Consider the following 54721-nt stretch of genomic DNA (forward strand, 5'->3'; position numbering starts at 1 on the left):
TTGCCAGAATCATTGTCAAAGAAACCGCGACACCAACCAAAGCCAGTGTCAACGGGGCATAACAAACTAATTCGTCGACTAATCAAACACACTGTTGAGTTCTCAAGAATCAGACGCACCCACATCGCGATCCGGTGAGGATCTCGGTTGCGTGAGGCAACTGGTCAAACGTAGCGAGCGATTCGCAGACGTGGCAAATCCTCGCCTGTCTCGCTCTGACCCGGTGGTGTCACCGTGACCGATGACCGCTTCGGGTTGTCCTGCCCGGGGCCGGGAGCCCGGCCTGACCGGCCTTGCTCCCCGCCGCTCCCTGGCGACAGAGAGAACATTATGCGGCTCGCCCTGATCGTGCAAATCGAAACGGTGTGACCGCGGGCACACCGACGTTTTCGCAGGTCAGAGGCCTGTTGGGGCTGGTGGGGCGGTTGGGGGCCCGTGTCGGACGCCCGACTCAGCGCACCTCGACGCCGGCGAAGTTCTTCTTTCCGCGCCTGAGCACCAACCACGATCCCGCGACCAGGTCGTCCGTTCCCGGCTGCAGGTCGGGGTCCTCCACGCGCTGGTTGTTGAGGTAGGCGCCCCCCTCCGCCACCGTGCGGCGCGCCTCGCCCTTGCTCTTGGCGAGGCCGGCCGACACCAGGAGGTCGAGGATCCCGGGAACCTCGCCGGCCGGGAGGGTCGTACCGCCCGCCTCGCGCAGTGCCGCGGCGAGCGTGTCGGGCTTGATGGTGCCAAGGTCTCCCCCGCCGAACAGGGCGGCGGCGGCCGCCTTGGCCTGCTCGACCTCCTCGGGACCGTGCACGAGCGCCGTGACCTCGTCGGCGAGGCGCTTCTGCCCCGCTCGCAGGAAGGGCTTCTCCGCGGTCTGCTGCTCGAGCTCGACGATCTCCTCACGGGTGAGGAACGTGAAGATCCGCAGCAGCTCGCCGACCTTCTCGTCCTCGACGTTGAGCCAGAACTGGTGGAAGGCGTAGGGAGAGAGCATCTCCGGGTCGAGCCAGAGCGCGCCACCCTCGGTCTTGCCGTACTTGGTGCCGTCGGACTTGGTGATCAACGGCGTGGCGAATCCGTAGGCGTTCTCGCCCGTCACCCGGCGTACGAGCTCCGCGCCGCCGGTGATGTTGCCCCACTGGTCCGAGCCGCCGAACTGCAGCCGGACGCCGTGCTCGCGGAAGAGGTTGAGGTAGTCCATGGACTGCAGCAGCACGTAGGAGAACTCGGTGTAGCTGATGCCCGACTCGAGGCGACGGCGGACCGTGTCGCGTGCGAGCATCCGGTTGACCGGGAAGTGCTTGCCGACGTCGCGCAGGAAGTCGATGGTCGACAGCGACGCCGTCCAGTCGTAGTTGTTGACCGTGGTCGCAGCGTTGGACCCGTCGAAGGACACGAAGCGCGAGACCTGCTGGCGCACCCGCTCGGTCCACTCCTTGACCGTGTCGAAGGAGTTGAGCGTGCGCTCGCCCGAGTCGCGCGGGTCGCCGATCATGCCGGTGGCGCCGCCGACCAGGATGTAGGGCGTGTGGCCGGCGTCCTGCAGGCGGCGCGCGGTGACCAGCTGGACCAGGTTGCCCATGTGCAGGCTGGGCGCGGTCGGGTCGAAGCCCACATAGAACTTGACGCTCCCCTCGCCCAGCGCTGCGCGGAGCGCGTCGCGGTCGGTGGAGTGGGCGACGAGGCCGCGCCACTCCAGCTCGTCGAGGACATTCGGGGTCGTCACGTGGATTCCTTCTGGTGGTCTCGGGTTGGTGGACGGGCACTAGCCTAGGGCGAGAAGTCAGGAGGGACGGCACGTGATCGCAGGCAGGTACAGGCTCGAGCGGGAGATCGGTCGGGGTGGTTCCGGCACGGTGCACCTGGCCCTCGACGAGGTGCTCGGCCGTCAGGTCGCGATGAAGCGGATCGGGCTGATCCCGGGCTCGGACAACGCCGAGCTCGAGCGCGCCGAGCGCGAGGCCAGGCTCGCCGCCGCGCTCAACCACCCGCACGTCGTGTCGGTCTTCGACCTGGTGGACGCCGACGACGTCCGATGGCTGGTGATGGAGTACGTCGACGGCGAGACGCTCAGCGACCGGGTCCGTACGTCCGGGCCGTTGGAGGCGACCGAGGCGGCCGCGCTGCTGGCGCAGACCGCGGACGCCCTCGTCGAGGCGCACGGCCTCGGGATCGTCCACCGCGACGTCAAGCCCAGCAACATCCTGATCTCCGGCGGTGCCGCCAAGCTCAACGACTTCGGCATCGCCCGCTCCGCCGACGACCCCTCCCTCACCCAGACCGGGCTGGTCACCGGTTCGCCCGCCTACCTCGCCCCCGAGGTGGCTTCGGGCTCGTCGGCGACCCCGGCGAGCGACGTCTGGTCGCTGGGCGCCACGCTCTACCACGCGGTCACCGGCAGGCCGCCGTACGAGGTCGGCGACAACCTGATCGGCGCGCTCTACAAGATCGTGCACGAGGACCCGCCGCGCCTGCCGGGCGATCACCCGATGTCGGGGCTGCTGACGGTGATGATGAACCGGGACACCGAGGCGCGCTGGTCGATGCCGCGCGTCCGTGACGAGCTGGCCCGCATCGCGCGCGGGCAGCGCTCCACGATCACCGCCCCTGCCCCTGCTCCAGCCCCGCCCCGCGAGGAGACCGGCGTGCTGCCCACCGTGCAGCAGCCGGCGGCCGTACGTCCGGCCCCGCGCCCCGCGCACCGCCACGCCCGTCGGTGGGGCGTCATCGCCGCGGCGGCGGTGCTCGCGGTCGCGGCCGTGGTGGCGGCGTACGTCCTCGCCGGCCGTGACACGCCCGAGGCCGCGCCGGCCGACGACGCCCGCACGCCCCGGGCCTCGGAGACCACCACGAGCAGCAGCACTCCCCCGCTGTCCGCGGAGGACACCCGTGAGCAGATGGACGCCTTCATCACCTCCTACCTCGCGACGGTCACCTCGGATCCCGAGGCCGCGTTCCAGCAGCTGACGCCGGAGTTCCGCGAGGCCAGCGGTGGCTACGAGGGATACATCGGGTGGTGGGGGCAGGTGCGCTCCGCGACGCTCGAGGAGGTCGAGAGCAACCCGTCGGACCTGACGGTGGGCTACACGGTCGACTACGTCATGAAGTCCGGCGAGCGCGACACCCAGCGCGTACGGCTCCAGCTCGAGCGCCTCGACGACCAGCTGCTCATCGCAGGCGAGGGATAGGTCTACGGCTGGGCGGGACGGCCGGTCCCACCGAGGCCGCGCCGCTGCGCCCACAGCGCCGCCTGCGTGCGGTCGGCCACCCCGATGCGCTGGTAGGCCGACGTGAGGTGGGCCTTGACGGTGCGCTCGGTGATGCCGAGCCGGACGGCGATCTGCTTGTTGAGCAGGCCCTCGACGACGAGGCGCAGCACCTCGGCCTCCCGGGGCGAGAGCGCCGGGACGTCCGCGGCAGGTGGCGCCGACCCGGTCACGGCGCGCGCGGTCCGTGCGAGCAGGCGCCTCGCGGCCCGCGGATCGAGGGGCGACTCACCGCGGGCGACGGCGCGGATGCCGTCGAGCAGCGCCTCCGGCTCGGCGTCCTTCAGCAGGTAGCCGACCGCACCCGCCTCGATCGCCGCGTCGATCCGGGCGTGGTCGGAGAACGACGTCAGGACCAGCACCTCGGTGCCCGACGCCTCGCCGACGATGGCGCGGGTGGCCTCGACGCCGTCCATGACGGGCATCTGCAGGTCCATGACGGCGACGTCGGGCCGGAGCTCGCGCACCAGGGCGACCGCCTCCCCGCCGTCGCGCGCCACCCCGACCACCTCGAGGTCCTCGGTGGACTCGATGAGGCCGGTCAGGCCGCGCCGGACGACGGCGTGGTCGTCGGCCACCACGACTCGGATCATCCGACCGGGACCTCCATCCGGACGACCGTTCCGTCCCCTGGTGCCGACTCGACCCCGAGCGTGCCGGCGTGCTCGCGGACGAGGCTCTCGGCAGCCCGCAGCCCGAGGTGGTCCTCGCCGACGACGGCGTCCGCGGCGTACCCGATGCCGTCGTCCACGACCTCGAGCACCATCCGGTCGCCCTCGCGGCGCACGGTGAGGGACATGCGGCCGGCGCGGGCGTGCCGTGCCACGTTGCGCACGGCCTCCTGGGCCACCCGCCACAGGAGTGCGACGGCGGGTTGCGACGCTTCCTCGGTGCCGGTCACGTCGACGTCGACCTCCACCCCGCTCGCGACCAGCGGTGCGACGAGGTCGTCGACCGCGGCAGCGAGGCCGCCGGTGTGCAGGTCGGGCGGGTAGATCTCCACGAGCAGCGACCTCAGGGACCGCATGCTGACCCGCAGCGACCGGCCGACGGCCTCGAGGTCCTGCCGGCCGGCCTCGTCGGACCTCGCGGCCAGGGTGGACAGGGCCAGCGACGACCCGGCCAGGTCCTGGACGACACCGTCGTGCAGGTCGCGCGCGATGCGCAGGCGTTCGGCGTCGGAGGCCCGTACGGCTGCCTCGAGCAGGCGCTCGCGCTCCCGGGCCGCTCGTGAGAGGCGGCGCGACAGGAGGAGGACCAGAGGCGTGCCGAGCGCGACGAGGGCGAGGAGTGCGCCGAGGGTGATCGGGAGGAAGCGGTCGAGGATCCGCGCGCGGCTCTGCCGGATGTCGTCGACGCCGAGATAGGCCTCGAAGAGCAGCGGCACGCCCTCGGGGGACTCGATGCGGGTGTAGACCTCGAGCAGGTCGCCGCCGAGCGCGCGCTCGAACCGGTTCTCCGGCCGGCCGAGGTCGGAGAGCTCGGCCTCGGTGCCACCGTTCCTGAGCACCTCGACCTCGTCGTCACCCAGGGGGTAGACGGCCCCGATCAGCTCGGTCCGGTCGCTGTAGAGCACCGTGCCGTCGGCGTCCCACAGCTTGACCCGCAGGACGTCGCCGACGAGCAGCCGGTCCAGAGCCGTACGGTCCAGGCGGTCGATGGCTGCCGCGTCACCGTCGACCAGGCCGGGCGGGATCTCCGGCTGGGCGACCGACTGCGCGAGCACCCACGTGAGGGACCGGGCGTCGGCGATCGCCTCCTCGTCGGCGGCCGAGCGGCTGAGGGCACTGGTCGCGACGACCACGACGACGAGCGTGACGAGTCCCGCGGCGAGGAACTGCGCCACGGGATTCGTCAGCCAGCGCATGGGGCGTACCTCCGGTGAGGTCAGTAGTTGACCACACCGCGGCACACCTGGCCGTCGCGCACGGCACGGAGGACGAGGGTGTCGGTGCCGGCGAGGTCGACGACCTTGCGCTCCACCTCGAAGGACCCGCTTCGTCCGGTCGTGGTGCCGACGCCGCGGTCGCTGACGGAACCGTTGTGGCGCAGGGTCCAGCGCCAGCGCTGGCCCGAGACGTTGCTGTCGATCTCGCCCTCGACCTCGAGCCGGCCGTCGTCGGTCTTGACCTTGAGCTTCCAGTCGGCGCTGCCGCTGCAGCCGCCGGTGCGGATCACGCGATCGTCGTCGTCACCGCTCGCTGAGGCCGCGGGTGCGGCCAGGCCGGCGGTGAGGCCTGCCGTCAGGCAGGCGGCGGCGAGGACTGCTGGGATGGTCTTCGTGCTGGACATGGGGTCCTCCTCGGTAGGTGGGACCAGCCTGTCCGGCCGCGGCCGCGCCGACGAGATGTCCGATGGTGCTAGTACCCGCGGGGACGGGTCCCCCGATGCCCCCGGACCGGTCCGGGGACTGGTCCCCACGGGTGAGGACGTGCCGCGCGTGGTGACTAGCCTTGGAGGTCAGCCACGGAAGGGGCCCACGTGATTGCAGGCAGGTACCGCCTGGAGAGGGAGATCGGCCGCGGCGGGGCCGGCGTCGTGCACCTCGCGCACGACGAGCTGCTGGACCGCCGCGTCGCGGTCAAGCGCATCGGCCTGCTGCCGGGGACCACCGACGACGACGTCCTGCGCGCGGAGCGGGAGGCGCGGCTGGCCGCCGGGATCAACCACTCGCACGTCGTGTCGATCTTCGACCTCGTCAAGGACGACGACTGCTACTGGCTCGTCATGGAGCACGTCGACGGCCAGACGCTCGCCGAGCTGGTCGCCGCCGAGGGTCCCCTGCCGGTGCGTCGCGCGGCGGCGATCCTCGCCCAGGCCGCCGACGCACTCGTCCAGGCGGGGCGGGCCGGCATCGTCCACCGCGACGTGAAGCCCAGCAACATCATCATCAGTGCGGACGACCACGCGAAGCTCGGTGACTTCGGGATCGCCCGGGCGGCCAGCGACGCCGCCCTCACGCAGACGGGCATCGTCACGGGCTCCCCCGCCTACCTCGCACCGGAGGTCGCGTCGGGCGCCCCCGCGACGGAGGCCAGCGACGTGTGGTCCCTCGGCGCCACCCTCTACCACGCCGTCGCCGGCAGGGCTCCCTACGACGTCGGGCAGAACGTGCTCGGCGGTCTCTACCGGATCGTCAACGGTGACCCGCCGCGGCTGCCCGCCGATGACCCGATGTCCGGGTTGCTCGCGGTCATGATGGTCAAGGAGCCCGAGCGGCGCTGGCCCGTGGAGCGGGTGCGCGACGACCTGAGGCGGATCGCCCGGGGCGAGCCGAGCTCCGCGCCCGCAGTCGTGACTCCCGACTCCTCCCACCACGACGACGCCCCGACGGCCGTGATGGCGGCGGGCGCAGGTGCCACGCCGGCCGAGGACTCCGAGACGACCACGCGCACGACCGCGGTTCCCGTGGTCCCCCGTGAGGCCGCCCCGGCCGAGGACGCACCGGCCTCTCCCCCCGGCCCCCGGCGCTCGCGCAGGCTCCCGGGCGCCGTCGTGGCGGCGCTGGGGCTCGTGCTCCTGCTGGGACTGGGAGCGTGGCTGCTGTGGCCCGACGGCGATTCCCCCGACCCGTCGGGCAGCACGGCGGAGCCGACGACGTCGGACACGCAGGAGCCCAGCGCGCAGCCGAGCGAGGAGCCGAGCGAGGAACCGGCCGAGGAACCGAGCGAGGAGCCGGCCGAGGAGCCGAGCCCGTCCGACGGGCCCGGCGCGACCCGGGCCGCGATGCGCACCTTCGTCGCGGACTACTTCGCGCAGGTCACCTCGGACCCCGAGACCACCTTCGCGATGCTCACCCCGGAGTTCCAGGCGGAGAGTGGCGGCTTCGAGGGCTACGAGGGGTTCTGGAGCACCATCGAGTCGGCCACCCCGCGCGACATCCAGGCCGATCCGCGGTCGCTGACGACGACGTACACGATCGAGTTCGTCACCACGTCGGGCCGGACCACGACGGAGCAGGGTCGCCTGCAGCTCGCTCGGCAGGGAGAGAGCCTCCTCATCGCGGGAGAGGGATGAGCTCGCCCGTGCTTCTCGTAGGGCTTCTCGTAGGGCGGGTGGGGCTCGAACCCACGACCCAAGGATTATGAGTCCTCTGCTCTGACCGACTGAGCTACCGCCCCTCGAGGCGAGACCCTAGGCGATGGCCACGTCCATCTCGTACATGCGCTCCACCACCCGGAAGCCCAGGGCCGTGTTGGTGCGGTGCATGGCCGTGTTGTCCGGCGCCGTCCAGGTGTGCACGCGCGTCACCTCGGTGGGGAGGTCGGCGTAGTTGGCAGCCTTCAGGGCAGCGCCGAGCCGGTGGCCACGGTGCTCGGGCATCACCAGCGTGTCGTCCTGCCAGCCGTAGTCGGTGCCGTGCGGCACGAACAGCAGCGAGTAGCCCCCGAAGACACCGTCCGAGCGCCGCCGGGCGGCGGCGACCCGCACGTCGTACGCCTTGGTCAGCCGCTCCTCCGACGCCGAGAGCCGTGCGTCGTCGAGGACCTGGGGCTCGAGGTCGAGGTCGCCCGTCGGGACGTCGGCGTTCATCTGGTTGCGCATCGCGAGGTAGGCGGCGCGGTGCTCCCCGGGGCACCGGCCGCGCCACAGCACCACCTCGTACGAGGGGTCGACCGGTGAGCCGGGCACCGGCAGGTCGGCGAGGAGGTGGTCCTCGCGGTGCCTCTCGACGGCGCCCATCGCGCGGGCGAACTCGTACGCCGGCCCGGCGACGTCCACGTCGACGCTCACCTCCCCTCCGATGCGCGTGCGGCCCGCTGCCCGCGCCCGCCCGACGAGGGCCTCCCACAGCGCGCGACCGATGCCCCGACGTCGGTGGCCGGGCAGCACCTGGACCTCGCCCCACCCGACCTCGGTGTTCTCGGTCAGGGGCAGCTCGAGCCCGGCCACCCCGACCACCTCGCCGTCGACGACGGCTCGCAGCCAGGTGCGCGCGTAGTAGCTGCTCGGCGACGTCGCGGTGACCTCGAAGGCCGCGAGGGTGGTCGTCAGGGCACGGGGTCGGTCGGCGCGGACGGCCCGCTCCATCACGTCGTGCCAGGCGGTCCGCGCGGCGGCATCGGTCGGGTCGAGCTCCTCGATCTCCACCGACGCATGGGACCGCACGACGCACGGGCGCGGCAACTGGAAATCGCAGCTTCGACTTCTCGTCAGTGGTGCGGCGTGGGACAGTGTGGCGTCTCGGAATCGGCTCGGGTGCGGGAGGACCTCGGTGGCCAAGGATCGACCAGCCCTGCTGTCCCCCTCGCAGCGGCACCTCGTCACACGCTTCGGCTACGGCGTCGACGCGACGCTCGCGCGCGACGTACGCCGGGCCGGGGGCGCGTCGGCGTGGTTCGAGGAGCAGCTCACCCGACCCCGGTCGTTCCCGGACGCGTCGGCCGAGGCCGTGCGCCGGTGGTGGCCCGACCTCGACCGGAAGCCGTCCGACCTGTGGCAGCGGCAGGTGCAGGAGGTCCGCGGCGGCTGGCAGGTGATGGAGGACTACGGTCGCTGGCTGCTCGTGCGGCGCATCCGGACGCGGCGGCCCGTCCTCGAGAAGATGACCGAGTTCTGGGAGGCCGTGCTCCACGTGCCGGTCAGCGGCGACGCGCACTTCACGTGGCGGGTGGACTACGGCGACACGATCCGGCGCCACGCGCTCGGTCGCTTCGACCAGCTGCTCCTCGAGACCACCACCCACCCGGCGATGCTGATCTTCCTGTCCGCGGCCACCTCGACCAAGCGCGCACCCAACGAGAACCTCGGTCGCGAGCTGCTCGAGCTGCACACCCTGGGCGCCGGCAACTACAGCGAGGACGACGTGAAGGCGTCCGCCCGGATCCTCACCGGGTGGCACGTGGACCTCTGGAAGACGTGGGCACGCTCCTACGTCAAGGAGGACCACTGGACCGGGAACGTCGAGGTTCGCGGCTTCCGGCACACCAACCGCAAGGCCGACGGCCGCGCGGTCACCCGGGAGTACCTCCGCTACCTCGCGCACCACCCCGACACCGCGCACCACGTGTGCGAGCGGCTGGCGACGAAGTTCGTGCGCGACGACCCGCCGCGTGCGCTGGTGAAGCGGCTCGCGAGGGTCTACCTGAAGAACGACACCGCGATCGTCCCGGTGCTGCGGGCGCTGGTCGCCAGCAAGGAGTTCCGGGCATCCGCCGGGAAGAAGCTGCGCGACCCGAGCGAGGACGTCGTCGCGACCTACCGCGCGCTCGGCGTGGAGGTCGGCCGCCCCACCCGCAACGACTCCGGCGCCAACGCGATGCTGTGGCAGGCCTCGGGCCTCGGGCTCTCCCCGCACGCGTGGCCCCGCCCCGACGGCACCCCGGTGACCGACGACGTCTGGGCCTCCCCCGCGCGCGCCCTCGGCTCGATGAGCATGCACTGGTCGATGGCGGGCGGCTGGTGGCCCTCGCACGGCCTGGGCTACCGCGAGCCGAAGGCGTGGGTGCCGGCGAAGAAGCCGGTCCGGTTCAAGGACCTCGTCGACGAGGTCAGCCGCGACCTGCTGCACCGACCGGCCTCGAAGCGACTCCTCGAGACCGCGTGCCTGGCCACCGGCTGCAAGGCCAGGGAGAAGATCGACCGCGAGCACGGTCTCTACCAGCGGGGCTTCCCGCGACTCCTGGCTGCCGTCCTCGACTCCCCCGACCACCTGGCGTGCTGACATGACGACTCCCGAGACCACCGACCCCGGTCGCAGCACCCGCTCCTGCGGTTGCCCGGACTACGACGAGGCGCGCCTCGCGCTGCGCCGGCGAGCGCTCGTCGGCACCGCCCTGGCCGGCGGCGCCGTCGCCCTCGGTCCCTCCCTGGCCGGCACGGCCCCCCGGGCGTACGCCGTCACGGGCCGCACCGCGGCTGCGCTCGCCGCGCCCGGCGGCTCAGTGCTGGTGCTGCTGTCCCTGCGCGGCGCCGCCGACGGCCTCTCCCTGGTCGTCCCCCACGCGGACCCCGTCTACTACGAGGCCCGGCCCCGGCTCGCCGTCCCGGCGGCGTCCCTGCTCGCCGCGGACGCGATGTTCGGCCTGCACCCGGCCCTCGCCCCACTGCTGCCGATGTGGGACGCCGGCACCCTCGCCGCGGTCCACGCCACCGGGATGGCCACCCCCAACCGCTCGCACTTCGCCGCGATGGAGGCCATCGAGGACGCCGCGCCCGGCTCGACCGAGCGCAACGGCTGGCTCAACCGACTCCTCGGCGAGCTGCCCGGCACCTCCCCACTGCAGGGGACGGCGATGGGCAACCAGGTCCCCACCTCCCTGTTCGGCACCCACCCCGCCTTCGTCGTCAACCGCGTCGACAACGCCAAGGTCTTCGGCACGGAGGAGGACGGGCGGCGGCTCGCCTCCCTCAAGCACGCCTGGACCGGCAGCAGCCCGATGAGCCGTGCGGTGCGCGACGCCATAGCGGGCGCCGAGACGTTCGGCCTCGCCCGGGACACGTCGGCGGGCACGCCCGCGCCGGCGTACCCCGGGACGAGCCTGGGCAAGGCGCTCTCCGACGTCTCGCGCATCGTCCGCTCGGGTGTGGGCGCCGAGGTGATCACCGTCGACCAGGGCGACTGGGACATGCACACCGACGCGGGCACGCTCGAGTGGGGAGAGATGAAGCGCAACGCCGGCGACCTTGCCTCCTCCATCGCCGCCTTCTTCACCGATCTCGGCCCCGCCGCGGACCGGGTCACGCTGGTCACGCTCAGTGAGTTCGGCCGGCGGGTCAAGGAGAACGACGACTACGGCACCGACCACGGCTTCGGCAACGTCATGTTCGTCGCCGGCGCCGGGGTCAGGGGCGGTCGCTACTACGGCTCGTGGCCGGGCCTGCAGAACACGCTCGACGGCGACCTGCTCGTCACCACCGACTACCGCAGCGTGCTGACCGAGGTCGTCACGAAGCGGTTCGGTGTGACGGTCGCGCAGGTCTTCCCGGGGTTCGCGCCGCAGTCCGTGGGCGTGATGGCCTGAGGGGCAGACACGCCGCGCGCTGCGGTGCGATGCTCGGGACATGAGCGACGAGCGCCCCACTCCCCCGTCCTACGAACCGCTCCCGGAGGACTGGGAGAGCGCCCTCTTCGTGGTCGCCCACCCCGACGACATCGAGTACGGCGCCGCCGCTGCGGTGGCACGCTGGACCGGCCAGGGCAAGCGGGTCGTCTACTGCATGGTGACCAGCGGTGAGGCCGGGATCGACGGGGTCCACCCCGACGAGTGCGGTCCGCTGCGCGAGGCCGAGGAGATCGCGTCCGCGGCGGCCGTCGGCGTCGACGAGGTGGTCTTCCTGCGCCTCCCCGACGGGATCCTGGAGTACGGCGTCGAGCTGCGGCGCGCGATCGCGAAGGTCGTGCGCGAGCAGCGCCCGGACGTCGCGATGACCATCAACTTCCGCGACACCTTCGGTGGCACGAACCTCAACCAGGCCGACCACATCGCCGTCGGCAAGGCGCTGCTCGACGCCGTGCGCGACGCCGGCAACCGGTGGGTCTTCCCCGAGCAGCTGGTCGACGGCCTCGAGCCGTGGGGCGGCGTACGGGCCGTGTGGGCGGGCGGGTCTCCCCAGGCGACCCACGCCGTCGACGTCACCGACACGTTCGGGGCCGGCGTCGCCTCGCTGAAGGAGCACCGGGCCTACATCGACGGCCTCGGCTGGGAGGGCTGGGACCCCGAGGAGTTCCTCGACGGCATCCTTCGCGGCGGCGGCCAGGGCCTCGGCGTCACGCACGCGGCGACCTTCGAGGTCTTCCCGCTCGGGTGGGGCTGAGCGGCTAGCGACCGAACCGGCGCCGGGGCCTCCTCGGCGCGCGCTCGCCGGCGCCCGCGAAGCGGGCACCCACCAGCGGGGGTGCCGCGTGCCGGGCCGGCTCGACGCCTTCCGCCACGCCGTGCTGGGCGCCCTCGTCGACGGGATCGTGATCCACGGCGTCGGGGTCGAACTCCGTCGGGACGGTCGAGAGGTCGTGGTCAGCGAGGATCGCGCGGACCTCGTCGATCACCGCCAGCAGCTCGTCGTCGCTGGTCGCCCCCGCGTAGGTGACGAGCGCGTGGCGCCCCAGCGAGGCCCCGACGACCGCCCCACGCTCGAAGTGCAGCCGCATGAACCCCGTGGCGTGCTGGTCCTCGAGGGAGCGCAGGATCGCCAGCATCCGGTTGCCGACCTCGGCGAGGTGGTGCAGCTCGCGGCGGTCCCCCGCGGCGGCGATGACCCGGGACCCCGCCGTGACGACCGAGCTCCAGCGGACGCCGTCGACCGACATGATGCGGTCGACGCAGTGCGCGACCGCGGCGGACGTGTCGACGGCGCTGACGACCATGTAGGTCGGCACGACACGGGGCTCGAGCCGGCGCAGCACCGCCCGGTAGGTGCCCTCGCCCGCGGGGGTCCAGGTCACCCCCACCGAGAGCCGGTGCACGCCGTAGGCCTCCAGCGCGCGGAGGTCGCCGCCGTCGACGAGCTCGCCCATGCGACGGGCCAGACGACCGGTGTAGGGAAGGGCCGCGGCGAGTGCGCCCGACGCCCCGTCGTCACCCACCACCGTGCCGTCCGGGCGTACGACGAAGTCGACCCCCACGTCCCCGGCTGCCGGCTGCTCCACGCTCATGGGCCCAGCCTGTCGCAGGGCCGGCACGGTTCCGGTCGGCGTAACGCACAGTTCACACGGGGGCGCGAAGCGTTACGCCCCGGCAACCCGGGGCGCGTCGGCCTGGCCCGGCAGGGTGCCGGTGTCCACGACGTGCTGCGCAACGGCGAACAGCTTGATGTTCTGCTGCGACGAGAGCCGCTTGAGCACGGCGAACGCCTGCTCCGAGGTCAGGGCGAACCGCTCGCGCAGGATCCCGGTCGCCTCCCCGATCAGCTGGCGGCTGCCCAGGGCCGTGTGCATCTGGTCCTGCGCGACGGCCGCGCTCAGGGCAACCGCCGCATGGGCGGCCACGACGAGGCCGTCGAGCTGGTCCGCGTGGTCGAAGGCGTCGGGCTCGTAGGCGTAGAGGTTCAGCATCCCGAGGCTCTCGGCGTCGACGAACAGCCGGAACCCGAGGTAGGCCCGGACCCCGGTCTGCTCGGCCACCTCCGACCCCCAGCGCGGCCACGGCGCGTCGCGGGTGAGGTCGGCGACCGAGATGACGTCGACGGTCCTGTGGCCACTCATGGCCGGGCCCTCGTCCAGGGCGTGCTGCAGGTCGTCCATGGTCTGGAGCGAGGCGTGCGTGTGGGCGCAGGTGTCGTCGCGACCCGGCCGCAGCACGCAGACCCCGGCCACGTCGCACGGACCGATCAGCTCGACGGCCATCGTTGCGACGCGCTCGAGGGCGTCGGCCGGGTGTCGTGTGTCCGACATCCCGCGCGCGGCATCGGCCAACCGGCGCCCGAACTCGTGACGATCCATCCTGCGGCCTTCCCTCCCATGGGCGACGCACGCATCGTATAGAGGCGGGCCCCACGCGGGAGGAGACGGACGCGAAGACGGCCCGGGTGGCCGCTTCTTGACCACCCGGGCCTGTGCCCCTGTGAAGTCGCGACGTCGCAGGGACCTGAGGGCGCAGTACCCGGATGCCGCCGACCGATCCGCCCTGCGGTCAAAAAGGGTGGACCGCATGCATGGTGGTCGGGCGCCGCCGGCTGCAACGAAGCTCAGGGCTGCCGTTCGGACAGCAGGACGCGGGCTTCCCAGGGCTCGAAGACATCGGTGGAGGCGGCACTCTCGCGGTTGGTCAGGAGCAGGTCGGCCGCGGCGTCCCCCGGCTCCATGTCGACCTCGACTACGGCGCCAGAGAGGTTGACGTAGACCGCGAGCCGGTGGGTGCCGGTCTGCCGGGTGAAGGCGTACAGCTCGGAGTGTTCTGGATGGATGAGGGTGAAGTCGCCGTCGACGACGACGGCGTGGGTGTGCCGCAGCCGGATGAGTGCCTTGTAGTAGGAGTAGACCGAGTGCGGATCGTGGCGCTGGCGCTCGGCGTTCAGCCAGGTGAAGTTCGGGTTGACGCGCATCCACGGTCGGGCTGAGGTGAATCCGGCGTGCGGCTCGGCCGACCACTGCATCGGGGTGCGAGCGTTGTCCCGACTCTTGCGTCGCAGCGCGGTCAGGACCTCCCGAGGGTCCAGCCCGAGCTCATGGACGGCTGTGTCGTAGTAGTTGAGCGACTCGATGTCGCGGAACTCGTCGATGCCGGCGAACGGCATGTTCGTCATGCCGATCTCTTCGCCCTGGTAGATGTACGGGGTGCCGCGGTGCAGGTGCAGCACGGTGGCCAGCGCTGTCGCGGACTCGTACCAGTGGTCGGTGTCGTCCCCGAACCGGGAGACCACCCGCGGCTGGTCATGGTTGCTCCAGTACAGGCTGTTCCACCCTCGGTCGCCCATGGCGCGCTGCCAGGTGGCCAGCGACTGCTTGAGGTCCAGGACGGTGACCGGCCGCGGGCGCCACTTCTCGCCGTCGGAGTCGAGGTCGACGTGGTCGAACTGGAAGACCATGTTGAGCTGACCGTGGTCGCGGTCGGTGAACTTCAGGGCCTGGTCGGGCGTCACGGTGGGCATCTCCCCCACGGTGAGATAGATGCCCGGCCGGTCCGCGAACACCGATGCCTGCATCTCGGCGAGATGGTCGTGCACCTTGGGGCCGTAGGAGAAGTGGGGCGATCCATCGCCCAACCCTGTGCTGAGTGGTTGCCCGTCGGGCAGTCGCGGGTCCTTGGAGATGAAGTTGATGACGTCCATCCGGAAGCCGTCGATGCCTCGGTCCAGCCACCAGTTCATCATCGAGAAGAGCGCAGCACGCAGCTCCGGGTCGTCCCAGTTCAGGTCGGGCTGCTTCCTGGAGAACAGGTGCAGGTAGTACTGGGCGCGCTCCGGGACCCACTCCCAGGCGGAGCCGGAGAAGAAGGAGCCCCAGTTGTTCGGCTCCGACCCGGGCTCTCCTGGGACGGTGCCGGGTCGGGCGTCGCGCCAGATGTACCAGTCGGCCGTGTCGGAGCCACGGGACGTGCGGGACTCGACGAACCACGGGTGTTCGTCGGAGGTGTGGTTGACCACCAGGTCCATGATGATCCGCATCCCCCGGACGTGGGTCTGGGCGATCAGCTCGTCGAGGTCGGCCATCGTGCCGAAGACAGGGTCGACGTCGCGGTAGTCGCTGATGTCGTAGCCGTTGTCGTCCTGGGGTGAGCGGTAGACCGGAGAGAGCCAGAGGACGTCGACGCCGAGATCGGCCACGTGGTCCAGGTGCTCGATGATGCCGCGGAGGTCGCCGATCCCGTCGCCGTCGGAGTCGGCGAAGCTCCGCGGGTACACCTGGTAGACGACGGCGGCTCGCCACCACGCCGCATCTTCCCTGGCCTGGTCGGTCATCCCTTGACTCCGGTCGACAGCACTGGCCATGCATCGTAGACCCGGGGATGAGGACTCAGCTGCGGATGACAAGCAGACGGCCCGTGACCTGCGAGTTCGCAGGTCACGGGCCGTCTTCACTGGCTCCCCCGGTTGGACTCGAACCAACAACCCTCCGGTTAACAGCCGAATGCTCTGCCAGTTGAGCTACAGGGGATCGCTTGTGCAGCGAGGCGAAACCTTAGCAAGCCTCGTCACCGCGGGGGAAATCAGGGCAGGCCCACGTCGCGCTGCGCCAGCTCCAGGGCCTCGCGGGCGGCCGCGCGCACGGCCGGGTCGTCGGGATCGACGCCCTCGTCGTACTCGTAGACCCAGTGGACGGCGCCCGATCCGGAGGGGGCGCGGCGCGCGATGACGCGCAGGCCGCGACGGTGCGCCACCGCGACGTGGCGCTGGAGGACGATGCTGGCGGTCACCCGCTCGTGGACCAGCTCGAGCAGGCGGCCGGGGTCGGTCAGGCTCGCCGTGTGGACGGGACGCTGCTCCCCCCACGAGCCGACCTCGGAGAGCCGGAACGTGTCGGTGTCGCGGTCCCAGTCGGCCGCCTCCACCTGCTCCCACGGGACGCGCCGCGTCTCGCCGTCGCGCTCGAGGTAGAACGCGTCGCGGGTGCCGGCGAGAACGGCGCCGTCGACCGCGGTGGTCACCGCGAGGACCTTCTCACGAGGGCCGACCTCGACCTGCGGGACCGCGGGGCGCCTCCGCCAGCTGATCGGGAGCATCAGGGGTGCCCTCCTGGCTGTCCGACTGCGCCCTCGCGCAGCTTGCGGCGGTGCTGCTCGAGCATCACCAGCTCGCCGAACATGCGGTTGTAGTCGAGCGCCTGCTCGACGGGGTTGGTGCGCTGCAGGCGCGCCTTGACGTCGGCGATGCGGCGCGACGTGGTGAGCTCCTGGAGCCGGTAGACGTAGGCCACGGCGAAGGTCGGGTTGGGGTCGGACGTGCCGCGGACCGGTTCGACGCCAAGCTCGGTGACGGCAGCGATCACGGCGGGGTCGGTGGCCGCACCGCGGACCCGGTTGGCCCAGCCGGGGTCGTCGGCGCCGGTGGCGGGCCCGCCTGCGGCGCCCACGGCCTCCCACACGCCCTGGAACGTGGGGTGGGTGAAGTCGGCGGCGGTCACGTGCGCGGTCGTACGACCCACTCCGGTCGGGTGCTGGATGACGAGCTTGAGCAGCTCGCGCTCGATCTGGAAGCGCGGGTCGGACAGGCTCGGCAGGGTCGGCCGGGGCGGCTGCGCCGCCTGGGGCGCCTCGGCGGTGCGCGCCGGGCGGCGTTCGTCGGACCGGGCCGGGCGGCTGGCGGCCCGGCGTACCTCGTCGCGGACCTGGTCGAGGTCGACGCCCACCATGTGCGCGAGCTCGCGGGAGAACGTCTCGACCTTCGTCCGGTCGCGGATGCTCGCCACCAGCCCGGCGGCGTCGCGCAGGGCGTCGACGCGACCGTCGGCGCGGTCGAGGTCGTAGCGGGTGAGGATGTTGTCGAGGGCGAAGCGGTAGAGCGGTTGGCGGCTCGCGACGAGCTCACGGACCGCCTCGTCGCCCTCCGCCAGCCTCAGGTCGCAGGGGTCCATGCCCTCGGGGGCGACGGCGACGTAGGTCTGGGAGGCGAACACCTGGTCGCTCTCGAGGACCTTCATCGCGGCCTTCTGGCCGGCGGAGTCGCCGTCGAAGGTGAAGATGACCTCGCCGCTGGTCGTGTCGTGGTCACCGAGGAAGCGGCGCAGGACGCGTGCGTGGTCGGTGCCGAAGGCAGTGCCGCAGGACGCGACGGCGGTCTTCACGCCGGCGAGGTGGCAGGCCATCACGTCGGTGTAGCCCTCGACGACGACGGCCTGCTGGCTGTCCTTCATCGCGGTGCGCGCGAGGTCGATGCCGTAGAGCACCTGGCTCTTCTTGTAGATCGCGGTCTCGGAGGTGTTGAGGTACTTGGCCTCGATGCGGTCGTCGTCGAAGATCCGACGGGCACCGAAGCCGATCGTGTCGCCGTTGGCCTCGCGGATCGGCCACACCAGGCGGCCGCGGAAGCGGTCGTAGTGGGAGCGGCCGTGCGCCACGAGCCCGGCCGCGACCGACTCCTCGTCGGTGAACCGGCGCCCGCGCAGGTGGCGGGTCAGCGCCTCCCCGTCGCGCGGGGCGAACCCCACGCCGAACATCGTGGCGGCGGCCTGGTCGAACCCGCGCTCGTGCAGGAACTGGCGCGCGACCACGGCATCGCGGCCGGCCAGCTGCTCGGCGTAGAACTCCTGGGCGACCTTGTGGGCCTCGATCAGCCGGCCGCGGGCCGGCCCGCGCGGGCGTACGGGCTCGTCGTCGCCGTCCTCGCGCCGGAGCTGGACGCCGAACTTCTCCGCCAGTCGCTCGACCGCCTCGGTGAAGGTGAGGCCGTCGACCTTCATCAGGAACGAGATGACGTCCCCGCCCTCGCCGCAGCCGAAGCAGTGGAAGAACTGGCGGGCCGGGTTGACGTTGAACGACGGCGTCTTCTCGTCGTGGAACGGGCAGAGGCCCTTGAGCGACCCTCCCCCGGCGCGCTTGAGCGTGACGTAGCCGGAGACCACGTCGTCGATCCGCGCCTTCTCGCGCACCTCGGCGATGTCGTCGTCGCGAATCCGGCCTGCCACGCCCGGGAGTCTACGGGCGCGCTCCCACGAGCGACCGGGAGTCTCCACATCCCCGCGGAATCACCTCGCGGGCCCGCTGCAGAGGGTGGCCACCCCTTGGGGCGTGTGCCGCTGGTGCCCGTCCGGCACGTCTGCGAAGGTCGAGGAATGACTTCTCAGCACGGAGCGCCGGAGAGTCAGCCTCTCGGAGCACTCGTCCACCAGCTGTCCCAGCAGATCCCCGAGCTGATCCGCTCGGAGATCCGCCTCGCCCAGGCGGAGGTCGCCCAGAAGGGCAAGCGCGCAGGGGTCGGGATCGGCATGTTCAGCGTCGCCGGCCTCCTCGCGTTCTTCGCCCTCGCCGCCTTGGTCACCACCGCGATCCTCGGCCTCGCGAACGTCGTCGACGCCTGGCTGGCCGCGCTGATCGTGGCGCTCGTCCTGCTCGCCGCGGCGGCCGTGGCCGGCCTGGTCGGGAAGAACAAGGTGGCCGAGGCCGGCCCGCCCGCCCCAGACCGGGCGATCCAGGGCCTCAAGGAGGACATCGCGACGGTGAAGGGAGACCATCATGGCTGAGAACAAGACCCCCGAGGAGCTCGAGGCGGAGATCGCGATCCAGCGCGAGCAGCTCGCAGGGACCGTCGACGAGCTCGCCGCCAAGCTCGACGTGAAGTCGCAGGCGCGGCAGAAGGTGGCCTCACTGAAGGACTCCGCCACGACCGACGACGGGCGGCCGCGCAACGAGGTGCTCGCCGCTGCCGGCTCGCTCGTGGCGATGGCCGTGGTGCTGCTGCTCTGGCGGCGCCGGGCCGACCACTGACCGACCACTGACTGACCACTGAACGACCAGGGAAGGGAGACCCCCATGAAGAAGCTCATGCTGCTCGTCGCCGGAGGTGTCGGCTACGTGCTCGGCACCCGCGCAGGACGCGAGCGCTACGAACAGATCAAGAAGACCGCGATGCGCGTCAAGGAGGACCCGCGGGTCCAGGAGAAGGCGCACCAGGCCGCCGACGTGGTCAAGGAGACCGCCCAGCAGAAGGGGCCCGTGGTCAAGGACAAGGTCACCTCGGCCGCCAGCGCCGCGGCCGACAAGGTGACTCCCTCGGGCAACGGCGGCCACCGGTCCGACAGCTCCGACCTCGAGGACCAGCTGCACCCCGACAGCACCGCACGTCAGGACAACCCGTACCCGCAGGGCGACCTGCCCTAGCCCGGGTCCCGATCCGCGCGCGGCGCTCGCCTCTCCACCCCCGAGGAGGCGAGCGCCGCGTGGCGTGTGACGGCGCTGGCGTCGGTGAGGGACGCGACCTGGTCGATGACCACGCGCCGGCGGCCGGCGTCGTCGTCGGCGGCGTCCCAGTCCTCGACGAAGACCGGGTCGAGCCCGTCGACGCCGCGCGCCCACAGGCCCTCGACCAGCTCGGCGACGAGCTGCCGCTGGCGCTCCATGAGGGCGACGCGGTCGTCGGCCTGCATGACGTAGAGGGAGGCGATCCCCTTGAGCACGCCGATCTCGACCTCGGTCGCCGCGGGGACGACGAGGTCGGCGCGGTGCCGCACCGGGGGCTCCCCCGCCGTCGCGGCGAACGTGGCCCCCTGCACGCTCCCGCAGAAGCGCCCGACGAGGTCACTGGTGAGGTTCTTGATCGCGGCGAGCGCCCGCCGGCTGCCGTCGTAGGTGGAGGCCGGCCAGCTCCCCATCGCGCGCAGGTCGGCCAGTGCGTCGTCGAGGGTCGCGTCGTCCGCGCCGGGCAGGTACCAGGAGCGGACGGTCTCCCAGAGCGCGTCGCGGTCGAGCCGGGTGAGGTCGAGCCGGCCGGCCACGATGCCGTCCTCGACGTCGTGCACCGAGTAGGCCACGTCGTCGGCCAGGTCCATCACCTGGGCCTCGAGGCAGCGACGACGCCCCTCGACGCCGGTGCGGAGCCAGTCGAAGACGCGGCGGTCGTCGTCGTAGACGCCGAACTTGACCACCACGCGTGGGGTGCCGTCGGCGTGGACGCCGTGCGGGCCTGACGCCTCCGTACGGCTCCAGGGGTACTTCGTGCAGGCATCGAGCGTCGCGCGGGTGAGGTTGAGGCCCACTGACCTGCCCTCGGCGTCGAAGGTCTTGGACTCGAGCCGCGTGAGGAGCCGCAACGTCTGCGCGTTGCCCTCGAAGCCGCCGCAGTCGGCGCTGAGGCCGGCCAGCGCCCGCTCACCGTTGTGCCCGAACGGCGGGTGACCCAGGTCGTGGGCCAGCGCCGCGGTCTCGGCGATGTCGGGATGCGTGCCGAGCGCCCGGGCGAGGTCACGAGCGACCTGCGCGACCTCCAGGCTGTGCGTGAGCCGGTTGCGGACGAAGTCGTCGGTCTGCGGGCCGACCACCTGCGTCTTGGCCGCGAGGCGGCGCGACGCCGCCGCGTGGACGACGCGCGCCCGGTCGCGCTCGAACGCCAGGCGTACGGGGGCGTCGACCCGCTTGGGCGGCTCGTCGACCAGCCGCTCGCGCGCCGCGTCGTCGTACAGGTCCTCGATGCTCATCGGCCGGTCAGCCTAGCGAGCACCGAGGACGCTGCGTCGACGGCGGTCCGGGACGCCGACGTCAGTAGACCGTGACGTGGACGTGGTCGTAGTGGTTGGCCGTGGTCGATCCGCGGTCGGACATGCCGCGCCAGCCCTCGCCGCTACGCTCGACCGACCACATCTGCTGGGAGTAGATGATGTACTCGATGCCGAGCGCGGAGTAGTTGGCCCGCAGGAACTCGGCGATCGCCCACCCCGTCTCGCCGCTCACCATGATGTCGATGGCGCGGCCCTGGCCGTGCTCGCCGTCGCTGCGCCACGTGCCGTAGCTGGTGACCTCCGGCCAGTTGGAGCAGACCACGTCGTGGATCTCGTAGAGGGACGCGCGGCCGGCGTCGATGGCGGAGCCGTTGGCGCAGGCGCCGCCGAGGGTCGGGCCCTCGGGCTCCTTGGGCTCGGGCTTCGGCTTGTCCTGGCTGAGGTAGTCGGAGGTGACCCAGCGCGACTGGCCGTCGATGACGACCTGGGTGCGCCCGGCCTGCTCGCGACCCGTGACGGTCACCTGCTCGAGGGCGTCGACCAGGCCGAGCTTCTCGGACTTCTCACCGGGACCGGACCAGAGGTTGAGCGCCTCGGTCGTCCACAGCTTGGCGTCGAGCTTCTTGGCGAGGCGGCGGGCCTGCTTGTCGATGCGCAGGTCCTTGCGGACTGCCGCCTCCGCGCGGGCCGCGGTGCGGATCTGCGAACGCGAGACGGTGGTCTCGCGGCTCCCGCTGCGGCGGCTCAGGGCCGTGCTGTTCGAGGGGGCGTCGTCGCTGTTCGCTGCGGCGCCGGAGAGCGACTGCGAGCTGCTGCTGGAGGAGGCGAGGAGGTCCTCGCCGGAGGTCGCGGGCTCGGCAGCGAGGACGCCCATGGTCACGGCCGACAGCGTCGCCACGACGGCGAGGGGGGCGGCGACCTGGACGGATCGGGGGATGGACTTCTGACGAGGGCTAGCAGGGGTTTCCCGCTTGTGGCGATGCTGAGCCACAGCGCTGATCCTTTGCACTTGCTGACGGGGGACGTGCGCCGATCCACGAGTCCGGAAAACGGGGGACGAACTCGTGCCCACGTCGACGCGATCCACGAGTGAAGCACAGGATTCTCGCCCTGTCCCAATTCTCCACGGTAAAAACGCGCGTGTTCCGGCTCACCCGTCGCGGATCGACGTGTGGACTCCGTCAGCCCCCGGTGGTCTCGTCGGCATCCTCGCGCAGGTGCGACCCACGCCCGTCGGTGTCGTCGAGCCACCCGTCGGGGAGCACCACCTTCTTGCGCGGAGCACCCTGCCTCCCCCGCGGCGTGCCGAGCTCGCGCTCGGGGAACGAAGCGGTGTCGTCGAGGTCCTCGAGGAGCGTGTCGAGGCTCGCCAGCGAGTCGACGAGGGCCAGCCGGTGGCGCAGCTCGCCGCCGGCCGGGAAGCCCTTGAGGTACCAGGTGATGTGCTTGCGGAACTCCTTGCACCCACGCTCCTCACCCATGTGCTCGGAGAGCAGCTCGGCGTGCCGGCGCATCATCGCCTTCACCTCGCCGAGCGTGGGCAGCGTGGCGACGTCCTCGCCGTGGAACGCCGCCGCGAGGTCGCGGAAGAGCCAGGGGCGACCGAGGCAGCCGCGACCGACGACCACGCCGGCGGCACCGGTCTGCTCGACCATCCGCAGCGCGTCGGCCGCCTCCCAGATGTCGCCGTTGCCGAGCACGGGGATGTCGACGTGGTCGACCAGCGCGGCGATGGCGTCCCAGTCGGCCTCGCCGGAGTAGGCCTGCTGGACCGTACGCCCGTGCAGCGCGATCGCCGCGACCCCGCTCTCCTGCGCGATCCGGCCGGCGTCGAGGTAGGTCAGGTGGTCGTCGTCGAGACCCTTGCGGGTCTTCATCGTGACCGGCACGTCGTAGGGCGCCGCGGCCGCGACGGCGTGCTCGAGGATCTCGCCGAGCAGCCCCCGCTTCCACGGCAGCGCTCCCCCGCCGCCCTTGCGGGTCACCTTGGGCACCGGGCAGCCGAAGTTGAGGTCGACGTGCGCGACGCCGTGGTCGGCGCACAGGATCTCGACGGCCTTGCCGATGTAGACCGGGTCGGTGCCGTAGAGCTGCACCGACCGCACCGTCTCGAGGTCGTCGAAGACGAGCATCTTCTTCGTCGTCTCGTCACCCTCGACGAGACCACGGCTCGTGATCATCTCGCAGACGTAGAGGCCGGCGCCCTGCTCGGCGCAGAGCCGGCGGTAGGCGGCGTTGGTGATGCCGGCCATGGGGGCGAGGACGACCGGGGTGTCGACGTGCACCGACCCCAGGGTCAGCGAGTCGGGCAGCGCGGCGGTCACGTCCCCATTGTCGAACCGGTCGCGCCCCGGCCCAAATCAGCCGCGCCCGCGCTTCTTCGCGTCCTTGCTCGGGCGTACGGGGTCCTCGACGTCGCCGGTCCAGGTGATCGGGTCATAGCCCTCGGTCGGCTCGAAGACCAGGTCGCGGACCCGGCCGCCGTCGGGCACGAGGTAGACCAGGCACATCTCCTGCTCGGCGCCCGCCTCGAACGGGGTCGGCAGCGGCCCGCTCTGGCAGGCGGTGAAGTCGCCACCCAGGGTCCACGGTGCGCCGAGGGTGCCGTCGGTGTCGCGGAGGTAGAGCGGCACGTCCTGTCCACCGAGGTCGGTGTCACCGACGTTGGCGAGCGTGACGGTCACGAAGTACGGGCGCGCCGCCGTCATCGCCTCGTCCCGCGTCCACCCGTCGAAGACCGACTGCCGTTGCTCGGCGACCGTCTCGACGGTCAGCTCGAGCTCTCCCGCGAGGTCCTGCGTCGGCTGCCACGCGAGCACCGCGGAGTCACCGAACCCGAGGTCGGTGCCGGGCTCGGTGCCGGTGGTCGAGGCGGCGGTCGCCGGAGGCGTGGACGGCTCGGGCTCGGCGGCGGGCGGCTCGGACCGCGAGCACGCGGACAGCACCACCACCGCTCCCAGCGGGACGGTCAGGAGCAGGGTGCGCCGCATGGCGACACTCTGGCACGTCGCGTGACGCCCCGCGGGCGTACGGGGGTCAGCAGCCGACGAGCTTCTCCGCGAACCAGCGCGTGATGCCGTCGAGGCTGACCCGCTCCTGCGACATGGTGTCGCGCTCGCGGATGGTGACGGCGTTGTCGTCGAGGGTCTCGAAGTCGACCGTCACGCAGTAGGGGGTGCCGATCTCGTCCTGGCGACGGTAGCGGCGACCGATCGCGCCGGAGTCGTCGAAGTCGACGTTCCAGTTCTGGCGCAGCTCGGCGGCGAGCGCCTTGGCCTTGGGCGACAGGTCGGCGTTGCGGCTCAGCGGCAGCACCGCGACCTTGACCGGCGCGAGGCGCGGGTCGAGCTTGAGCACGACGCGCTTGTCGACGCCGCCCTTGGTGTTGGGCGCCTCGTCCTCGGTGTAGGCGTCGATGAGGAACGCCATCAGCGAGCGCGTGAGGCCGGCGGCCGGCTCGATGACGTAGGGGACGTAGCGCTCGTCGGCGGCCTGGTCGTAGTAGGACAGGTCCTTGCCGGAGAACTCGCTGTGCTGCTTGAGGTCGAAGTCGGTGCGGTTGGCGATGCCCTCGAGCTCCTCGAAGTCACGACCCGAGAACCCGAAGCGGTACTCGATGTCGGTCGTGCCCTTGGAGTAGTGGGAGAGCTTCTCCTGCGGGTGCTCGTAGTGGCGCAGGTTGTCGGGGTTGATGCCGAGGTCGACGTACCAGCGGGTGCGCTCGGCGATCCAGTAGCGGAACCACTCGTCGTCCTCGCCGGGCTTGACGAAGAACTCCATCTCCATCTGCTCGAACTCGCGGGTGCGGAAGATGAAGTTGCCGGGGGTGATCTCGTTGCGGAAGCTCTTGCCCATCTGGGCGATGCCGAAGGGCGGCTTCTGGCGGCTCGAGGTCACGACGTTGGCGAAGTTGAGGAAGATGCCCTGGGCGGTCTCGGGGCGCAGGTAGTGCAGGCCCGACTCGTCCTCGATCACGCCGAGGTAGGTCTTGAGCATCATGTTGAAGTTGCGCGGCTCGGTCCACGCGTTGCGGGTGCCGCAGTTGGGGCACGCGATGGACTCGTTGATGTCGACGTCGTCGGGGTTGTCGATCCCCTTCTTGGCCGCGTGGTCCTCCTGGAGGTGGTCCTCGCGGAAGCGCTTGTGGCACGACTGGCACTCGACCAGCGGGTCGCTGAAGGTGCTCAGGTGGCCGCTGGCCTCCCACGTGCGGGTCGGGAGGATGACGCTGGAGTCGAGGCCGACGACCTCGTCGCGCCGGGTGACCATCGACCGCCACCACTGGCGCTTGATGTTCTCCTTGAGCTCCACGCCGAGCGGGCCGTAGTCCCAGGCCGAGCGGGTGCCGCCGTAGATCTCACCACAGGGGAAGACGAAACCCCGGCGCTTGGCGAGGGAGACGACGTTGTCCAGGGCGGTGGGGGCGGGCTTGGCCACGGTGCAGTCCTTCAGAAGTCGGGCCGGCTGGCTGCCGGCTCGGGGGTGCTTGCGGAGTTGGGCGAGCGGTCACCCTATCGACCGTGGGCGCGCCTCGTTGAGGTCGGTCCCCTCCTCGACCACCTCGTACGCGCTGGGCTCGTCGACCGCGTGCACCATCAGCGGCTGGATGTGCATCTTGCCCTCGTAGGAACCCAGGGCGCGCCGGTAGGAACCGACGTTCTCCCAGCGCGTGGTGAGCACCCACAGGCCCGGGTCGTCGACGTTGCGGCCGACGTCCCCCGAGACGTAGCCGGGCTTCGCGGCGAGGATGGCGAGGGCGCTCAGGAGGCCGCGCCGGAGCTCGTCCTCCGCCGCGGCGTCGGGGCCGGCTGGGCCGGAGGGCGTACGGAGTCGGGTGACGACGAGCATGGGCCCAGCGTAGGGCCCGCCCTGGTTTGACAATCGTTCTCAATTGGGCTGAGAATCGTTCTCATGTCGCTCGTCGCCCGCCTCGTCCCCCTCACCAGCGTCCTGACCGCCTCCGTCCTCCTTGCCGGGTGCGGCTCGACGGACGACGACGCGTCTGGAAGCGGTCGTCAGGCCGTCGCGTCGTTCTATCCGCTGGCATGGGTGACCGAGCGGGTGGCGGGCGACGGGTGGACGGTCGACAACCTCACCCAGCCAGGGCAGGAGCCCCACGACCTCGACCTCACCATCGCGCAGACCGCGTCCCTCGAGAGCGCCGACCTCGTCGTGCTCGAGGAGGGCTTCCAGCCCGCCGTCGACGCTGCCGTCGAGAACACCGACGCGCCGATCCTCGACGCGGCCGCCGTCGTGGACCTGATCCCGGCGACCGAGGGAGACCACGACGACCACGAGGACGAGTTCGAGGAGGGGGGCCACGACGACGGCGACCTCGACCCGCACTTCTGGCTCGACCCGCTCCTGGTCGCGGACTTCGCGGACTCCGTCGCCGACGAGCTCGCCGAGGTCGACCCCGACGGTGCGCAGACCTACGCCGACAACGCCGCCGCCCTGCGAGGCGAGCTGGAGTCGCTCGACGAGGACTACACCTCGGTCCTGGCGTCGTGCGAGCGCAACACCACGGTCGTGAGCCACCAGGCGTTCGGCTACCTGACGCGCTACGGCCTGGAGTTCGAGGCCATTGCCGGCCTCTCCCCCGACGCCGAGCCCACCGCTGCCGACCTGGCCCACCTCCAGGAGGTCATCGGGGCCGACGGCGTGACCACCGTGTTCTCCGAGCGCCTGGTCAGCCCCAAGATGGCCGAGACCCTCGCCGACGACCTCGGCGTGACCACGGCCGTCCTCGACCCGCTCGAGGGCCTCTCGGACGAGACGGCCGACGAGGACTACCTTTCCATCATGCGCTCGAACCTCTCGGCACTCCAGCAGGCCAACGGCTGCTCGTGACCCCGTCCACCTCCCCCGACGTCGCTCCCGTCACCCTCGAGCAGGTCTCCGTCGCGATCGGCGGCCGACCGATCCTGCGCGACGTCGACCTGACCGTGCGCACCGGCGAGATGGTGACGCTGCTCGGCCCCAACGGCTCGGGGAAGTCGACCCTCGTCCGCGCCGTCACCGGGCTGCTCCCCCACACCCGGGGAGTGGTCCGGTTGTTCGGCACCCCGATCGAGGACTTCGGCGACTGGTCGAGGCTCGGCTTCGTGCCGCAGCGCTCGACCGCGACCGGTGGCGTGCCGGCCACGGTGCGCGAGGTCGTGGCGTCGGGGCGCGTCGGGCGCCGCCGGCTGCTGCGCCCGACCAGCGCGGCCGACCGCCGTGCCGTGGAGTCGGCGCTCGAGGTCGTCGGCCTCACCGACCGGTCGTCCTACGGCGTCTCCCAGCTCTCCGGCGGCCAGCAGCAGCGCGTCCTCATCGCGCGCGCCCTGGCCGGCGAGCCCGACCTGCTCGTCCTCGACGAGCCCACCGCCGGCGTCGACCTGCCCAACCAGCAGGCCCTCGCGGACGCGCTCGGGCGGCTCAAGCAGCGCGGCGCGACGATCCTGCTCGTCGCGCACGAGATCGGCCCGATGATGCCGCTGGTCGACCGGTCGGTGGTGATGCGCGACGGCCGGGTGGCCTACGACGGTCCGCCGCTGACCCAGGAGGTCGCCTCGCACACCCACCACGACCACGACGCCGGACCTGACCACGGCCCCGGGAGCCACGACCACGCCCCGCACGTGTCCTCACCCTTCGACTGGGATCGGGGCACCCACTGACATGACGTTCCTCGACCTCTTCTCCCTCGAGTTCATGCAGCGCGCGCTCATCGCCGCGCTGCTCACCGGACTGGCGGCCCCGGCGATCGGCACCTTCCTGGTGCAGCGCCGGCTCGCGCTCCTCGGCGACGGCATCGGCCACGTCGCCGTGACCGGGGTCGCCCTCGGCCTGCTGACCGGCACCTCACCGACGTGGACCGCCGTGCTCGTCGCCGTGCTCGGCGCCGTGCTGATGGAGCTCATCCGCGAGCGCGGCCACACCAACGGCGACGTCGCACTGGCTCTGCTGTTCTACGGCGGCCTCGCCGGCGGCGTCCTGATCACCGGCATCGCCGGCGAGGGCGCCGCGACCCTCCAGGCGTACCTCTTCGGCTCCCTCAACGCGATCACCGCGGCCGACGTGTGGTTCACCGCGGCGCTGACCGCGGTGGTGCTCGTCGTCGCGGTCGGGCTGTCGCCGCAGCTGTTCGCGGTCGCGAGCGACCAGGACTTCGCCCGGGTGGCCGGCCTGCGCGTACGCGCCTGGAACCTGCTCATCGCGGTGCTGGCCGCGGTGAGCATCACCGTCGCGATGCGCACGGTCGGCCTGCTGCTGGTCTCGGCGCTGATGGTCGTCCCGGTCGCGACCTCGCAGCAGCTGGCCCGCTCCTTCCGGGTGACGCTCCTCGGCGCGATGGCCGTCGGGTGCCTCGCATCGGTCGGCGGCCTGCTCCTGAGCGCGTGGCTGTCCTTCTCCGTCTCCGTCGCTCCCGGCCCCACGATCGTCCTGCTGGCGCTCGCGATGTTCACCGCGACGTGGCCGATCGGGGTGTGGCTGCGGCGCCGCAGCCGGCTGCTGGCGCCCTTCCCCGAGGTCGCCGCGACCCCCCACCGCTCGCCGGAGCAGCACCCGCACGAGCACGGCGACGACTGCGGCCACCCCGCGGTCCCGCACGGCGACCACGTCGACTACGTCCACGACGGCCACCGGCACGCCCCGCACGGAGAGCACTATGACGAGCACTGAGCAGCGGCGCCCGGCCGTACGCCCCACCCGCCAGCGGCGTGCCGTCGCAGCGGCCCTGGCGGGCTTCGACGACTTCCGCAGCGCGCAGGAGATCCACGACCTGATCTCGCGGCAGGGCGACTCGGTCGGCCTGGCGACCGTCTACCGCACCCTGTCGGCGCTGGCCGACGCCGGCGAGGTCGACATGCTGCGCAACGAGGACGGCGAGGCGATCTGGCGCAGCTGCTCCGACACCCACCACCACCACCTCGTGTGCCGCACCTGCGGCGCGACCGTCGAGGTCGAGGGTCCCGCCGTCGAGCGGTGGACCAGCTCGATCGCCGGCGAGCACGGCTACGCCGACATCAGCCACACGCTGGAGATCTTCGGGACCTGCCCGGCCTGCCGGTAGGCCTCAGCCGGCAGTGGGCTGGTTCGGGATCGCGCCGCCGTAGCGACGGTCCCGGCTGGCGTACGTCTCGACGGCCGCCCAGAGGTGGCGCCGGTCGACGTCGGGCCAGAGCACGTCGGTGAACACCATCTCGCTGTAGGCCGCCTGCCACAGCATGAAGTTGGAGAGCCGCTGCTCCCCCGACGTGCGCCACACCAGGTCGGCGTCGGGCAGCTCGGGGACGTAGAGGTGGCGGGCGAACACCTTCTCGTCCACCTTGTCGGGGTCGAGCCGACCGGCGGCGACCTCGCGGGCGATCGAGCGGGCTGCGTCGGCGAGCTCGGCGCGACCGCCGTAGTTGACGCACATCGTCAGCGTCAGGACGTCGTTGTCCCTGGTCATCTCCTCGGCGACCTGGAGCTCCTTGATGACCGACTTCCACAGCCGCGGTGCGCGCCCGGCCCAGCGCACCCGTACGCCGAGGTCGTGCATCTCGTCGCGGCGCCGGCGGATCACGTCGCGGTTGAAGCCCATCAGGAAGCGGACCTCGTCGGGCGACCGCGACCAGTTCTCGGTGGAGAACGCATAGGCAGAGATGGCCTTCACGCCGATCTCGATCGCGCCCTCGACGACGTCGAAGAGCGTGCTCTCGCCCTCCTCGTGGCCCCGGGTGCGCGGGAGCCCGCGCTGCTTGGCCCAGCGGCCGTTGCCGTCCATGATGATCGCGACGTGCTCCGGGACCAGGTCGCGGGGCACCGGCGGGGGCGTGGCTCCGCTGGGGTGCGGGTTGGGCTGCTTCACCTGACGCTTCACGGTCGACAGACTAGGCCGGGACGTCATGGCCGGTGGTCGCCCGTACGACCGCGTCCCATGACGTCGGCGGCGTACGTCATGGCCGGTGGTCGTCCGTACGACCGGGAGCCATGACGTCGGCGCCCGGGTCAGCGCTCGACGTACGCCATGGACCGCAGGCCGCGCTCGAGGTGCCAGGAGAGGTAGGCAGAGACGAGGGTGCTGGCCTCGCGGAGGTGGCGGGGCTCGGCGGCGTGGACGACCGGCCAGTCACCGACCAGCAGCGCGCCCAGCACCAGCACCGTCTCGGAGGCCGGGGTGGCGGAGCCGGGCAGCTTGTCGGACGCGCAGAGGACGCCGCCCGCCGACGGGTTGAAGAACCGGTGCGGGCCCTCGACGCCGCACTGGACGCAGTGGTCGAAGGACGGCGCGTAGCCGGCGACGGACAGGGAGCGCAGCAGGTAGGAGTCGAGCACCTGCCCGGCCGGGTGCTCGCCGGCCGACATCGCGCGCAGGCCGCCGACGAGGAGCAGGAACTGCTGGACGGCCGGCTCCTTCTCCTCGGTGACGAGCCGCTCGGCGGTCTCGAGCATCACGGTCCCGGCGGTGTAGCGGTCGTAGTCGAACCCGAGCCGCGCGTTGAACGGGTCGAGCGTCTCGGCCTGCGTGATCACGTCGAGGCTGCGCCCCTCGGCGAGCTGGAGGTCGACGTGGGTGAACGGCTCGAGGCGCGAGCCCCAGCGCGAGGTCGTACGGCGCACACCCTTGGCGACCGCGCGCACCCGCCCGTGCTGACGCGTCAGCAGGGTGATGATGCGATCGGCCTCGCCCAGCTTGTGGGTGCGGAGCACGACCGCCTCGTCGCGGTAGAGGGGCACCGGACCATTGTCCCCCACCGACCCCTCGTGAGCGGGGTCCGGCGTCAGCGTTTCCGGGTGCGGACCTTCGTCGTCGCGGGTCGCTCCTGCCAGCACTCCAGCGCGAAGTCGGTCGCAGCCCGGGTCAGCCGCTCCGGGCGGAAGCGCCACTCGAGGATCGAGGACGCCCGCTCCATCCGTACGTGCGGCAGCTCGGCGGCCAGCATGTCGGCGTCGACGAAGGGGTGGATCGGGTCGACCGGGTGGCCCACCACGAACACCGGCGCCTGGATCCGGCGGCGCTGGGACGACGACGGTGCGAGCCGGCCGAAGATGACGCCGTGGAGGACCGAGGCGATCGACTCGGCGCGATGGTCGACGGTGTCGAGGCAGACCCCGGCCCAGAACGGGACGATCCCCCGGGGCACCGAGCGGGAGATACGCTGCAGCGTGTTGGCCGTCACCGGCACGTAGCGCGCGGCGAGCATGATCGGGACGAAGGCGAGGATCCCCGCGACCAGTGCGTTGTTGAGCACCGGCATCTCGACGATGAGGCCCTTGACGCGCTCGGGCGCGATCACCGCCACCTCGAGCGAGACGTTGGCGCCCAGCGACGTGCCGCCGATGACCGCCTGCTCGGCGCCGAGGTGGTCGAGCAGCGCCACGACCTGCTCGCCGAAGGAGGTCATCGAGTAGACCAGCGGGTCGGCCGGCTGGTCGGAGCGACCGTGGCCGAGAAGGTCGAGGGTCACCACGTGCAGGCCCTGCGCGGCCATCGCCCGGGCGAGCGGCTGCTGCATGCGTCGTGGCATGAGCAGGCCGTGCAGCAGCACGACCCAGTCGTCGCCCGAGCCGTACTCGGTGTACTCCAGCCGGTCCCGCCCGCCGTCGGACTCGACGAAGAACTGTCCGATCCGCTCGCTGACCAACATGGGCTCAATGTAGTCCGCTGCGATCGGCCGGTCCGGGACGTCCGCGGACCGGCCTTTCGCAGCGGACCATCGAGGGAGGGTGTGGAGATCAGGCGCGGTTGACGGCGCTGATCACGGCCTTGAGCGAGGCGGTGACGATGTTGGCGTCGAGCCCGACGCCCCACAGCACCTTGTCGCCGCTGTCGGAGGACACCGCGCACTCGACGTACGCCGCCGCGATCGCGTCACCACCGGCGGACAGGGCGTGCTCGGCGTAGTCGAGGACCCGTACGTCGTGGCCGACCGCCGCGATGGCGTCGACGAAGGCCGCGATCGGGCCGTTGCCCTGGCCGCTGAGCTCGTGCCGCTCGCCGTCGACGTAGACCCCGACGGTGAGCTGGTCCTTCTCGCCGGCGGCGCTCGAGGTGTGCACGGAGTTCAGCTTGAGCGGGGTCTCGCGGTCGAGGTACTCGGCGCGGAACACCGCCCAGATCTCCTCCGGGGTGATCTCGCCGCCCTCGGCGTCGGTGTGCTGCTGCACGACCCGGCTGAACTCGATCTGCGCGCGGCGCGGCAGGTCGAGCTTGTGCTCGGACTTGAGGACGTAGGCGACGCCGCCCTTGCCGGACTGGCTGTTGACGCGGATCACGGCCTCGTAGGTCCGGCCGACGTCCTTGGGGTCGATGGGCAGGTAGGGCGCCTCCCACGGCAGCTCGCCGACCGGGACGCCGAGCGCGGCGGCCCTCTTGTCGAGGTCCTCCAGGCCCTTCTTGATGGCGTCCTGGTGGGAGCCGGAGAAGGCGGTGTAGACGAGGTCGCCGGCGTAGGGGTGGCGCGGGTGGACCGGCAGGTTGGTGCAGTACTCGACGGTGCGGCGCACCTCGTCGATGTCGCTGAAGTCGACCTGCGGGTCGATGCCCTGGCTGAAGAGGTTCATGCCCAGCGTCACCAGGTCGACGTTGCCGGTGCGCTCGCCGTGGCCGAACAGGCAGCCCTCGACGCGGTCCGCGCCGGCCATGAGGCCCAGCTCGGTCGCCGCGACGGCGGTGCCGCGGTCGTTGTGCGGGTGCAGGCTGATCGCGGAGTGCTCGCGCCGGGTCAGGCCGCGGCCGAAGTACTCGATCTGGTCGGCGTACGTGTTGGGCGTCGACATCTCGACGGTGGCCGGGAGGTTGAGGATGATCTCGCGGCCCGACTCGGGCTGCCAGACGTCGGAGACCGCCTCGCACACGCTGAGCGCGAAGTCGGTGTCGGACTGGGTGAAGATCTCCGGGCTGTACTGGTAGCCGAAGTCCCGGCTGCCGACGATCGAGCCGAGGCGCTCCTCGGCGTACTTCATGACCATCTCGGTGCCGCGGACCGCGATGTTGCGGCACTCGTCGGGCGTGACGTTGAACACCACGCGCTGGAAGAGCGGCGCGGTCGCGTTGTAGAGGTGGACGGTGGCCCGCGGGGCGCCGACGAGGGAGTCGATCGTCCGCTCGATGAGGTCCTCGCGCGCCTGCGTCAGCACCGAGATCTGCACGTCGTCGGGGATCCGGTCCTCCTCGACGAGCTTGCGGACGAAGTCGAAGTCGGTCTGGCTCGCGCTCGGGAAGCCGACCTCGATCTCCTTGTAGCCCATCGTGACCAGCAGCTCGAACATGGTGAGCTTGCGGGCGGGGGTCATCGGGTCGATGAGCGCCTGGTTGCCGTCGCGCAGGTCGGTCGACAGCCAGCGCGGCGCCTTCTCGACCTTCTTCGTCGGCCAGGTCCGGTCGGGGACGTCGACGGGCACGAACGGCGTGTAGCGGCCGAACGGCATCGGGCTGGTGCCCTGCTGGTTCGCGGTGTTGCTCAGGTTGGTCATGGTGTTCCTCGCTGTGGCTGAAGGGGCGACCGGCACGCGCCACACTCCGCAACGAGGGGGCCGGTGGTCAGGCCTCGTTGCGGCTGCGAAGGAGAAGGCTGCGCATCATGACGGGACCAGCGTACGCCGCCAGCCGGGCCAGCACAGCCGCTCGTCCGATCCGCGGACCGGGGCCGCCTCAGGCACGACCGCGGGCGGCGTACGCCACGGCCGTCAGGTCGAACGGTCCGGCGCCGAGGCGACCGCGCAGGACCTCCTCGAGCCGGGCCCGGCCATCGGGTCCGAGGGCGGCGACGGCGTCACCGGCGGGTCCGACGCCGTGCAGGTAGGGCTCCCACCACTCCTCGAAGCTCGGGTGCGTGACGGTGACCGGCAGCTCCACCGCCTCGACATCGCGCAGTCCCCCGCCCTCGAGGATCGCGACGAGGCCCTCACGGGACCCGCCCGGGAACTCGCGCTCCCCCGGGTGCTCGGGCGCGAGCTGGGCGACGGCCTCCCAGAGCGGCCACATCGGCGCGCGTGACCCGACGAGGTCCCAGACCGTCGCACCGACCCAGCCGCCGTGCCGCGTCACCCGCGCCATCTCGGCGATGCCGCCGACGGGCTCGGCCATGAAGTGGACCACCAGGCACGCCGCTGCGACGTCGAAGGAGTCGTCGTCGTGGGGCAGCGACTCCGCCCGTCCCAGCCGGACGTCGACGCCGGCCAGGCGTTCGCGGCACGCCTCGACGAAGGAGGTCGACGGGTCGACGGCGGCGACCCGGTCGGCACCGAGCCGGTCGGCGAGGATGCCCGTGAGCGCGCCGGGGCCGCAGCCCACGTCGATCGCCCGTTGACCGGGCGCGACCTCCAGCCAGTCGGCGAGGTCGGCGGCGAGCGGTCGGGAGTAGCGGCCCATGAAGCGGTCGTAGGCATCACCCGTCACCTCGAAGGTCACGCCACGCGACGCTACCCCGCCTCGTAGGCTCACGCCATGCCCCGACTGCTGGTGGTCCACCACTCGCCGACCCCCTCGGTGGCCGCGTTGACCGACGCGGTCGTGGCCGGCGCCTCGGACGACGCGATCGAGGGCGTGGAGGTCGTCGTACGGTCCGCGCTGGAGGCACGTGCCGACGACGTGCTCGCCGCGGACGGCTACGTGCTCGGCACCCCCGCCAACTTCGGCTACATGAGCGGTGCCCTCAAGCACTTCTTCGACACGATCTTCCTCGAGGCAGGGGGCGCCCTCACCGACGAGGGCTCCGCGGCCGCGGCCGAGGGCGGCCGGAGGCCGTACGGGCTCTTCGTCCACGGTCGCTACGACACGACGGGTGCGGTGCGGTCGGTGCAGTCGATCGTGGGGGCCCTTCCCTGGCGGCAGGCGGCGCCCGTGCTCGAGGTCCTCGGCGAGGTGGGCGAGGCGCAGCGGGAGGCGGCGTACGAGCTGGGCGGCACGCTCGCGGCGCTGGTGATGGCGTGAGGCGCCTCCTCGCGACGCTCGCAGCCGCCATCGTGCTGGGCGGTTGCACGTCCGCCTCGCCCGGACCCGCCGATCCTGCCGGGTCGCCGACGCCCTCGTCGTCCCCGAGCCCCACCGAGACGACTCCGCCCGATCCCGGACCCACCCCGGAGGTCGGCGAGTGCCACGCGCTGACCTTCCGCCAGGCGCTGGTGGTCGTCGGCCAGACCGCGCCGGTCCCGTGCCGGCGGAAGCACACCGCCCAGACCTACTTCGTCGGCACCCTCGACCTGACGACGAAATCCGGCTTCACCCGGCGGATCGACTCGCAGGCCGCCCAGCGCCAGATGCGCACGAGCTGCACCCGACGGCTCCCCCGGCACCTGGGACGTCCGCCGCGCGAGCTGCGGCTGAGCATGGTGCGGGCGGTGTGGTTCACCCCCAGCCCGGCCCGCGCGGAGGCCGGCGCCGACTGGTTCCGCTGCGACGTCGTGGCGGTGGCGGCGCCACGGCAGCTGCTCGACCTGCCCCGGCGTACGAAGGGCTGGGCCGCGCCCCCGATGTGCGCGACGTCGGCCCCCGGCACGAAGGGGTTCGACCGTGTCGCGTGCAGCAGGAGGCACTCGTGGCGCGCCGTCGCCACGGTCGACATCCCGGGTCGCCGGCTCCCCGCGCCCGCCGTGGTCGCCGACCGCATGGACCCGACCTGCCGCGACGTAGCGGCGGACAGCGCCGACGACCCGCTCGACTTCACCTGGTCGCAGGAGAGCCCGACGCGCGAGCAGTGGGACGCCGGACAGCGCTACGGGATCTGCTGGGTGCCTGCCTGACCTGCGTCAGAACCCGAGCTTGCGCAGCTGGCGGGGGTCGCGCTGCCAGTCCTTCGCGATCTTGACCTGGAGGTCGAGGTAGACCGGCGTGCCGAGCAGCGCCTCGATCTGCTTGCGGGCCGCGGTGCCGACCGCGCGGAGCCGCGAGCCCTTGTGGCCGATCATGATGCCCTTCTGGGAGTCGCGCTCGACGTAGAGGTTGGCCACGATGTCCAGCAGCGGCTTGTCGTCGGGGCGGCCCTCGCGTAGGCCCATCTCCTCCACGACCACGGCGATCGAGTGCGGCAGCTCGTCGCGGACGCCCTCGAGCGCAGCCTCGCGGATGAGGTCGGCGGCGAGCGCCTCCTCGGGGGCGTCGGTGAGGTCACCGTCGGGGTAGAGCGGCGGGCCCTCGGGCATCTGGCCCACCAGCAGGTCGGCCAGCAGCTGGACCTGGTCGCCGGACACCGCGGACACGGGGACGATCTCGGCCCACTCGGTCTTCGTCTCCTCACCGAGGGCCTGGATGTCCAGCAGGTGCTGGCCGAGCTGCTCGGGGGTGACCAGGTCGGTCTTGGTGGCGACCGCGATGCGTACGGTGCGGCGCACCTTGGCCAGCTCGGTGACCAGGAACCGGTCGCCCGGGCCGATCTTCTCGTTGGCGGGGAAGCAGACGGCGACCACGTCGACCTCGGCCCACGTGGTCCGCACCAGGTCGTTGAGCCGCTCGCCGAGGAGCGTCCGCGGACGGTGGAGCCCGGGGGTGTCGACGAGGATGAGCTGGGCGTCGTCGCGGTGCACGATGCCGCGCACCACGTTGCGGGTGGTCTGCGGCTTGGACGAGGTGATGACGATCTTCTGCCCGACGAGGGCGTTGGTCAGCGTGGACTTGCCGGCGTTGGGACGACCGACGAAGGACGCGAAGCCGCTGCGGAAGCCCTCGGGCGCCTCGTAGAACGCGCCGGCGGGAGCGACACCGGACAGGTCGAAGTCGTCGTCGAGGTCGTCGTCCTCGTCGTCGAGCTCCTCGGCCAGCCCCTCCAGGTCGTCGTCGTGCTCGTGCTGCTGCTCGTCGTCAGCCATCGCTCGCCTCTCGCGCTGCGTCGTAGTCGGCCCAGATCTGCTCGTCACTCTTCCCTGCCGCCTTGCCCGCGCGCCAGACCGGGCCGGGGTCGACCGCGCGCGGCTGGCGGGCGGCGGTGGCGCGCCAGTAGCCCATCACGTCGTAGTGGCTCGTCGGCAGGCCGACCTCGCGCATCAGGTGCTTGCGGATCGCGCGCATCTGCGCGGACTCCCCCGCCATCCAGAAGTAGCCCTCGCCCTCGGGCCAGTCGATGCCCTCGACCACCTGCGCGAGCGCGCTCTGGCCGGGCGCGGGCGGGGCGAGCCAGGTCACGTCGGCGGTGTCGGGGAGGTAGCCGGCCAGGTCGTCGGGCACCTCCGCCATCACCTGCGTCGGCAGGTCGGGGCGGGTCTCGGCGATCCGGGCCATCGCCGGCATCGCCGTGAGGTCGCCGACGAGCAGCAGCCAGGACGCGCCGGCCGGCGGCCCGAACGTGGCCTTGGGCTCGGTGATCGTCACGACGTCGCCGATGCAGTCGCGCGTCGCCCACTCGGTCACCAGCCCGACGTCGTGGACGACCACGTCGAGGGTGAGCTCGCCGTCGGCGTACGACCGCACGGTGTAGTAGCGGCTCTGGAACTGGCCGGGCACGACCAGGCCGACCCACTCGTCCGGGATGCCCGTCGACGCGAATCCGTCGAGGTCGTCGAGGACGAGCCGGACGAGGTGGTCCGACAGCGGTTCGCGGCGGCGTACGGTCGCCTGGAACTGGGCTGCGCGCGTGCTCACCGGACGAGGCTATCGGTGGCTCACCAGTCCGGACGCATCGGGAACTCGGAGCGTCCGTCCCGGTGGTTGCGGGTCGCGAGCACCTGGTGCAGCTCGACCTCGCCACGCTCGAAACCGACCCGCGACCCGGCGATGTAGAGCCCCCAGACGCGGGCGGTCCCCTCGCCCACCTCCGCGACGCACTCGTCCCAGTGCTCGACGAGGTTGCGGTTCCAGTCGCGCAGCGTGGCGGCGTAGTGGAGGCGCAGGTTCTCGCTGTGCTGCACCTCGACGCCCTGGTCCTGGGCGGCGCCGATGACGGTGCCCGAGCCGATCAGCTCGCCGTCGGGGAAGACGTAGCGGTCGATGAACGCTCCCGTCTCCTGACGACGGTTGTGCGGCCTGGTGATCGAGTGGTTGAGCAGCCGTCCGCCCGGCTTGAGCCGGTCACGCAGGTGGCGGAAGTAGGCGGGGTACTTGCGGACCCCGATGTGCTCGGTGAGGCCGATCGAGCTGACGGCGTCGAACCCGTCCTCGACGACGTCGCGGTAGTCGAGGTGCCGCACCTCGGCGAGGTCGCCGAGGCCCTCACGGTCGATGGCCGCCTTGGCCCACTCGGCCTGCTCCAGCGACAGCGTGACGCCGAGCGCGCGCACCCCGTGCTCACGCGCGGCGTGGCGCACCATCGTTCCCCAGCCGCACCCGACGTCGAGCAACCGCATGCCGGGCCGAAGGCCGAGCTTGCGGCAGACCAGGTCGAACTTCGCCGCCTGGGCCTGCTCGAGGGTGGCGTCCGGCGCCTCGTAGAGGGCGCAGGTGTAGGCCATCGACGGCCCGAGGACCAGCTCGTAGAACCGGTTGGACACGTCGTAGTGGTGGGCGATGACCTCGGCGTCACGCACCATCGAGTGCCGCAGCCCCTCGACGGCACGCCGCCACCGCGGCAGGTGCTCCTGCGGGGGCGGGGCGGGCGGGCGGAGGTGTGCCAGGCCGAGGCCGCGGGCGAGCTGCAGCGCCTCCGAGGGCGCGGGCACCCGGAACCTGGTGTTGTCCTTGAGCAGCACCAGCGCGTCGTACGGGTCGCCCGGGTGGACTCCCGAGAGGTCGAGGTCGCCGCTGACGTAGGCCCGGACCAGGCCGAGGTCGCCGGGAGCCGTCATCAGGAAGGCGAGACCGCGCTCGGTGCGCAGGTGCATGCCGACCGGCGCGTCGGGAGGGCCCGCGGCGCTGCCGTCGTACGCCGTGAAGCGCAGCGGCAGCCCTCCCCTGACCAGCCGGTCGATCGCGTCACCGATCGGCATCCGGCCGGGAGCGGGCGTCGGAGGATCGAGCCGGGAGCTCATCGTCGGTGCACCACCTTGTCGTAGAGGGACGTCAGCCGGTCGTCGGGGTCGAACCTGGTCTTGACCTCGGCCAGGTGGGCGCCGCCGTAGAGGCGGTCGAACTCCGCGCGCTCGTAGAACGCCTCGGAGTAGAGGCTCTTGTGGCCGCCGAGCGCGGAGACCTGCGCCTCGATGGCTCGGTTGCGGGGCGAGGTCGGGGCATCGGGCCCGACGTTGACGACGCCCCAGAAGCCGACGTTGACGTACGTCGTGCCGGAGGCCAGCGGGTACCCCGGCCAGGGGCGGTCGGTGCCGGCGTCGCCCCGACGCAGCCGCAGCGGGCACAGCCAGACGGGTCGCATGCCGATCTCCCGGTCGAACCACGAGAGGAACTCCGCGAGGCGGTCGACCGGCACCTCGACGTCCTGCACCACGCGCTCGCCCCGAGGGCGGCCGGCGCGTCGGTCGAGCCGATCGCCGATGCCGAGGCGGCGGTCGAGCGCCACGAGCTTCCAGTAGACGTCGGAGCGACGCAGCCGGCGCGGCCACACCCGGCGTACGAGCGGGTGCTGGGCACCGAACGCCCGCGAGCACCAGAACCAGTCGGTGTCCCAGCGCCACAGGTAGTCGTGCACGGTGAGCCGGTCGCTCGCGCGCTCCTGGAGCGAGCGGTAGAAGACCTGCTGGCCGGTGTAGTCGCTCGTGGGACCCGGCTCGTCGGTCCAGCGGGCGAGGGTGAGGTAGAGCTCGTCGGGCGAGAACGCGACGCCGTCGAGGCCGTCGACCCGCTCCCCCGCCCAGGCCCGGTCGTCGACGATCCGGGTGATCGCGTCGGTGAGCGAGGCGGCGTCGTGGAAGCGGACGTGGCGCAGCGCGACGTACGCCGGGACCGCCTCGAGCTCGATGCGGAGCCGCGTGGCGTAGCCGAGCGAGCCGTAGGAGTTGGGGAAGGCGTCGAAGAGCTCGTCGCCCGGCTTGGTGGTGACGACCTCGCCGGAGCCGGTCAGCACGTCCATCTCGATCACCGACTCGTGCGGCAGCCCGTTGCGGAAGCTCGTGGACTCGATGCCGAGACCGCTCACGGCACCGCCGAGGGTGATGGTCCTCAGCTGCGGCACGACGAGCGGGATCCGGCCGTGGGCGAGGGTCACCTCGACGAGGTGCTCGTAGGTGCACATCCCCTGCACCTCGGCGACGTCGCCGTCGACCTCGATCACCCCGGTGAGGCCGGAGACGTCGAGCCCGGCGACCCCGGACGTACGCCCGCGGAACAGGTTGCTGGTGCGCTTGGCCAGGCGTACGGGCGCACCGTGAGGGAGGGCGGCGTAGGACTCCCTCAGCCTCGCCTCCCCGGCACGGTGCTGCTCACGACCCACGGACGATCGCACACCTCCACGCTAGCGATCCCGGACCGCGGGCGCGAGCGGGTTGCGGGGATGCGCCTGACTCGCCAGAGCGTCAGGTGCTTGACGTGCGGTCGATCCTCCCGCGCTCGTCTCCCACGTGCACGGGCACTCCGCGCCCGGCGAAGTCCCGCACGGCGTCCAGGGCTGGCTCGGCGTCGGTGAGCACGACGGCGGCCTCGAGCCCCGCCGAGCCGGACGAGATCGCCATGGCTACGCAGACCTCGAGCGCGGAAAGGTCGAGGTGCTCGAGGCGCACGCTCGCCGCGGCGTACGTCCGCCCGTCGAGGTCGCGCACCGCGGCCCCCTCGTCGGCGCGGGCCCGGACGCGGGTGGCACGGGCGAGGGTCACGAGCTTGGCATCCTCGGCACTCAGGGTGTCGTCGGTCATGCGACAACCCTAGGAGACGCCGTGCGGCCTGCCTGCGTACGTCCGGGTCAGCGGCCGGCGGAGGTGACCGACGACGACCCGTCGTCGACCTCGTCCGCGGTCTCGGGCGAGAGCACCGTCACCAGCACCGTCTCGATCTTGTTGCGCCGCCCGGTGGCGCGCTCGGCCTCGAGGCGCAGGCCGTGGCACTCCACGACGGACCCGGGGATCGGGACCTTGCCGAGGTGCTTGGCCATGAGGCCGCCGACGCTGTCGACGTCGTCGTCGACGACGTCGAAGCCGACCAGCTCGTCGAGGTCGTCGACCGGGTAGCGGGACGAGACCCGGATGGCGCCGCCGTCGAGGTGCTCGACCTCGACCTCCTCGGCGTCGTACTCGTCGGTGATCTCGCCGACGATCTCCTCCAGCACGTCCTCGATGGTGACCAGGCCGGCGGTGCCGCCGTACTCGTCGACGACGACCGCGATGTGCTGGCGGCGGGCCTGCAGCTCGGTCAGCAGGGCGTCGACCGGCTTGGAGTCGGGGACGTAGTGGACCGGGCGCATCACCTCGTCGACGCGCTGGGTGAACTCCACGTCGGGAGCCTCGAAGTCGCGACGCACGAGGTCCTTGAGGTAGGCCATGCCGACGATGTCGTCGAGGTTCTCGTCGACGACGGGGATGCGGGAGTAGCCGCTGCGCAGGAACAGCGAGAGCGTCTGGCGCAGGTTCTTGTGGCGCTCGATGTAAACCACGTCGGGCCGCGGGACCATCACCTCGCGGGTGATGGTGTCGCCGAGCTCGAAGACCGAGTGGATCATCCGCCGCTCGCCGGACTCGATGACCGCCGACGCCTCGGCGAGGTCGACCAGCTCGCGCAGCTCGGTCTCCGTCGAGAACGGACCCTCGCTGAAGCCCTTGCCGGGGGTGATCGCGTTGCCCAGCAGGATCAGCAGGGCGGGGATGGGACCGAGGATCGTGGTGACGAGCGAGATCGGACCGGCGGAGGCCAGCGCGACCCGTACGTCGTGCTGGCGACCGATGGTGCGCGGGGCGACGCCGATGACCACGAAGGACACCACCAGCATCACGCCGATCGTGGTGAGGAACGTCGGGACCGGCGAGCCCTGGTAGGCGTCGCGGGCCCACGTGGCGACGAGGACGATGGCGCTGATCTCGCAGAGCAGGCGCATCAGCAACGCCGTGTTGAGGTAGCGGGCGGGGTCGTCGAGCAAGCTCACCAGTCGCGGTGCACCGGGACGGCCCTCGGCCTTCAGCTCCTCGGCGCGGGCGCGCGAGAAGGCTCCGAGGGCGGCGTCCGCGGCCGAGAACAGGCCGGCGAGCAGGACCAGCAGGGTGGCCGAGCCCAGCTGCCAGATGTCAGCAGTCATGTCGTCGCCCGCCTCAGGTGGCGGGCGGCGAGACGTCGGGTGCGGCGTCGGACGAGGCGCGCCACGCGTCGAGCAGCTCGCCCTGGAGCCCGAACATCACCGCGTGCTCCTCGGGCTCGGCGTGGTCGTAGCCGAGGAGGTGCAGGACGCCGTGCACGGTGAGCAGGTCGATCTCGGCCTCGCGGCCGTGTCCGGCCTCCACCCCCTGCCGCTCGGCGACCGACGGCGCCAGCACGAGGTCGCCGAGGACGCCCTCCTCGGGCTCCTCGTTGACCTTGCCCGGGCGCAGCTCGTCCATGGGGAAGGCCAGCACGTCGGTCGGTCCGTCCTTCTCCATCCACTGCCCGTTGAGCGCGGCGATGGTGTCCTCGTCGACCGCCTTGATGCACAGCTCGGCCTGCGGGTGGACCCGCATCTGCTCCATCACGAAGCGCGCGAGCCGCGACAGCCGGCGTACGTCGAGCTCGAGGCCCGACTCGTTGAGGACCTCGATGCTCATCGCGGTCCCCGCTCGGTCTTCTTGGGCCCGGTGCGCGGGTGGGGCTGGTTGTCGGCGTCGAACACCTCGTAGGCCTCCACGATGCGCCCGACCAGCCGGTGGCGCACGACGTCGGTGCCGGTCAGGCGGCAGAAGGTGATGTCGTCGACCCCGTCGAGGATCCCTTCGACGACGCGCAGGCCGGACTTGGTGCCCGACGGCAGGTCGACCTGGCTCGTGTCGCCCGTGACGACGATGCGGGAGCCGAAGCCGAGGCGCGTGAGGAACATCTTCATCTGCTCGGGGGTCGTGTTCTGCGCCTCGTCGAGGATGATGAAGGAGTCGTTGAGCGAGCGACCGCGCAGGAACGCCAGCGGGGCGACCTCGATGGTCCCGGCGGCCAGCAGCTTGGGGATCGTCTCGGGGTCGACCATGTCGTGCAGCGCGTCGTAGAGGGGGCGCAGGTAGGGGTCGATCTTCTCGCTGAGGGTGCCGGGCAGGAAGCCGAGCCGCTCCCCCGCCTCGACGGCCGGACGGCTCAGGATGATCCGGTTGACCTCCTTGGCCTGGAGGGCCTGCACGGCCTTCGCCATCGCCAGGTAGGTCTTGCCGGTGCCCGCGGGGCCGATGCCGAACGTGATCGTGCTCTTGTCGATCGACTCGACGTAGCGCTTCTGGTTGAGCGTCTTGGGTCGGATCGTGCGGCCGCGGTTGGACAGGATGTTGAGGCTCAGCACGTCGGCCGGCCGCTCGTGGGTCTCCGCGCGCAGCATCTGGATGATCCGCTCGACCGTCTCGCCGGTGACGCCCTGTCCGGTGCGCACGAGCGTCACGATCTCGTCGAGCAGGCGCTCGGCCGTGGCGACCTCGGCCGACTCGCCGGCCAGCGTGATGCGGTTGCCGCGGACGTGGACGCTGGCGTCGAAGGCGCGCTCGATGAGCCGGAGGTGCTCGTCGCCCGGGCCCAGGACCGAGACCATGTCGATGCTGTTGGGGACGACCACGGTGTGGGTCGGTCGTTCCTCGGGGGTGCCTGGCTGGTTCGTGGCAGTCATGGATGCCCGTGCGGGCGGCCTTCCGGGTCGGTGGCAGAGCCCCTCCATGCTACCGAGCGCGGGGCGTACGGCCCACCCGAAAGGGGCGGGACGTCCTCAGGGGCGGGTGACCTGCAGCATTCCCAGACACATCTCGTCGGTGGTGCCCTCGCCCCACACGACGTAGCGGTCGGGCTGGCCCTCGAACGCGGGGAGCTTGTCGCGCAGCCACTGGACGTGGGTGCAGGTGACCTTCACCTGCTCGAACGGCTGCAGGGTGATCGGCTCGATCGGCCGGCTCCCCTGGTCGTCGAAGTCCCAGACCGGGATGTCGAGGACGGTCTGCGCCTGCGGTGTGCCCGGCCGCACCTCGATCCTGATCGAGCGACCGAGCAGGTGCATGTGGCCGGCGACGCCGTGGATGGTGACCGGCTCACCGAGGGTGCGCAGGCACGACTGCGTCCGGCCGGGCTCGGGCTCGCCGCCGCACAGGAGGTGGAGGAGGTCGGCGGTGTTGCCGTCGGCGCCGAATCGCTCCTTGACGTCGGCCACAGCGGCCGCACGGTCGCAGAGCTCGCCGTCGGAGTGCTGCGGGCGGCAGGGCAGCTCGACCGGTGCCGGCAGGAGCATGGTGGTGAGGCCCTGGTACTTCCGGTTGCCGGGCGCGAGGCGCAGCTGCGCGGCCGAGGTGTCGGGCTGCTGGCCCGCTAGCAGGTTGTAGTGGACCTGCATGACGACCTGGCTGCCCTTGCGCAGTCGTACGCCGTAGCCGGGCTTGACCACCGACTCCTCGCCGCCGGGGGCCCAGGCTCCGATCCACGACGACCGGTTGACGTCCTGGAACTGGTCGAGCCCGGTGCCACCGAAGCAGGTCCAGCCCTCCTCGTCCTCGCCGGCGTCCTTGGCCTTCGCCGCCGCGACCTGCTCGGGCGGGACCTGGAAGAGGATCACGTGGTGCACGACGTCGGGGTTGCCCGGCAGCACCTGGGTGCCGGTGAGCCACGCGTCCTTCTCGAGGCCCGGGTCGAGCAGGAAGCAGCGGTAGTCGTCGGTGCCGGTGCCGTAGGGCGCGTCCGGCGTGTAGCTGCCCGGCATCGCGATCGTCGTACGGGTCTCGCCGGCACGCAGCTTCTTGGACTTCGCGGGCTCGGCGTAGTGCCCGCTGCCGTGCGACCCGGCCGCCGCCTCCTCCGCGGTCGGCGAGGTGCTCGCCGGCTGCTCGGCCGGCTGGGTGGCGCTCCGGTCGCCCTCGGCGGAACCCCCGCCGCACCCGGCGAGCGTGAGCAGGCCGAGGGTCAGGGCGGCGGCGAGCGCCTGGCGGCGCCGGGACGGTCGGGGTCTGGAGCTACGGGATCGGGACACGGCTGCTCAGATCAGGGACTCGGACATGCGCGACGAGCCGCCGAGCACGTGGAAGTGGGTGTGGAAGACGCTTTGCCCGACGGCGGCGCCGGTGTTGGCGATGAGGCGGTAGTCGGGGTTGCCGGACTCGCGGGCGACCGTGTCGGCGAGTGCGACGAGGTGGCCGATCACCGCAGGGTCGGCCGCGGCGGAGGCGGCGGCGTTCTCGTGGTGGTCGAGCGGCACCACGAGAACGTGGAACGGCGCCTGCGGGTTGAGGTCCTTGAACGCGATGGCGTGCTCGCTGCGCCCGATCACGTCGGCCGGGATCTCCCCGGCGACGATGGTGCAGAAGATGCAGTCGTCCGACGTGGCGCTCATCTCCCCAGCCTAGGGTCTGGGTCGGCGGCGTGTAACCGACGGCGTGTAACCGGAGGGGCGAGGCGTGCGTCCCACTACCGTGAGCGACATGACCTTCCCCACCGCCCCGGCCCGACGCGTACGTCGCTGGGCGGGTGCCACCGCCGTCGTCGCGGCGACGACCCTGGCCCTCGCCTCGTGCACAGGCGACGGCACGCGCCCGGCCTCCGACGAGGCGAGCGAGCCCACCGCGACCGACGGCGCGCAAGCGACGAAGTCACCCTCGCAGTCCCCGTCGGACTCCTCCTCCGAGTCGCCCGCCGAGTCCCCGTCGGGGTCCCCGTCGGCCGCCGGCACCGCCGTCCCGGTCTACTTCGCCGGCGACGGACCGGGCGGACGTACGGTCCTGTTCCGCGAGTTCCACCGGGTGGAGGGTGACCCGCTGACGGAGGCCGCCCGGCTCGTCGCCGGCGGCCAGCCCGACGACCCGGACTACCGCACGCTGTGGCCCGGGGTGGAGATCTCCTCGGTCCAGGCGACCGACGGCCTGCTGGTGGTGGAGATCCCGTCCGACGGCTTCACCCAGCGCCCGGACGGCATGAGCAGGCGCGACGCCCGGCTGGCCCTCCAGCAGCTCGTCTACACGCTGCAGGGCGTCCAGCAGGAGCGGGTGCCGGTCGTCATCCAGCGCGTGGACCCGGGCTTCGGGATCTTCGGCCTGCCGACGGACACCGAGTTCGAGGCGGGCAACGCGCTGCGGACGCTCAACCTGGTCAGCATCACCTCCCCCGCCGAGGGCGACACCGTCACCGGCGACACGCTCACCGTCACCGGCGTGGCGAACTCGTTCGAGGCCAGCGGGCCGTGCCGGCTCCTGCAGGACGGCCAGGAGGTCGCGCTGGAGGCCTACCAGTCGGACGGCTGGATGGAGGAGCGGCTGTTCCCCTTCGAGGTCGCCCTGCCGCTCGACGGCGTGACGGGCGAGGTCGTCGTGAAGTGCGAGACCGACGACCCGAGCGGCGGCACGGAAGGCCCCGGGGCTGCGGTCGACACCAAGACGATCACCGTGCAGTAGGGCCTGCGCGGGCCGGCTGGCCCAGTCAGGACCAGCGGGGCGTACGCGCGAGCAGCGCCGCGACGGCCACGACGCCGGCGGTCGACGTGCGCAGCACCTCCGCGCCGAGGCGTACGGAGTGCGCGCCCGCGGCCGTGAGCGCGGCGAGCTCGTCGGGGGCGATCCCGCCCTCGGGGCCGACGACGACCACGATGCGGCCGGCGGCGGGGACGTCGAGCGAGCTGAGCGGGACCGTCGCGTCCTCGTGCAGCACCACGGCGAGGTCGGCGTCAGCGACCAGCGCGCCCACGTCGGCCGTCGACGCCAGCGGGGAGACCGTCGGCAGCCACGAGCGGCGCGACTGCTTGGCCGCCTCGCGGGCCGTGGCCTGCCACTTCGCGTGGGACTTCGCGGCGCGCTCGCCCTTCCAGACCGCGACGGAGCGGGCGGCCGCCCACGGCACGACGCGGTCGACGCCGACCTCCGTGAGCACCTCGACGGCCAGCTCGCCGCGGTCGCCCTTGGGCAGCGCCTGGACGACAGTGAACGCCGGCTCGGGGCGCTCCTCGCGGGCCACAGCCGCGACGGTGACGGTGAAGACCCGCTTGCCGGTCGCGGCGACGGTGCCGGTGACCGAGGTCCCGGCCCCGTCGGTGAGCACGACCTGCTCACCGTCGCGCAGGCGGCGTACGGCGACGGCGTGGTGCGCCTCGTCCCCGGTCACCTCGACCGTCGAGCCGACCGACGCCTCGGCCAGCGACGGCACGAGGTGAACGGGGAGGGACACGCCGCTCAGCCCTGGAAGGCGTCGCGCAGGCGTCCGAACATCGACTTGTGCGGCGCCTCGACCTGGCCGTCGGGCGACTCCTCGCCCCGGATCGCCGCGAGCTCGCGCAGCAGCTCCTCCTGGCGCGGGTCGAGGCGGGTCGGGGTGTCGACGGAGATGCTCACGACCAGGTCACCGCGCCCGCCGCGCAGGCTGGGCACACCGAAGCCGCGGATCACCTGCTCGCTGCCCGACTGGGTGCCGGGTCGGACCTCGAGGTCGAAGGTCGTGACGGTCTCCGAGTCCTCGGACGTCGGCAGGTCCGCCTCGAGCAGCGGGAGCGTGAGCTGGGTGCCGAGTGCGGCCGCCGTCATCGGCAGCGAGATCGTGGTGTGGAGGTCGTTGCCGTGCCGGGTGAAGGTCGGGTGCGGCTCGACGTGGATCTCGACGTAGAGGTCGCCAGCCGGGCCGCCGCCGGGACCGACCTCGCCCTGTCCGGTGAGCTGGACGCGGGTGCCGTGGTCGACGCCGGCCGGGATCTTGACCGTCAGGGTGCGACGCGAGCGGACCCGGCCGTCGCCGGAGCACTCGCGGCACGGGTCGGGGATGATCGAGCCGTAGCCGCGGCACGCCGCGCACGGGCGGAGCGTACGGATCTCGCCGAGGAACGAGCGCTGGACGACGGCCACCTCGCCCTGGCCGTGGCACGTCTCGCAGGCGATGGGCTTGGTGCCGGGCGCGGTGCCCTCGCCCTCGCACGCCTCGCAGCGCAGCGCCGTGTCGACCTTGAGGTCGCGGGTGACGCCGAAGGCGGCCTCGGCGAGCTCGACGTCGAGGCGAATCAGCGCGTCCTGGCCGCGTCGCGCCCGCGAGCGCGGACCGCGCGACTGACCTGCGCCCGGGGCGCCTCCGCCGAAGAACGCGTCCATGATGTCGGTGAAGCTGAAACCCTGCCCGGCGGCGCCGAAGCCCTGGCTGAACGCGTCGCCGCCACGGTCGTACGCCGCCCGCTTGCCGGGGTCGCTGAGCACCTCGTAGGCGCGGGAGACGTCCTTGAAGCGCTCCTGCGTCTCCGGGTCCGGGTTGACGTCGGGGTGGAGCTGCCGCGCGAGCTTGCGGTAGGCCTTCTTGATCTCGTCGGCGCCGGCGTCACGCGAGACGCCGAGGATCTCGTAGGGGTCCTGGGTCACTGGTTTCCTTCATCGAGGATCCGGGAGACGTAGCGCGCGACCGCGCGCACGGCTGCCATGGATCCGGGGTAGTCCATGCGGGTGGGGCCGACGACGCCGAGGGATCCGAGGTGGAACTCCTGCGGGCCGTAGCCGGTGGCCACGACGCTCGTGGCCGCGAGCTCGGAGTAGGGGCCCTCGTGCCCGATGCGCACCGTCAGGGCGTCGGTGCCCGACTCCCCGAGGAGCTTGAGCAGCACGACGTGCTCCTCGAGCGCCTCGAGCAGCGGGCGCACGGCGGTGTCGAAGTCGCCGTAGCGGGCGAGGTTGGCGGTGCCGCCGACCGCGACGCGCTCGTCGTTGCGGTGGTCGGACATCGCCTCGGCCAGCACGCCGACGATCGCGCGGGCCGAGTCGACCTGCTCGGGGCGTACGGCGTCGGGCAGCTCGCCGAGGGCGGCGGCGGCCGCCGCGATCTGCACGCCCGCGCTGGCCTGGTTGACCGCGACCCGCAGCTCCGCGAGGTCGGTGTCGACGATCGCCGCCTCGAGCTCGACGAGGCGCTGCTCGACCCGCCCGGTGCTGAGGATCAGGATCACCATCACACGGGTGGGCGTCAGCGACACGAGCTCGATGTGGCGCACGGTGGAGCGCGAGAGCGTGGGGTACTGGACGATCGCGACCTGGCGGGTGAGCTGGCTGAGCAGCCGCACCGACTTCTGGACCACGTCGTCGAGGTCGACGGCACCGTCGAGCAGGGTGGCGATCGCCCGCCGCTCCGCGGCGCTCATCGGCTTGAGGGTGGCGAGCTTGTCGACGAAGAGCCGGTAGCCCTTGTCGGTCGGGACCCGGCCGGCACTCGTGTGCGGCTGGTGGATGTAGCCCTCGTCCTCGAGCGCCGCCATGTCGTTGCGGACGGTGGCCGGCGAGACGCCGAGGCCGTGCCGCTCGACGAGCGCCTTGGAGCCGACGGGCTCCTCGGTGGCGACGTAGTCCTCCACGATCGCGCGGAGCACGTCGAGCTTGCGGTCGTCGACCATCGAGCCCTCCTCTGCACGTCGATCCGGTTGTTGGCACTCGTTTGCCCGGAGTGCCAACTCTACAAGGCAACCGTAGGCTCGCGGACATGCCCGACTCCACTCCCCGGTTCACCGAGGTCGCGCCGCGGGTGTGGGTGGCGCACTACGACTGGATGCACGTCAACATCACCCTGGTCGGCGGCTCCGACGGGCTTCTGATGGTCGACACGCACGGGTCCGCCGCCGACGCCCGGCGGGTCGCCGACGACGTACGCCGTCTGGGCGCGGGTCCGCTGACGGGCCTGGTCAACACCCACGAGCACTGGGACCACCACTTCGGCAACGCCACCATGGTCGAGCAGTTCGGCGACCTGCCGATCCACGCGACCGAGTGGGCGGGCGGCCACATGGAGGCCTCGGCCCGACACACGTTCGCGCGCTACGAGCAGGACACCGAGGACCCACGTCGCGACGAGGTCCTCGCGACCACCCTTCACCTGCCCACCCACACCTTCTCCTCGGCGGTCCAGCTGGACCTCGGTGACCGGGCCGTCGAGCTCATCCACCCCGGCCGCGGGCACACGGCCGGCGACCTCGTCGTACGGGTGCCCGACGCCGACGTGGTGCTGGGCGGCGACCTGGTCGAGGAGTCCGACCCGCCCTTCATCGGCGACGACTCCTGGCCGCTGGAGTGGCCGACCACTCTCGACCTCGTGCTCAGCCTGATGACCGACGCGACGGTGGTGGTGCCCGGCCATGGCAAGGTCGTCGACAAGGCGTTCGTCCAGGACCAGCGCTTTGACCTCGGCGTGGTCGCCGAGACCATCCGCGACCTGGCCTCGCGGGGCGTGCCGCAGTCGGAGGCGCTCGCGCAGGGCGAGTGGCCGTGGGACCCGACGCTGCTCGAGAGCGCCGTACGCCTGGGCTACGAGCACCTGCCCCGCAGCCAGAAGCGCCTCCCGCTGGTCTGAGCCGTCCCACCCCCACGGGGCTGGCCGGGGCGCACGGGGGTCGGTAGGACTGGGGCATGACCGAGAACAGCGAGTCCCAGACCGACAACGCCGAGTCGACCGACACGCCCGAGGCCGGCAGCGGCACCAGCCCCGCCGACGCCGACCACTCCGGCGACACCGCGTCGCCCGACGAGGCGAGCCTCGGCGGGATCACCGACGACCAGCTGCCCGAGGACCTCCAGCCCGGCGAGGACAACCCGCTCGCCGAGCCCCTCGACCCCGACGCCGAGGAGACCAAGAGCCGCGAGGAGCTCGAGATGGACGCCACCCAGGAGGACCTGGGCAACGACGACGGCGCGAGCCAGGCGCCCACCCAGGGCGACGGCACCGAGGGCACCTCCGCCGAGGAGTGAGCCCCACCGGACGTCAGCGGGTCAGCGCGAGGTAGGCGATGAACGCGCCGTAGCCGCCGACGACGACCACCACGATCCCGATCGCCAGCAGGAGCTCGGCCGACGGCACGAGCCGGTTGAGCCGGAAGTGGTTCTCGTCGGCATAGTCCTCGTAGTGGTTGGCGGCGTCCGACCACTGCCACCACGCCAGCGTCCGCTCCGCACGGGTCATCTGCTCGGGCGGCTTCCCGCCCCTGTCGAGCTCCTCGGACACGAAGCCGCTGCGTCCGCCGAACGACCGCGCGATGTCCCTGTGTTGCGTCGTCCGCCCGCGCGCCCTCATGCTCAGCGCCCCTGGGTGTGGGCGAGCCACAGGAAGAAGCCGACGAAGATCGCGGCGGCGCCAAGGACGATCAGCGCCGAGATGCCCAGGTCGATCCACAGCGGGAGACGCACCGGACGGAAGACGCCGTCCTCCTCGTAGCCGCCACGAAGACGCGCGCGGATCCGCCCGCGCGTGTGTCGGCGTACGGGCGCGGGTGTCGTCCTCATGGTCGTGCGTGACTGCACGGCGTGCCACCCCGTCCTCGAGCCGTTGGGCGCCTAACGTAGCCGAGTGCCTCAGGATCGCTACGGAACCGACGTCCTCTCCGGCGACTGGCGTGTCCCCAGGAACGGCCGCGCCACCGAGATGCCCACCGAGCTCGGCATGGTCGTCGAGGAGGTGACCACCGACTGGTGCGGCGAGGTCGTCGCGGTCGACCGTGACATCGACACCCTGACGCTGGAGGACCGGCGCGGCAAGCGGCGTACGTTCCCGCTCGGCCCCGGCTTCCTGCTCGAGGGCAAGCCGGTGATCCTCACCCGTCCGGTGCGCGCCGGTGCGCCTGTCGCGCCCACCCGTACGGCCTCGGGCTCCGTCGCGGTGCCCAACGCGCGCGCCCGCGTGGCGCGGGCCAGCCGCATCTTCGTCGAGGGCCGCCACGACGCCGAGCTCGTCGAGAAGGTCTGGGGCGACGACCTGCGCGTCGAGGGCGTCGTCGTGGAGTACCTCGGCGGTGTCGACGACCTCGCCGACCACCTCCGCGACTTCAAGCCGGGCCCGCAGCGGCGCGTCGGCGTGCTCGTCGACCACCTGGTCCCCGGGTCGAAGGAGGCCCGCATCGCGCAGGGCATCGCCCGCTCCCCCATCGGCAAGCACGTGCTCGTCGTCGGGCACCCGTTCATCGACGTCTGGCAGGCGGTCAAGCCCGACCGCCTCGGCATCCCGCGCTGGCCGCACGTCCCGAAGGGTATCGACTGGAAGACCGGCACCTGCCAGCAGCTCGGCTGGCCCCACCGCGACCAGGCCGACATCGCGCGTGCCTGGAAGCACATCCTCGGTCGGGTGACCTCCTTCGCCGACCTCGAGCCCGCCCTCCTCGGCCGGGTCGAGGAGCTCATCGACTTCACGACGCTTCCCTGAGCTTGCTCAGGGAAGATCACGTCGGGAGGTTGAGGAGGGCTCGGCCAGAGCTGAGCGCAGCGAAGCACTGGCCGACCCGTATCGAGATCCGCGGTCCAGCGTGGTCAGTCGGTCAGGTCGCGGACCACGGCGTCGGCGAGCAGGCGCCCTCGCTGGGTCAGGACCAGGCGCTCGGCAGAGAGCTCGACGAGTCCGTCGGCGACCATCCGGGCGACGTGCGAGCGGCCCGAGGCGTCGAGGGCCGTGACCGGCAGCCCCTCCACGAGCCGGATCTCGAGCATGATCCGCTCGACCCTCTGGTCGTGGTAGCCGAGCACCTCTCGGGCCAGCGCGGGAGAGACCCCGCGCGCGAGCCGCTCGGCGTACGCGGCCGGGTGCTTGACGTTCCACCAGCGCACCCCGCCGACGTGGGAGTGCGCGCCGGGGCCGACGCCCCACCAGTGGCCGCCGGTCCAGTAGAGGAGGTTGTGGCGGCACCAGTGGTCGGGCGAGGTCGCCCAGTTGGACACCTCGTACCAGCTCATCCCGGCGGCAGACAGCTTCTCGTCGACGAGGTGGTACTTGTCGGCGAGGTCGTCCTCGTCGGGCATCGGCAGCTCGCCGCGGGCGACCTGCCTGCCCATCGCGGTGCCCTCCTCGACGATGAGGGAGTAGGCCGAGACGTGGTCGGGCCGACATGCCAGGGCCGCGTCGACGGACGTCTCCCAGTCGGCGAGCGACTCCCCCGGGGTGCCGTAGATCAGGTCGAGGGAGATGTCCTCGAAGCCCGCCTGCCGCGCCCACTCGACCGCGGCCGGCACCCGCATCGGGTCGTGCGTGCGGTCCAGGGTGCGCAGCACGTGGTCGACCGCGGACTGCATGCCGAAGCTGATCCGGTTGAACCCTGCGGTGCGCAGCTCGTCGAGGTCCCACGCCGCGACGCTGTCGGGGTTGGCCTCGGTGGTGATCTCGACGTCGTCGGCCAGGCCGAACTCGGCCGCGGCGCTCGCGACGATGGCGCCGAGGTCGGCCGGCTTCAGCAGGGTGGGCGTCCCGCCGCCGAAGAAGATGGTCTCGATCGGCACGTCACGGTGGCCCAGCACGTGGCGGGCGAACCGGATCTCGCGGATCGCCGCCTCGGCGTACGACGACCGGCTCGCGCCCACCTCGTCGCCGAGCTCGTGGGCGGTGTAGGTGTTGAAGTCGCAGTAGCCGCACCGCACCGAGCAGAACGGGACGTGGATGTAGAGGCCGAACGGTCGGGTGCCGAACTGGGCCCACGCCTCGTCGGGCAGCAGGCCGTCCTCGGGGGCGACGTCGCCGTCGGGTTGCGCGGGGGGCACGCGGGTATCCAACCACGCCGCAGATGCCGAACGGGTGCCAGTGGTCTCCCACTGGCACCCGTGCTTCGACGACGTGTCAGGCGTACATCTCGTCGATCAGCGCCTGGTGGTTGCCCTGCACGACGTTGCGCTTGACCTTCATGGACGGGGTCAGCTCGCCCGACTCGACCGTGAGGTCGTGGTCGAGGAGCTTCCACTTCTTGATGGTCTCCCAGCGGTTGAGGTGGCTGTTGAGCTCGTCGACGTAGCCGGCGACCATCGCCTGGACGGCCTCGGACTGGACGATCTCGGTGTAGGACGCCCCACTCATGCCGTTGGCCTCGGCCCAGCCCGCCATCGCGTCGGGGTCGAGGGTGACGAGGGCGACGCAGTAGTTGCGGTCCTCCCCGAACACCATGAACTGGCTGGCGTAGGGGCACACGGCCTTGAACTTCGACTCGATCGCCGGCGGGGCGATGTACTTGCCGCCGGAGGTCTTGAAGAGCTCCTTGATCCGGCCGGTGATGACCAGGTGGCCGTCCTCGTCGAGGGCGCCCTTGTCGCCGGTGTGCAGCCAGCCGTCGCCGGTGAGCGTGCGGGCGGTCTCCTCGGGGAGGTTGTGGTAGCCGTCCATGACGCCGGGGCCCTTGATCATGACCTCGTCGTTGTCGCCCAGCTTGACCTCGCTGCCCGGGAACACCGGGCCGACGGTGCCGAACTTGTTGCGGTCGGGGTGGTTGACGAAGGACCCCGCCGAGGTCTCGGTGAGGCCGTAGCCCTCGAGGATGGTGATGCCGGCCGCCCCGAACCACTCGGCGATGTCGCGGTTGAGCGCGGCGGCACCTGAGATGAAGAAACGGACGCGTCCACCGAAGCGGTCGCGCACCTTGCTGAAGACCAGCTTGTCGAACAGGCCGTGCTTGACCTTGAGCCCGATCGGGACCGACTTGCCCTCGCGCTTGAGGCGCTCGACCTCGAGACCGGTCGCGAAGGCGGCCTTGAAGAGCTTCTCCTTCGCCCCGCCCTCGGCCGCCTGCATGGTGACGATGCGGCCGTGGGCCTTCTCGAAGATGCGCGGTGCGGCACCCATGAACGTCGGCTTCACGACGCCCAGGTTGTCGACGATCTTGTCGACGCGGCCGTCGATGGCGGCGGCGAACCCGCAGGCCATCTGCGTCGACATCAAGACCTTGCCGAACGAGTGGGCCATCGGCAGCCAGCGGAACTCGAGGTCGCTCTCGGAGAGGATGCCCTGCGCGCGGATGGCCTCGCCCTCGTAGACCCACGACGAGTGGCGCAGGCGCACGCCCTTGGGGCGACCGGTCGTGCCGGAGGTGTAGATCAGGGTCGCGAGCTGGTCGGGCGCGATGGCCGCGGACGTCGTACGCACGATGTCGGGCTGCTCGGCCAGCTTCTGGGCGCCCATCGCGGCGAGGTCGTCGAGCGAGATCACCCAGTCACCGTCGGCCTTGCCCTCGAAGGTGACGACCTTGCTGACGTGGGGCAGCTCCGCGCGGTGCGCGATCAGCTTGGCGAGCTGCTCGTCGTCCTCCGCGAAGACCACGCGGCTCTCGGAGTCACCCAGGATGTAGAC

At 71.9% G+C, this 54721-nt stretch carries 56 protein-coding genes and 2 tRNA genes (1 of these 58 cut by a window edge); 18 read left to right on the plus strand and 40 right to left on the minus strand.

Annotation, left to right across the window (positions count from 1 at the left end; genetic code table 11):
* Window positions 1-451: 451 nt before the first annotated feature.
* Window positions 452-1717 (minus strand): tyrosine--tRNA ligase, encoded by a 1266-nt coding sequence (gene tyrS, locus AC57BS_RS02745; protein WP_496409942.1) that lies wholly within the window; start codon window positions 1715-1717, stop codon window positions 452-454.
* A gap of 73 nt (window positions 1718-1790) precedes the next feature.
* Between tyrS and AC57BS_RS02750 the strand changes: the two genes are divergently transcribed.
* Window positions 1791-3179, plus strand: a complete 1389-nt coding sequence (locus tag AC57BS_RS02750) for a serine/threonine-protein kinase (RefSeq protein WP_496409943.1) — start codon at window positions 1791-1793, stop codon at window positions 3177-3179.
* Window positions 3180-3181: 2 nt separating this feature from the next.
* On the opposite strand, the gene AC57BS_RS02755 is transcribed toward AC57BS_RS02750, so the two are convergent.
* Genes AC57BS_RS02755 through AC57BS_RS02765 form a run of 3 tightly spaced genes read right to left on the minus strand, consistent with a single transcriptional unit; the run spans window position 3182 to window position 5549 of the window.
* Complete coding sequence (locus AC57BS_RS02755) at window positions 3182-3850, minus strand: response regulator (protein ID WP_496409944.1); 669 nt, start codon at window positions 3848-3850, stop codon at window positions 3182-3184.
* The gene (locus AC57BS_RS02760) at window positions 3847-5124 is read right to left on the minus strand and encodes a sensor histidine kinase (protein ID WP_496409945.1); all 1278 of its coding nucleotides are present in this window, start codon (window positions 5122-5124) and stop codon (window positions 3847-3849) included. Before AC57BS_RS02760 ends, AC57BS_RS02755 begins: the two co-directional genes overlap by 4 nt.
* A gap of 20 nt (window positions 5125-5144) precedes the next feature.
* Window positions 5145-5549, minus strand: coding sequence for a hypothetical protein (locus AC57BS_RS02765; RefSeq protein WP_496409946.1), 405 nt, complete (start codon window positions 5547-5549; stop codon window positions 5145-5147).
* 189 nt (window positions 5550-5738) lie between these two features.
* Between AC57BS_RS02765 and AC57BS_RS02770 the strand changes: the two genes are divergently transcribed.
* Entirely contained in the window at window positions 5739-7274 is a 1536-nt protein-coding gene (locus AC57BS_RS02770) for a serine/threonine-protein kinase (RefSeq protein WP_496409947.1), read from the plus strand.
* A 30-nt stretch (window positions 7275-7304) separates the two neighbouring features.
* On the opposite strand, the gene AC57BS_RS02775 is transcribed toward AC57BS_RS02770, so the two are convergent.
* Window positions 7305-7378: transfer RNA gene (locus AC57BS_RS02775), tRNA-Ile, on the minus strand.
* Between the two features lie 13 nt (window positions 7379-7391).
* Window positions 7392-8348 (minus strand): GNAT family N-acetyltransferase, encoded by a 957-nt coding sequence (locus AC57BS_RS02780; protein ID WP_496409948.1) that lies wholly within the window; start codon window positions 8346-8348, stop codon window positions 7392-7394.
* A gap of 124 nt (window positions 8349-8472) precedes the next feature.
* On the opposite strand from AC57BS_RS02780, the gene AC57BS_RS02785 reads away from it, so the two are divergent.
* The 3 genes from AC57BS_RS02785 to AC57BS_RS02795 are packed head-to-tail and all read left to right on the plus strand — an operon-like array spanning window position 8473 to window position 12014.
* Window positions 8473-9921, plus strand: a complete 1449-nt coding sequence (locus AC57BS_RS02785) for a DUF1800 domain-containing protein (RefSeq protein ID WP_496409949.1) — start codon at window positions 8473-8475, stop codon at window positions 9919-9921.
* Window position 9922: 1 nt separating this feature from the next.
* On the plus strand, window positions 9923-11221 hold the full coding sequence (locus AC57BS_RS02790) for a DUF1501 domain-containing protein (protein WP_496409950.1): 1299 nt from the start codon (window positions 9923-9925) through the stop codon (window positions 11219-11221).
* 40 nt (window positions 11222-11261) lie between these two features.
* Window positions 11262-12014, plus strand: coding sequence for a PIG-L deacetylase family protein (locus AC57BS_RS02795; protein ID WP_496409951.1), 753 nt, complete (start codon window positions 11262-11264; stop codon window positions 12012-12014).
* Window positions 12015-12018: 4 nt separating this feature from the next.
* Here AC57BS_RS02795 and AC57BS_RS02800 read toward each other — a convergent pair whose 3' ends face one another.
* The 6 genes from AC57BS_RS02800 to dnaG all read right to left on the minus strand — a co-directional run bounded on the left by AC57BS_RS02800 (window position 12019) and on the right by dnaG (window position 18258).
* Entirely contained in the window at window positions 12019-12852 is an 834-nt protein-coding gene (locus AC57BS_RS02800; protein ID WP_496409952.1) for a hypothetical protein, read from the minus strand.
* A 72-nt stretch (window positions 12853-12924) separates the two neighbouring features.
* The gene (locus AC57BS_RS02805) at window positions 12925-13590 is read right to left on the minus strand and encodes a GAF and ANTAR domain-containing protein (protein WP_496409953.1); all 666 of its coding nucleotides are present in this window, start codon (window positions 13588-13590) and stop codon (window positions 12925-12927) included.
* A 293-nt stretch (window positions 13591-13883) separates the two neighbouring features.
* Window positions 13884-15596, minus strand: coding sequence for an alpha-glucosidase (locus AC57BS_RS02810; protein ID WP_496409954.1), 1713 nt, complete (start codon window positions 15594-15596; stop codon window positions 13884-13886).
* Window positions 15597-15716: 120 nt separating this feature from the next.
* Window positions 15717-15792, minus strand: a tRNA-Asn gene (locus AC57BS_RS02815).
* 52 nt (window positions 15793-15844) lie between these two features.
* On the minus strand, window positions 15845-16357 hold the full coding sequence (locus tag AC57BS_RS02820; protein WP_496409955.1) for a hypothetical protein: 513 nt from the start codon (window positions 16355-16357) through the stop codon (window positions 15845-15847).
* A complete protein-coding gene (gene dnaG, locus AC57BS_RS02825; protein WP_496409956.1) occupies window positions 16357-18258 on the minus strand; it encodes a DNA primase in 1902 nt (633 codons plus the stop codon). The genes AC57BS_RS02820 and dnaG overlap by 1 nt, the downstream gene beginning before the upstream one ends.
* A gap of 147 nt (window positions 18259-18405) precedes the next feature.
* On the opposite strand from dnaG, the gene AC57BS_RS02830 reads away from it, so the two are divergent.
* Genes AC57BS_RS02830 through AC57BS_RS02840 form a run of 3 tightly spaced genes read left to right on the plus strand, consistent with a single transcriptional unit; the run spans window position 18406 to window position 19450 of the window.
* Window positions 18406-18813, plus strand: a complete 408-nt coding sequence (locus AC57BS_RS02830) for a phage holin family protein (RefSeq protein ID WP_496409957.1) — start codon at window positions 18406-18408, stop codon at window positions 18811-18813.
* A complete protein-coding gene (locus AC57BS_RS02835) occupies window positions 18806-19057 on the plus strand; it encodes a DUF3618 domain-containing protein (RefSeq protein ID WP_496409958.1) in 252 nt (83 codons plus the stop codon). Before AC57BS_RS02830 ends, AC57BS_RS02835 begins: the two co-directional genes overlap by 8 nt.
* A 45-nt stretch (window positions 19058-19102) precedes the next feature.
* The gene (locus tag AC57BS_RS02840; RefSeq protein ID WP_496409959.1) at window positions 19103-19450 is read left to right on the plus strand and encodes a YtxH domain-containing protein; all 348 of its coding nucleotides are present in this window, start codon (window positions 19103-19105) and stop codon (window positions 19448-19450) included.
* On the opposite strand, the gene AC57BS_RS02845 is transcribed toward AC57BS_RS02840, so the two are convergent.
* From AC57BS_RS02845 to AC57BS_RS02870, 6 genes are all read right to left on the minus strand, one after another.
* Entirely contained in the window at window positions 19447-20763 is a 1317-nt protein-coding gene (locus tag AC57BS_RS02845; RefSeq protein ID WP_496409960.1) for a deoxyguanosinetriphosphate triphosphohydrolase, read from the minus strand. The genes AC57BS_RS02840 and AC57BS_RS02845 overlap by 4 nt on opposite strands.
* A 61-nt stretch (window positions 20764-20824) precedes the next feature.
* On the minus strand, window positions 20825-21658 hold the full coding sequence (locus AC57BS_RS02850; RefSeq protein WP_496410185.1) for a VldE C-terminal domain-containing protein: 834 nt from the start codon (window positions 21656-21658) through the stop codon (window positions 20825-20827).
* A 307-nt stretch (window positions 21659-21965) separates the two neighbouring features.
* Window positions 21966-23108 (minus strand): tRNA dihydrouridine synthase DusB, encoded by a 1143-nt coding sequence (gene dusB / locus AC57BS_RS02855; protein ID WP_496409961.1) that lies wholly within the window; start codon window positions 23106-23108, stop codon window positions 21966-21968.
* Window positions 23109-23144: 36 nt separating this feature from the next.
* A complete protein-coding gene (locus AC57BS_RS02860; RefSeq protein ID WP_496409962.1) occupies window positions 23145-23774 on the minus strand; it encodes a hypothetical protein in 630 nt (209 codons plus the stop codon).
* 46 nt (window positions 23775-23820) lie between these two features.
* Window positions 23821-25221 (minus strand): glycine--tRNA ligase, encoded by a 1401-nt coding sequence (locus tag AC57BS_RS02865; RefSeq protein ID WP_496409963.1) that lies wholly within the window; start codon window positions 25219-25221, stop codon window positions 23821-23823.
* A 69-nt stretch (window positions 25222-25290) separates the two neighbouring features.
* Window positions 25291-25632 (minus strand): antibiotic biosynthesis monooxygenase family protein, encoded by a 342-nt coding sequence (locus AC57BS_RS02870; RefSeq protein ID WP_496409964.1) that lies wholly within the window; start codon window positions 25630-25632, stop codon window positions 25291-25293.
* A 63-nt stretch (window positions 25633-25695) separates the two neighbouring features.
* Between AC57BS_RS02870 and AC57BS_RS02875 the strand changes: the two genes are divergently transcribed.
* The 4 genes from AC57BS_RS02875 to AC57BS_RS02890 are packed head-to-tail and all read left to right on the plus strand — an operon-like array spanning window position 25696 to window position 28843.
* Window positions 25696-26634, plus strand: a complete 939-nt coding sequence (locus AC57BS_RS02875; protein WP_496409965.1) for a metal ABC transporter substrate-binding protein — start codon at window positions 25696-25698, stop codon at window positions 26632-26634.
* Window positions 26631-27446 carry a metal ABC transporter ATP-binding protein gene (locus AC57BS_RS02880; protein WP_496409966.1) on the plus strand — a complete coding sequence of 272 codons (816 nt, stop codon included), beginning with the start codon at window positions 26631-26633 and terminating at the stop codon, window positions 27444-27446. The genes AC57BS_RS02875 and AC57BS_RS02880 overlap by 4 nt, the downstream gene beginning before the upstream one ends.
* 1 nt (window position 27447) lies before the next feature.
* Entirely contained in the window at window positions 27448-28452 is a 1005-nt protein-coding gene (locus AC57BS_RS02885) for a metal ABC transporter permease (protein ID WP_496409967.1), read from the plus strand.
* A complete protein-coding gene (locus AC57BS_RS02890; RefSeq protein WP_129453485.1) occupies window positions 28439-28843 on the plus strand; it encodes a Fur family transcriptional regulator in 405 nt (134 codons plus the stop codon). The genes AC57BS_RS02885 and AC57BS_RS02890 overlap by 14 nt, the downstream gene beginning before the upstream one ends.
* A 3-nt stretch (window positions 28844-28846) precedes the next feature.
* Here the strand turns inward: AC57BS_RS02890 and AC57BS_RS02895 are convergent, their stop codons facing one another.
* The 5 genes from AC57BS_RS02895 to AC57BS_RS02915 form a co-directional block, all read right to left on the minus strand.
* Window positions 28847-29635: an isoprenyl transferase gene (locus AC57BS_RS02895; RefSeq protein ID WP_496409968.1), complete on the minus strand. Its 789-nt coding sequence runs from the start codon at window positions 29633-29635 to the stop codon at window positions 28847-28849.
* Window positions 29636-29763: 128 nt separating this feature from the next.
* Window positions 29764-30492, minus strand: a complete 729-nt coding sequence (recO, locus tag AC57BS_RS02900) for a DNA repair protein RecO (RefSeq protein ID WP_496409969.1) — start codon at window positions 30490-30492, stop codon at window positions 29764-29766.
* A gap of 44 nt (window positions 30493-30536) precedes the next feature.
* Window positions 30537-31403: an alpha/beta fold hydrolase gene (locus AC57BS_RS02905; RefSeq protein ID WP_496409970.1), complete on the minus strand. Its 867-nt coding sequence runs from the start codon at window positions 31401-31403 to the stop codon at window positions 30537-30539.
* Between the two features lie 88 nt (window positions 31404-31491).
* Window positions 31492-33231 (minus strand): 2-isopropylmalate synthase, encoded by a 1740-nt coding sequence (leuA, locus tag AC57BS_RS02910; RefSeq protein ID WP_496409971.1) that lies wholly within the window; start codon window positions 33229-33231, stop codon window positions 31492-31494.
* A 178-nt stretch (window positions 33232-33409) separates the two neighbouring features.
* Entirely contained in the window at window positions 33410-34168 is a 759-nt protein-coding gene (locus tag AC57BS_RS02915; RefSeq protein ID WP_496409972.1) for a methyltransferase domain-containing protein, read from the minus strand.
* Between the two features lie 36 nt (window positions 34169-34204).
* Here AC57BS_RS02915 and AC57BS_RS02920 point away from each other — a divergent pair, with 36 nt between their 5' ends.
* Both AC57BS_RS02920 and AC57BS_RS02925 read left to right on the plus strand, forming a co-directional pair.
* A complete protein-coding gene (locus AC57BS_RS02920; protein WP_496409973.1) occupies window positions 34205-34690 on the plus strand; it encodes a flavodoxin family protein in 486 nt (161 codons plus the stop codon).
* Window positions 34687-35499, plus strand: coding sequence for a septum formation family protein (locus AC57BS_RS02925; protein WP_496409974.1), 813 nt, complete (start codon window positions 34687-34689; stop codon window positions 35497-35499). Before AC57BS_RS02920 ends, AC57BS_RS02925 begins: the two co-directional genes overlap by 4 nt.
* Before the next feature lie 6 nt (window positions 35500-35505).
* Here the strand turns inward: AC57BS_RS02925 and era are convergent, their stop codons facing one another.
* From era to AC57BS_RS02975, 10 genes are all read right to left on the minus strand, one after another.
* Entirely contained in the window at window positions 35506-36561 is a 1056-nt protein-coding gene (era, locus tag AC57BS_RS02930; RefSeq protein ID WP_496409975.1) for a GTPase Era, read from the minus strand.
* Complete coding sequence (locus AC57BS_RS02935) at window positions 36554-37330, minus strand: siderophore-interacting protein (protein ID WP_496409976.1); 777 nt, start codon at window positions 37328-37330, stop codon at window positions 36554-36556. Before AC57BS_RS02935 ends, era begins: the two co-directional genes overlap by 8 nt.
* A gap of 20 nt (window positions 37331-37350) precedes the next feature.
* Window positions 37351-38652, minus strand: a complete 1302-nt coding sequence (locus AC57BS_RS02940) for a class I SAM-dependent methyltransferase (RefSeq protein WP_496409977.1) — start codon at window positions 38650-38652, stop codon at window positions 37351-37353.
* On the minus strand, window positions 38649-40019 hold the full coding sequence (locus AC57BS_RS02945; protein WP_496409978.1) for an FAD-binding oxidoreductase: 1371 nt from the start codon (window positions 40017-40019) through the stop codon (window positions 38649-38651). Before AC57BS_RS02945 ends, AC57BS_RS02940 begins: the two co-directional genes overlap by 4 nt.
* Window positions 40020-40089: 70 nt before the next feature.
* Window positions 40090-40425, minus strand: a complete 336-nt coding sequence (locus AC57BS_RS02950; protein ID WP_496409979.1) for a cytidine deaminase-like protein — start codon at window positions 40423-40425, stop codon at window positions 40090-40092.
* A gap of 47 nt (window positions 40426-40472) precedes the next feature.
* On the minus strand, window positions 40473-41795 hold the full coding sequence (locus AC57BS_RS02955; protein WP_496409980.1) for a hemolysin family protein: 1323 nt from the start codon (window positions 41793-41795) through the stop codon (window positions 40473-40475).
* Between the two features lie 13 nt (window positions 41796-41808).
* Window positions 41809-42294: an rRNA maturation RNase YbeY gene (gene ybeY / locus AC57BS_RS02960; RefSeq protein WP_496409981.1), complete on the minus strand. Its 486-nt coding sequence runs from the start codon at window positions 42292-42294 to the stop codon at window positions 41809-41811.
* Complete coding sequence (locus tag AC57BS_RS02965) at window positions 42291-43328, minus strand: PhoH family protein (RefSeq protein ID WP_496409982.1); 1038 nt, start codon at window positions 43326-43328, stop codon at window positions 42291-42293. The genes ybeY and AC57BS_RS02965 overlap by 4 nt, the downstream gene beginning before the upstream one ends.
* 96 nt (window positions 43329-43424) lie before the next feature.
* The gene (locus AC57BS_RS02970) at window positions 43425-44669 is read right to left on the minus strand and encodes a hypothetical protein (RefSeq protein WP_496409983.1); all 1245 of its coding nucleotides are present in this window, start codon (window positions 44667-44669) and stop codon (window positions 43425-43427) included.
* 6 nt (window positions 44670-44675) lie between these two features.
* Window positions 44676-45029, minus strand: coding sequence for an HIT domain-containing protein (locus AC57BS_RS02975; RefSeq protein ID WP_496409984.1), 354 nt, complete (start codon window positions 45027-45029; stop codon window positions 44676-44678).
* A gap of 88 nt (window positions 45030-45117) precedes the next feature.
* Here AC57BS_RS02975 and AC57BS_RS02980 point away from each other — a divergent pair, with 88 nt between their 5' ends.
* The gene (locus AC57BS_RS02980; protein WP_496409985.1) at window positions 45118-46083 is read left to right on the plus strand and encodes a Gmad2 immunoglobulin-like domain-containing protein; all 966 of its coding nucleotides are present in this window, start codon (window positions 45118-45120) and stop codon (window positions 46081-46083) included.
* A 25-nt stretch (window positions 46084-46108) separates the two neighbouring features.
* On the opposite strand, the gene AC57BS_RS02985 is transcribed toward AC57BS_RS02980, so the two are convergent.
* Genes AC57BS_RS02985 through hrcA form a run of 3 tightly spaced genes read right to left on the minus strand, consistent with a single transcriptional unit; the run spans window position 46109 to window position 49037 of the window.
* Window positions 46109-46849 carry a 16S rRNA (uracil(1498)-N(3))-methyltransferase gene (locus AC57BS_RS02985; RefSeq protein ID WP_496409986.1) on the minus strand — a complete coding sequence of 247 codons (741 nt, stop codon included), beginning with the start codon at window positions 46847-46849 and terminating at the stop codon, window positions 46109-46111.
* 5 nt (window positions 46850-46854) lie between these two features.
* Window positions 46855-48018 carry a molecular chaperone DnaJ gene (gene dnaJ / locus AC57BS_RS02990; protein WP_496409987.1) on the minus strand — a complete coding sequence of 388 codons (1164 nt, stop codon included), beginning with the start codon at window positions 48016-48018 and terminating at the stop codon, window positions 46855-46857.
* Window positions 48015-49037 (minus strand): heat-inducible transcriptional repressor HrcA, encoded by a 1023-nt coding sequence (gene hrcA, locus AC57BS_RS02995; RefSeq protein ID WP_496409988.1) that lies wholly within the window; start codon window positions 49035-49037, stop codon window positions 48015-48017. Before hrcA ends, dnaJ begins: the two co-directional genes overlap by 4 nt.
* Window positions 49038-49123: 86 nt before the next feature.
* Here hrcA and AC57BS_RS03000 point away from each other — a divergent pair, with 86 nt between their 5' ends.
* Window positions 49124-49987: an MBL fold metallo-hydrolase gene (locus AC57BS_RS03000; protein ID WP_496409989.1), complete on the plus strand. Its 864-nt coding sequence runs from the start codon at window positions 49124-49126 to the stop codon at window positions 49985-49987.
* Window positions 49988-50043: 56 nt separating this feature from the next.
* On the plus strand, window positions 50044-50382 hold the full coding sequence (locus AC57BS_RS03005; RefSeq protein WP_496409990.1) for a hypothetical protein: 339 nt from the start codon (window positions 50044-50046) through the stop codon (window positions 50380-50382).
* Window positions 50383-50395: 13 nt separating this feature from the next.
* Here AC57BS_RS03005 and AC57BS_RS03010 read toward each other — a convergent pair whose 3' ends face one another.
* Both AC57BS_RS03010 and AC57BS_RS03015 read right to left on the minus strand, forming a co-directional pair.
* Entirely contained in the window at window positions 50396-50704 is a 309-nt protein-coding gene (locus AC57BS_RS03010) for a hypothetical protein (protein WP_496409991.1), read from the minus strand.
* A 2-nt stretch (window positions 50705-50706) separates the two neighbouring features.
* Window positions 50707-50913 carry a hypothetical protein gene (locus AC57BS_RS03015; RefSeq protein ID WP_496409992.1) on the minus strand — a complete coding sequence of 69 codons (207 nt, stop codon included), beginning with the start codon at window positions 50911-50913 and terminating at the stop codon, window positions 50707-50709.
* A 64-nt stretch (window positions 50914-50977) separates the two neighbouring features.
* On the opposite strand from AC57BS_RS03015, the gene AC57BS_RS03020 reads away from it, so the two are divergent.
* Complete coding sequence (locus AC57BS_RS03020) at window positions 50978-51826, plus strand: DUF3097 domain-containing protein (protein WP_496409993.1); 849 nt, start codon at window positions 50978-50980, stop codon at window positions 51824-51826.
* 104 nt (window positions 51827-51930) lie between these two features.
* Here the strand turns inward: AC57BS_RS03020 and hemW are convergent, their stop codons facing one another.
* Window positions 51931-53148: a radical SAM family heme chaperone HemW gene (hemW, locus tag AC57BS_RS03025; protein ID WP_496409994.1), complete on the minus strand. Its 1218-nt coding sequence runs from the start codon at window positions 53146-53148 to the stop codon at window positions 51931-51933.
* Window positions 53149-53224: 76 nt separating this feature from the next.
* On the minus strand, window positions 53225-54721 hold the 3' portion of the coding sequence (locus AC57BS_RS03030; protein ID WP_496409995.1) for an AMP-dependent synthetase/ligase. Its footprint extends 324 nt past the window's final position; the window shows 1497 of its 1821 coding nt (coding positions 325-1821); the start codon falls outside the window, past its right edge; its stop codon occupies window positions 53225-53227.

This window comes from Nocardioides sp. BGA-UO-ETr-FS32 (assembly GCF_059567905.1).

Excerpts from the sequence above, each read along its gene's own strand:
- AC57BS_RS02755 (WP_496409944.1), bottom strand. The coding sequence starts at position 3,850 with ATGATCCGAGTCGTGGTGGCCGACGACCACGCCGTCGTCCGGCGCGGC.
- AC57BS_RS02760 (WP_496409945.1), bottom strand. The coding sequence starts at position 5,124 with ATGCGCTGGCTGACGAATCCCGTGGCGCAGTTCCTCGCCGCGGGACTC.
- AC57BS_RS02765 (WP_496409946.1), bottom strand. The coding sequence starts at position 5,549 with ATGTCCAGCACGAAGACCATCCCAGCAGTCCTCGCCGCCGCCTGCCTG.
- AC57BS_RS02790 (WP_496409950.1), top strand. The coding sequence starts at position 9,923 with ATGACGACTCCCGAGACCACCGACCCCGGTCGCAGCACCCGCTCCTGC.
- AC57BS_RS02795 (WP_496409951.1), top strand. The coding sequence starts at position 11,262 with ATGAGCGACGAGCGCCCCACTCCCCCGTCCTACGAACCGCTCCCGGAG.
- AC57BS_RS02800 (WP_496409952.1), bottom strand. The coding sequence starts at position 12,852 with ATGAGCGTGGAGCAGCCGGCAGCCGGGGACGTGGGGGTCGACTTCGTC.
- AC57BS_RS02805 (WP_496409953.1), bottom strand. The coding sequence starts at position 13,590 with ATGTCGGACACACGACACCCGGCCGACGCCCTCGAGCGCGTCGCAACG.
- AC57BS_RS02810 (WP_496409954.1), bottom strand. The coding sequence starts at position 15,596 with ATGACCGACCAGGCCAGGGAAGATGCGGCGTGGTGGCGAGCCGCCGTC.
- AC57BS_RS02820 (WP_496409955.1), bottom strand. The coding sequence starts at position 16,357 with ATGCTCCCGATCAGCTGGCGGAGGCGCCCCGCGGTCCCGCAGGTCGAG.
- AC57BS_RS02830 (WP_496409957.1), top strand. The coding sequence starts at position 18,406 with ATGACTTCTCAGCACGGAGCGCCGGAGAGTCAGCCTCTCGGAGCACTC.
- AC57BS_RS02835 (WP_496409958.1), top strand. The coding sequence starts at position 18,806 with ATGGCTGAGAACAAGACCCCCGAGGAGCTCGAGGCGGAGATCGCGATC.
- AC57BS_RS02840 (WP_496409959.1), top strand. The coding sequence starts at position 19,103 with ATGAAGAAGCTCATGCTGCTCGTCGCCGGAGGTGTCGGCTACGTGCTC.
- AC57BS_RS02845 (WP_496409960.1), bottom strand. The coding sequence starts at position 20,763 with ATGAGCATCGAGGACCTGTACGACGACGCGGCGCGCGAGCGGCTGGTC.
- AC57BS_RS02850 (WP_496410185.1), bottom strand. The coding sequence starts at position 21,658 with ATGGGCGTCCTCGCTGCCGAGCCCGCGACCTCCGGCGAGGACCTCCTC.
- AC57BS_RS02860 (WP_496409962.1), bottom strand. The coding sequence starts at position 23,774 with ATGCGGCGCACCCTGCTCCTGACCGTCCCGCTGGGAGCGGTGGTGGTG.
- AC57BS_RS02870 (WP_496409964.1), bottom strand. The coding sequence starts at position 25,632 with ATGCTCGTCGTCACCCGACTCCGTACGCCCTCCGGCCCAGCCGGCCCC.
- AC57BS_RS02875 (WP_496409965.1), top strand. The coding sequence starts at position 25,696 with ATGTCGCTCGTCGCCCGCCTCGTCCCCCTCACCAGCGTCCTGACCGCC.
- AC57BS_RS02885 (WP_496409967.1), top strand. The coding sequence starts at position 27,448 with ATGACGTTCCTCGACCTCTTCTCCCTCGAGTTCATGCAGCGCGCGCTC.
- AC57BS_RS02890 (WP_129453485.1), top strand. The coding sequence starts at position 28,439 with ATGACGAGCACTGAGCAGCGGCGCCCGGCCGTACGCCCCACCCGCCAG.
- AC57BS_RS02905 (WP_496409970.1), bottom strand. The coding sequence starts at position 31,403 with ATGTTGGTCAGCGAGCGGATCGGACAGTTCTTCGTCGAGTCCGACGGC.
- leuA (WP_496409971.1), bottom strand. The coding sequence starts at position 33,231 with ATGACCAACCTGAGCAACACCGCGAACCAGCAGGGCACCAGCCCGATG.
- AC57BS_RS02920 (WP_496409973.1), top strand. The coding sequence starts at position 34,205 with ATGCCCCGACTGCTGGTGGTCCACCACTCGCCGACCCCCTCGGTGGCC.
- era (WP_496409975.1), bottom strand. The coding sequence starts at position 36,561 with ATGGCTGACGACGAGCAGCAGCACGAGCACGACGACGACCTGGAGGGG.
- AC57BS_RS02940 (WP_496409977.1), bottom strand. The coding sequence starts at position 38,652 with ATGAGCTCCCGGCTCGATCCTCCGACGCCCGCTCCCGGCCGGATGCCG.
- AC57BS_RS02950 (WP_496409979.1), bottom strand. The coding sequence starts at position 40,425 with ATGACCGACGACACCCTGAGTGCCGAGGATGCCAAGCTCGTGACCCTC.
- AC57BS_RS02955 (WP_496409980.1), bottom strand. The coding sequence starts at position 41,795 with ATGACTGCTGACATCTGGCAGCTGGGCTCGGCCACCCTGCTGGTCCTG.
- ybeY (WP_496409981.1), bottom strand. The coding sequence starts at position 42,294 with ATGAGCATCGAGGTCCTCAACGAGTCGGGCCTCGAGCTCGACGTACGC.
- AC57BS_RS02965 (WP_496409982.1), bottom strand. The coding sequence starts at position 43,328 with ATGACTGCCACGAACCAGCCAGGCACCCCCGAGGAACGACCGACCCAC.
- AC57BS_RS02975 (WP_496409984.1), bottom strand. The coding sequence starts at position 45,029 with ATGAGCGCCACGTCGGACGACTGCATCTTCTGCACCATCGTCGCCGGG.
- AC57BS_RS02980 (WP_496409985.1), top strand. The coding sequence starts at position 45,118 with ATGACCTTCCCCACCGCCCCGGCCCGACGCGTACGTCGCTGGGCGGGT.
- hrcA (WP_496409988.1), bottom strand. The coding sequence starts at position 49,037 with ATGGTCGACGACCGCAAGCTCGACGTGCTCCGCGCGATCGTGGAGGAC.
- AC57BS_RS03000 (WP_496409989.1), top strand. The coding sequence starts at position 49,124 with ATGCCCGACTCCACTCCCCGGTTCACCGAGGTCGCGCCGCGGGTGTGG.
- AC57BS_RS03005 (WP_496409990.1), top strand. The coding sequence starts at position 50,044 with ATGACCGAGAACAGCGAGTCCCAGACCGACAACGCCGAGTCGACCGAC.
- AC57BS_RS03010 (WP_496409991.1), bottom strand. The coding sequence starts at position 50,704 with ATGAGGGCGCGCGGGCGGACGACGCAACACAGGGACATCGCGCGGTCG.
- AC57BS_RS03015 (WP_496409992.1), bottom strand. The coding sequence starts at position 50,913 with ATGAGGACGACACCCGCGCCCGTACGCCGACACACGCGCGGGCGGATC.